This window comes from Scandinavium sp., from assembly GCF_032012665.1.
Classification (GTDB): Bacteria; Pseudomonadota; Gammaproteobacteria; order Enterobacterales; family Enterobacteriaceae; genus Scandinavium.
The window spans coordinates 1-57,671 of the sequence record NZ_DALZVG010000020.1; the positions used below are offsets into that span (position 1 = coordinate 1).

The following is a 57,671-nucleotide window of genomic DNA, read 5'->3' on the forward strand; positions in this document are numbered from 1 at the left end:
CTCGTCGGGCTCATAACCCGAAGGTCGTCGGTTCAAATCCGGCTCCCGCAACCACTTCATAAAACACTAAGCACCTTAACGGGTGTTTTTTTGTATCTGAAATCTGTAATCCAGCCAAAAAAATGACGCTTTTCAGCGCCATTCCTTTGTTTCCTGCCGTTTCAACTGAGGCGCGCGAGGGTTGCCCCATCGGCGAAGTAGGCCTTAATTCCCGCCAGAATCGACTCTGCGACTTCCTGCTGGAAGGTTGCCGTTTTCAGTTTTCGTTCTTCTTCCACGTTACTGATAAACGCGGTTTCCACCAGAATAGACGGGATATCCGGCGCTTTCAGTACCGCAAATCCGGCCTGTTCAACCCGGTTTTTGTGCAGATCGTTGATCTTACCGAGCTTGCCCAGCACCGCCTTACCGAATTTCAGGCTGTCGTTAATCGTCAACGACTGCACCATATCGAACATGGTGTGATCGACGTATCTGTCACCGCTCTTGCTGACGCCGCCGATCAGATCGGAGGCGTTCTGAGTCTGCGCCAGATATTTTGCTGCAGTGCTGGTCGCACCTTTGGTCGAGAGCGCAAACACCGAAGAACCGCTTGGCTGACGGCTGGTGAAGGCATCTGCATGAATGGAAACGAACAGGTCAGCACGCTGTTTCTGCGCCTTTACAACGCGTACTTTCAACGGAATAAAGATGTCTTCATTGCGCGTCATGTAGGCCTTCATATTGGCCTCTTTGTCGATGAGCGCCTTCAGGCGGCGGGCGATTTGCAGCACCACGTCTTTCTCACGCGTCTTGTATTTTCCCACCGCGCCGGAGTCTTCACCGCCGTGGCCCGGGTCAAGCATAATGACAATCGGCCTGTCGCGCCCGGCTTTGCCCGGCTGTGGACCACTCTGGGCCGGAGGAACCTGTTTATCCAGGTCACCTTTGTTGTAATCCTCAAGCAGCGCCAGCAGCGGATCCTGCACTTCCGTCGCGGTCGACGGGTAAAGATCCATCACCAGGCGTTCTTTAAAGCCTGCTACCGGCGCCAGCGCAAACAGCTGCGGCCGGACGTTTTGCTTGAGCTCGAAGACCATCCGCACCGTCTGCGGGTCAAACTGCCCGACGCGGGCGGACTTGATGTAAGGATCGTCACTACGAATCTGACCGCCCATGCCCTTAAGCACGGAATTGAGGTTCACCCCCTGGAGATCGACCACCAGCCGCTCAGGATTGCTCAACGCAAACTGTTTGTATTTCAGCTCGTGGCTGGATTCCAGCGTCACGCGCGTATACGTCGACGAAGGCCAGACTCGTACGGCGACCACCCGGCTTTCAGCGGCAAGCCCCACCTGGCTTACGCTGAGTAACCACATTGCCCCGGCCCCTTTTAACAGGCCGCGACGCGTTATTCCTGACTGACTTCCCGACATGCTTCTCCCAGGCAAAAAAAATCGATTTAGCAAAGTAAACGGCTGGTTTGACCGAAAACTTTAACCAAAGGCGCATAAACTGTCATCTATAAAAGGGTAAACAATCCTGTTTAAATCCGATTTCTCGCATGCTTTATCAAGCCATTGGTTGAAATTGCTGCTTGCGCCCGGAAGAAAAACAGAATAAAAATACAATAATTACGAATAATCATGCATAGAGGTTGTACTGTGGTGAAGGAACGTAAAACCGAACTGGTTGAGGGATTTCGTCATTCTGTTCCCTACATTAACGCCCACCGCGGCAAGACGTTTGTCATCATGCTTGGTGGTGAAGCCATTGAGCATGAAAATTTCTCAAGCATTGTCAATGATATAGGCTTACTACACAGTCTGGGCATTCGCCTGGTACTGGTGTATGGTGCCCGCCCGCAGATTGACGCCAATCTGGCACAGCATCATCACGAGCCGCTGTACCACAAAAATACCCGAGTGACTGACGCCAAAACCCTCGACCTGGTGAAGCAGGCCGCCGGGATGCTGCAGCTCGACATCACCGCCCGTTTGTCAATGAGCCTCAACAACACGCCGTTGCAGGGTGCGCACATCAACGTCGTCAGCGGTAACTTCATTATCGCGCAGCCGCTGGGCGTCGATGACGGCATTGATTACTGTCACAGCGGGCGTATTCGCCGCATTGACGAAGAAGCCATTCATCGCCAGCTAGACAGCGGCGCCATCGTGCTGATGGGCCCGGTGGCCGTCTCCGTGACCGGGGAAAGCTTCAACCTGACCTCGGAAGAGATTGCCACGCAGCTCGCCATCAAGCTGAAAGCGGAAAAAATGATCGGCTTTTGCTCCTCGCAGGGCGTACTGAATACCGAAGGCGAGATAATCTCTGAACTGTTCCCGAACGAAGCGCAGGCGCGTGTTGAAGCTCTGGAAACGGAAGGCGACTATTACTCCGGTACGGTACGGTTCCTGCGCGGCGCGGTGAAGGCCTGCCGCAGCGGCGTTCGTCGTTGTCACCTCATCAGCTACCAGGAAAACGGTGCGCTGCTGCAGGAGCTCTTCTCCCGCGACGGCATCGGTACACAGATTGTGATGGAAAGCGCCGAGCAAATTCGTCGCGCCACCATCAACGACATCGGCGGGATCCTCGAGCTTATCGAGCCCCTGGAGCAACAGGGCATTCTGGTGCGTCGTTCGCGCGAGCAGCTCGAAATGGAAATCGACAAGTTCACGGTTATTCAGCGCGATAACACCACCATCGCCTGCGCCGCACTCTATCCTTTTCCGGAAGAACGCATCGGCGAGATGGCCTGCGTGGCGGTCCATCCCGACTATCGCAGCTCGTCGCGCGGTGAAGTGCTGCTGGAGCGCGTTGCCGCTCAGGCCCGGCAGATGGGGCTCAGTAAGCTGTTTGTCCTGACCACCCGCAGCATTCACTGGTTCCAGGAGCGCGGATTCACGCCTGTCGAAGTGGATTTGCTGCCGGAGAGTAAAAAAGAGATGTACAACTATCAGCGCCGTTCGAAGGTGCTGATGGCGGATTTAACCTGACGAATGAGCTGCCGGGCGGCAATGGGTTTGCCCGGCCTACATTCTGGCAAATAACGCCGCCAGCCCGCTTCGCCGCTCGGTCCTTACCGTAATCGCTTTCGCCAGCAGTTTCTTATCCGCATACAGCGACAGCTGCTTTTTAGCACGCGTAATCGCGGTATAGACAAGCTCCCGCGTCACCAGCGGCACGCTTTGCGAAGGCAAAATCAGCGCCGCGTGGTTGAATTCCGAGCCCTGTGATTTATGCACCGTCATCGCCCAGGCGGTGTCGTGCTCCGGCAGGCGGCTCGGCTGCACGGATTTGATGCTGCCATCCGGCATCGGGAACCAGACGCGCAGCCCTGTGCCGCGATCTAACGCCACGCCGATATCCCCATTAAACAACCCGAGCGTGCTGTCGTTGCGGGCGATCATCACCGGTCGCCCTTCGTACCAGCGGGAATGCCGTGAAGGCGTAATACGCCTCTGGCGGGCGAGCGTTTGCTCCAGCTGTTCATTCACGCCACTGACGCCATACGGCCCTTCACGCAGCGCACAAAGCAGCTGATATTGCGAAAATGCGCCGAGAACGTCTGCCGGCTCAGCGCGAGCCTTCAACAGCGCCAGATAATCTGCGTAACCCGCCACCGCAGCGTTGAGCATATCGTCATACTCTGCGGTGGTTTTCAGCGATTTGAGTTCGATGTCGGAAAAGCCCTCGGCAAAGACGGCGTTCATCGCCTGCGGATCGCCTGCATTCACCGCTTTTGCCAGCTGACCTATGCCGGAATCGCTGCCAAAGCGGTAGCTTTTTTGCAGCAGGCACAGGCTGTCGCGCAGCGCACCTGCCTGCGTACCCTCGCCTGCTGGAACCGGGAAGCCGGTGATTCGGCTTAGTTCCTGCGCCCTTGCTGGCGTATATCCGGCGTTAACCCAGGCACAGATATCGCCGAGCACCGCGCCGGCTTCAACCGAGGCCAGCTGATCGCGATCGCCCAGGAAAATCACCCTGGCGTGTTCAGGCAGCGCCGCAATCAACCGCGCCATCATCGGCAGGTCGATCATTGAGGCTTCATCCACGACCAGTACGTCGAGATGCAGCGGGTTGCCCGCGTGGTAGCGCAGGCGCTGACTGCCCGGCTGGGCACCCAGCAGACGGTGAAGCGTTCCTGCCTCCGCCGGCAGCCATTTCTTCTGTTCGTCGGTTAACGGCAGCTCTCGCAGGGCAGTACCTAACGATTCTGTCAGGCGTGCTGCCGCTTTGCCCGTCGGAGCCGCCAGCCGGATACGACATTTAGGCTGGGTATTGGTCTGGATCAGCGCCACCAGCAGTTTCGCAACCGTGGTCGTTTTCCCGGTGCCCGGACCGCCAGAAATCACAGAGATTCGTCTGGTTAACGCAACAGCTGCAGCCACCTTCTGCCAGTCGGTTTTACCTGAAGGCGGGAAAAGGGCACTTAGCGTTGTCGTCAGCAGCGCTTCATCTGCCGATACCAGAGGCCCGGTCTGGCTAAAGAATCGGGCAATGGCAGACTCGTTCTGCCACAGGCGATTAAGGTAGAGCCGCCCTTCGCTCAGCACCAGCGGCGTCGCTTCTGTGCCATCGCTGACGGCAGGGGACACCCGTAGCAGCGATTCAATATTGTCCACCGGACCTGCCAACGCAAACAGCTGTTGCCAGAGCGCCTGCGCCCGGTCCGGGGCCTGCTCATCGGGCTGAAAGTGAGACAGCGGCAGGCAAACGTGTCCTTCTCCCGCATCCCGACTAAGTAACGCTGCCGCCAGCAGGACGGCGGGGTTATCGTGCTCTGCAACCATCAGGGCAAACTGAACATCTAACGGGCGCAGCAGCTTTTGTTGAGCGGCTTCCATCAGCAGGGTCTTCATGTTCATCCTTTCACCTCCTGTGCATCGCCCGCGAACAGCTTGTCCATACCATCGATTAGGGCTTTATCGGGCCTCGTGGCATAAATGCCCTGCCCGCTTTCTCCCCCATCCACGCCGCGTAAAAACAGATAAATCACGCCGCCAAAGTGTGCATCATAGTCATAATCCCGCAGCCGGTGGCGCAAATAGCGGTGGAGCGCAAGGCTGTAAAGCTGGTACTGCAAATCATAGCGGTGCGACTGCATCGCCTGCGCCATCGCCGCCTGGGTGTAGGCTTCGCTGTTCTCCCCCAGCCAGTTCGATTTATAGTCCAGCAGGTAGTAGCGCCCATCGTGGCGGAACACGAGGTCGATAAAACCTTTCAGCATTCCGCTGACCTGGCGGAAATCAAGCGGCGGACAACCGGCGGATAACGCATCATACTGACGAATCAGCGTATCCAGCTTCTGCGGTACCAGCAGTTGCTCTATCGGCAGATAAAACTCCATCTCAACCTGTTTGTCCCTGGCCGTCAGCTGACTCAGCGAGATCCCGGCACCTGACAGCGGCGTTTGCAGCACAACGCCCAGCCACTGGGTTAAAACGGGAGCCCATTTTGCCTCGAAGCCGTTACGTTCAAGCTGTTCCTGCATCCACATTTCAGACACGGGCTGAGTGAAGTCGATCTCTTCGAACAGGCTGTGCAGGAAGGTACCTGGCGATGCACCACGGGGGAAATGATGAGGCGTTAATTCGGCGTCTTCGATGGCCTCCGCCACGCCCGCCGCGTCAATATCCAGACGCGGCAGCAAATCCTGCGCCACGCTATGACCGCGCTGCTGGAGACCGGAATAGCTGGTCACTCGCCAGTCGTCATTGATGCGACGCTGCATTTCCCGGGCGCGCAGTTCCGGCATTTCAGGCGTGAGAGCCTGCCAGCGGCCACCCTCTGGCAGTACGGCGATCTGCAAATCTACATGTTCATTACAGAGTTCGCGCAGGCAGGCCTCAAGCCCGGCGGCGTCTTTGGCCTCACCTTTTTGCACCAGGCGCCCCAGGGCACTGTGATGCAGTTCGGTGTCGGTCGCTTTATCACTCCGACGCGGGCTGAGCGGAGCAATACCCAGGCTGCAATGCCAGATTGCACGGGTCAACGCCACGTAGAGCAAACGCAAGTCTTCGGCCAGGCGTTCTGCCTCGGCAAGCTCCAGGCTCTCCTCGCCGTTGTGCAAATCAAGCACCGCGGCAAAGGAGCTGCGATCGTGATAGAACGCCTGATCCTGCTTACGATAGCGGGCAATAAACGGTAGCCAGACCAGCGAGTATTCCAGCCCTTTTGATTTATGCACCGTGACGATTTGCACAAGGTGCTTGTCGCTTTCCAGACGCATTTGTTGCCCGGAGGCGCCGCTGTTTGGATCGCCAATCTGCTGTGCCAGCCAGCGCATTAGTGCGTGCTCACTTTCAAGCTGCCCGGCGGCTTCCTGGAGCAGCTCGCTGAGGTGCAGGATATCCGTCAGACGCCGCTCGCCGCCGTGGGTCGCCAGCAGGTTTTCCGCGATATTGCGGGCTGCCATCAGCGCCCGCAGCATCGCCATCACGCCGCGCTGCTGCCAGAGTTGGCGATACTGGCTGAACTCTTCCACCAGCGCATCCCACGCCAGCTCATCCAGGTTGAGCCGTTCAATATCCTGCGCATTCAGGCCGAAAAGTGAACTGGCCAGCGCGCTACGCAGGCTGCTTTCCCGCTCCGGCGCAAGCACCGCCTGCAGCAGCCACAGCAGCTCCTGCGCTTCAGGCGTTTCAAACACGCTGTCGCGGTTAGAGAGATAGACGGACGGAATGCCAAGTACATTCAGCGCATCGCGCACCAGCGCAGCTTCCTGGCGGTTACGCACCAGTACGGTGATATCCGAAGCCTGAACCGGACGAGCCTGTTCACCTCGCCAGAGCAGAGCATCGCCACGCTGCCCGGCGCTCAGCCAGTCGCGAATTTGACCCGCGCAGAGCTGCGCCATAAAAGCCTGATAATCTCCAGCCCCCACGCTATTGCCCGGCATCAGCCAGAAGCGCATCGCGGGCTGGCTCTCACCTTTGAGCTCAAAGCGTAACGTCTGATTTTTGGGGGCAGACTTTACAGGCAGAAAAGGGATATCACGGAACATGAAGGGGTTATCAGCAGTGCTGAACAGCTGATTGACGCTTTCCACCACGCCAGGTGCGGAGCGCCAGTTAGTATCAAGCGTGTAGTGCGCAGTCACATCGCTGCGGGCGCGCATATAGGTAAAAATATCTGCACCGCGGAAGGCGTAAATAGCCTGTTTCGGATCGCCAATCAGCAGCAGCGCGGTATCCGGCTGCTGTCGCCAGATGCGGCGGAAAATGCGGTACTGCTGCGGATCGGTGTCCTGAAATTCATCAATCATCGCCACCGGGAAACGCTGGCGGATCGCTGCGGCTAACGCCTCGCCGCTTTCACTCTGCAACGCCTGGTCCAGGCGACAGAGCATATCGTCAAAGCCCATCTCCCCGCGTCGCAGTTTCTCCCGGGCGACCGCCTCACGGATTTCAGTCATCGCCCTTGAAATCACAAGATCGTTCAGCGACGGCGGTGCGGCCAGGATCGCATCGATCGTCTCAAAAAGCGCATGCCGCGGCGGCTCGCCCCCCTCTTTGGTCCGGGAGATTAAAAAAGTCTGAGAAAATTTACCCAGATGCTCCGCAAGCTGATATCCGGCCTGTTCTTCCCGTGCCCAGTCGGTTACGGCATCCAGCCAGCGCCCCTGATTGGCCCGGTTGTATTTGTTTCGCTGAATGCCGGAGTTTTCGATGATCTCCGGCAGCTCGCCTGCGGCCGCAAGCCACTGGGCTTTTATGTCCGCGATTTGTGCCACAATTTGCTGATGCCGGGCGATCAGCGTCTCGTTTGACGGCGGCGATTTAAGCTGCGGAGCTTCGCCCTGAAGGTAGCGATCGATGGATTTCAGCAGTTCCTGAGGACCCATCCAGCTGGCGTGGATAGCCTCGGCCACCTCACGCGGCAGCGGGTAACAGTGACGCCGCCAGAAATCCGCACAGGCCTGAAAGCGCAGCCGGGACTCGTCTTCGATCAGCTGTTGTTCGAACAGCATGCCCGATTCAAAGGCATTGAGGCTCAGCATACGCTGGCAAAAGCCGTGGATGGTAAAGACGGCAGCTTCATCCATCTGGCGTTCGGCGAGCAAAAGCACTTCCGCAGCCTGTTCTTTGTTCGGGATCTCTTCCAGCAGGCTGGCATAAAGCGGATTATCGGTGCGGTTACGCAGGCAGGCGATGCGCAGTTCGTGAATATTGCTGCGGATACGGCCGCGCAGCTCTTCGGTGGCCGCTTCTGTGAAGGTCACCACCAGCAGTTCTTCAACGTCGACAGGACGGACAAAGGCGGCTTCGCCGCCCAGTCCAAGCAGCAACCGCAAATAGAGTGCGGCGATAGTGTAGGTTTTTCCGGTGCCCGCTGAGGCTTCAATCAGGCGCTCACCCGTTAACGGCAAGCGCAGGGGATTTAAGGACTCGGCGGTCTCGGTCATTCGTTCTCTCTCATCAGCGGCATGGATTGCTGCAACGCGCTGACGCTTTCCCAGACCTTCCAGCCTTTCGGGTGAACATAGGTTGTTTTCCCGTTCTGGCTGCCGGAGACCTGAGAAAGGACGGTCATGCCCTGCGGCTCCACCACCGTCTGATGGAAGAAGTCAGCAAGCTTTTGCGGCGTCAGCAGTTTTATCTGAGCCACTACTTTATCACGTGAATCAAAGCGCATATTACCGCGATCGAAATCTTTGCTGAGCTTCGAGGCTTCATCACCCAGCGTTTGCGGCGGCTGCTGCATCTGCGCAATCACCGACTGCTGTATTTGCGCGAACTCTTCGGGCTTCATGGCCCGCAATTTGGCCTCAGCCGTCGGGAAGAATGCCTTAAAGCGCTGCCAGAGGAAATCCGGCTGCTTGTCGCTGCTCTGCAACAGGAAACCGACGCCCCACTGGCGGCCAATGTTCATCGGGAAGGCAAATACCGCATAGCCCAGTTGCTCTTCGGTGCGCAGCTGATTGTAGAACCACGGCTGGATAATTTGACCAAGCATGGCGCTGGCGGCGGAGCTACTGAATTCATCGGCTTTGGCCGGGGCGAATACCGCAGCAAGCGCGGAGTCGCTGGTGTTTCCTGCTTTTTCGAAGATGGCATTCTGATTTTTATCCACCACCACGTCTTTATTGCGGCACCACTCGCTGCCGTGCGCATGAAGCTGATTCTGAACTTTTCGCGCCAGAGCCACAGAATTTTCGGCCGTCATATTACCCACCACCAGGAATTCCGGACGCGCACCGGCTTTCAGCTCATCACGCCAGGCCAGCACGTCTTTCAGGGTGATCGACGGCAACAGGTCACGGCGCACTTCACGCTGGAAATAAGGCACCTGAGACAGCATCTGAATCGGCATGATAGCCTGATCGAACGCTTTGCCCTTCTCGGCGGAATCCAGCATTTGCGCATACCAGGATTTCGCCTGCGCGAGCTGCTCTTCGGTTGGCTGATAGCTGAAATAGCCCTGGAGCAGTGCGTCAAAGAGCTGCGGCAAACGTTGGGTATAGCCGCTGGCGTTGACCATCAGACCATTGTTGGCCCCGGTGGAGAAGCTGATACCGCCTACAGCGGCCTGATTGCTTAACTGGTCAAGCGCTATCCCTGCCAGATAATCATTCAGCGCGAAAATGACCTGATTGCGTGCGCTGTCCATCGCGTGAGGGTTGCGCAGTACTAACGTTACGTCAGCCTTAGGCTCGCTGGCAAAGTAACGGCTCGGCGTGTACACAACGCGCAGCTGTGGCTCATCGACGATAAGCTGCGGCTTGTCGCTGACTTTTTCAGGCTTAATCAGGGAGAAATCATCCGGAATGTACGGGTTCAGCGTTGGCAGCTGCAGGGCAATTTTGGCCGATTCCTGCTGCCACTGGCTGAAGGTCTGCGGGCTGATTTTATCCACCTGATAAGGCGCATCCACGAAATAGGCCGTTTTGTTATGCGGCTCGTTCGGGCTGATGTACCAGATACGCGCATTTTGCGGGGTCATCATTGCCAGCCGATCGTTAATCGCTTTCTCATCGTACCGATCGGCAATATTCACCGCATCGAGCGTGTGTTCCACCGGCACGCGAATCATGGTGTCCGCCAGCCATTCGACGTAATCCATATCCCGGTTGATGGACGGGTAGCGGAAATCGAGATCCAGCACGTGCGCCAGCTCATCGAAATAGCGTTTATCCACGCCCTTTTCGCGCAGCAAATTGAGGTAGCTGAAAATCGCAGCTACAACCTGGTCGCGGTTCGCCAGCCCTTTATCGGTCAGGGTGGCAGAAATTGCCAGTACGCCGCTGTTACCGTTCACTATCGGGTCAGAGTCGGCGCGAATCCCCTCGGCCAGCCCCTGATTTTGCAGCCAGTCAGACAAGGTTCCCGGGCTACGGTTGCCAATCAGGTACGTCACCAGTTCATCGGTTTTGCTGCGGAACTGGGCGGTGTTGTTATCAATACGAAATTCCACGCGCAGCACTTTGCGAGGCACAGCAGGCGTGTAGTGAATGATGATGCCTTTCTGCGCGTCAGTCACAACCGGCACGGTGATTTCAGGGCGAGTGATATTTTTATCAGGCACGCGACCCCAGGTTTTTGCGGCCATTTTAGCCAGCTCCGGCAGGGGCTTGTTGCTGTAGATAACCGCCTTCATCAGGTTGGCTGAATAATACTTGTCACGGAATGCGAGTAGCGCGTCCAGCACCGGGCTGCCCGGTTTGTCGCTCAGCGTTTCGAGGTTACCGCCGGAGAAGCGAGCGCCAGGGTGCGCCGGGTTAATGGTTTCGGCGCTGACCTGAGCCATGCGCATCCCATCACGACTACGGGCCATGGTCAGTTCGGAGTTTACGGCGTTTCGTTCGCGGTCAGCGTACTTTTTATCGAGCAGCGGCTCAGCAATCGCATCGGCCAGGCGATCGACAGCGCCTTCCAGCGCGTCGTTTTCCACTTCAAGGTAGAAAGCCGTGCGGTACGGGGCGGTACTGGCGTTGTGGCTACCGCCGTGCATTTTGAGGTATTCGGCGAGGCTGTCCGGCTGCGGGTACTTTTTAGACCCCATCAGCGTCATATGCTCGAGAAAATGCGCGAGACCCGGATGAGAATCAGGATCCTCAAGTGAGCCGACGGGCACCACCAGCGCAGAGAGCGATTTTACCGCCTGCGGATCGGACACCAGCAGCACGACCATGCCGTTATCAAGCTTGATCGCCTGATACTGACGCGGATCTTTCTCACTTTTACGGATGGTTTCTTTTACCGGTTGCCAGCCTTCATCGGCCTGGCTTATGGGCGCCCAGAGGGCGAACAATACGATAAATACAACATTCAACCAGGTGCTGCGGGGCATTCACGGACCTCATCATTAACAAACTTCTGTGCTGCTCTGTATGGCAGCCTCACTTATGAACATCAGTCCGTGATACGTCGCGCATGATAATGGAATCCGGATATCTGCGCAATTTTTAAACAATCCTTATGACTGATGGAAGCGAAAAACGGGCTGCAGATAACGTTCTGCCTGCCTGAGGATCGCCTCAACGCTTTCGGGCTCAAGGGTGCGCCAAAGTCGCTGATACCAGACGTCATCCCCTTCACCCCGTATGACCTGGTTCCCTTCCCAGGCCTGCATAAATTTGCTACGGGCTTTTTGCTGCGTTTCGTCATCCCATAAAATGACATTATTTTCGCGGTCATAACAAGCCTTGAGCCACGCCCCCCCACTTTCAGGTAGCAGCAACAGCGGCTGTGACATGCCTTCCCGATAGCCTGCGACCAGATCCGCCAGGTACGCCATCGCTTCCTGTTCGGCAAGCGGCGGGAAACGCCACTCCCCTTCTTTACGCAGCAGCAAACGGCTTTCTCCTTTTCCACCGCTGGCACAATAGACCAGATGCTCAAGCCAAAGTTGCATTCCCTGAGAGACCTTCTGCATTGACGGACGCCAGCGCAGCAGCCCGTCCGACTGTACCTGTGTGAGCCAGCCAGTTATATTGACCCCGTCACACTGCAAATCAATTTCCAGACTTTTTGCAGGCTGGCGGCAGGCGTTCACCCTGTCGGCCAGCGCCTGCATCTCGCCTCGCTGGTCGTCCCAGGCAATATCGCCAAACGCCCCGTACGGCAGCTCTCCCCCGGCGCGAAAACGCCGGTACATCAGGCCAGCATCGCGATCTTCGACCAGCGTATTCACCAGTTGCTGATTGAGCTGGTAGCGGGTTAATCCATCAAGCGTAAACGGCTCGGTTTCAGGAATGTCGCTCTCTTCAGTTCGGAAATTCACCTGTAAACGCATCTGGAAAAATGCCCTGACGGGGTGTGACCAGAAGCGTTGCAGCTGCTCAAAGGGGAGCGTTTCCAGAACCTGTGGCGGCAGCGGCTGGATAAAATCACTGTGGGCCTCGCCCTCCAGGCTCGCCGCTTTCAGCCATTCCCGGGCATAGCTTTGCCCTTCTCCGGGCAGGAAATTGGCCGCATCAAACGGCATCCGGCTGTGCTGATGCGTGATGTGCTGCTTAACGTGACGCTCGCTTTCATCGCAGTTGAGCGCTTCCTCGCCCTTCAGGCAATGGCTCTGACCAATGTAATCCACCAGTTCCTGCACCAGAACGGAAGGATAACGCTCGCTGTTGTCCTGAATGGAGCGACCAATATAGCTGATATAAAGTTTTTGCTCCGCCGACATCAGCGCTTCCAGGAACAGATAGCGGTCATCATCGCGGCGGCTACGGTCGCCGCGCAGCGGCTTCTGGCTCATCAGATCAAACCCTAACGGCGCAAGCGCTCGCGGGTAAATGCCATCGTTCATGCCAAGCAGACAAACGACTTTGAAAGGAATAGAACGCATCGGCATGAGAGTACAAATGTTGACCGGCCCGGCCAGGAAACGCTGACTGATGCGCTCCTGATCCAGGCGCTGAGCCAGCTCATCGCGCAGCAGCGACAGCGGTACTGGAGCTGAGAAGTGCGATTCCAGGCCCTGATCGATAATGCCCTGCCACTGCTGCTCAATCAGCGCCAGTGCAGCTTCCGTATCGGTATCCGGCAGGAAGAAATCGTTAAGCATTTCGCGGCAAACGGGCAGCCACTCAGTCAGCGGACGCTCTTCGGAAAGCCGATGCCGCCACTGATTGAGCATCATCAGCAGCGAAGCCAGGTAGCCCACCAGCTCGGCGATAAGCCCGCTGGATTCGTCATACGGCAGGATGGATTGCCATTCACCCTCGCTGCTTTCCATCGCATAGCCCAAGAGCATTCGCGTGAGGCCAAAACGCCAGGTGTGCTGGCCTGTCGGCGGCAAATCCCATTCGCGGACGTTGTCATCGTCCATTCCCCAGCGCACGCCTGACTCATTCACCCACTGTCGCAGATAGCGCAGCCCTTCTTCGTCAATATTGAAGCGCGCCGCCAGTACAGGAACATCCAGCAAGGCCAGCACATCTTCGCTGACAAAGCGGCTGTCTGGCAGTGAAAGTAGCGTGATAAACGCCTGCAGGGCGGGATGAGACTGTCTTGCCCGGCGATCTGAAATGGCCCAGGGTACATAACGCTCGCCGCTGGCGCTGCCGAACACGGCCTGAATAAACGGACTGTAGCTGTCGATATCCGACACCATCACGATGATATCGCGAGGAGAAAGACTGGGATCGTCCTCCAGCATTGCCAGCAAACGATCGTGCAAAACTTCCACTTCGCGCTGCGGGCTGTGGCAGACGTGAATTCTCAGGCTGCGATCGTCAGGATCCAGCGTCCGCTTGCTGTTGCTATGGGCAAACTCATCGGCAGTACGTCCGGCTACCGCGCTGTTTTGCAGCTCAAGAATGTCATATTGCAGGTTGTGCAGCAGATTGTCGGGCTCAATATCAACGAAAGCATCGAGCTCCTGATAGCGCTCAAGCCCCGCCAGCAAATAGATATAGTCGCGCCCCAGCTTGCCCCAGGAGGCCAGCATCGGATTGCCTATATCCTGCTCGCCTTCGGTGTTAAACAGGGTCGGAGCCTGTTGGCTGTCCCGAAATAGCGGCAGCTCTCGCTGTTCGCGGTGATGTCGGCGCTGTCGTGCTAATAGTTTGGCCAGGAATGCCGGATCTTTAATGTCACCCCAGTAGTAACGACACGGGTTGGTGAACAGCACATAGACATCCACATGCTTACCCAACGCCTGCAGCGCCTGTAAATAAACCGGGGGCAGGGCCGAGATGCCGCAGATAAACACGCGCGAAGGCAAACCTTCAGGTGCATGTTCGCTCCCTTCCAGAGCGGAGATAAAGCGCTGATACAAATTGGCACGGTGCCACAGCGGCTGACCCAGCGCCTGAGTGTGCTCCACCAGCGCTTTCCACAACGGAGCCTGCCACAGTTGGGCATCGTCTATACCTTCAACGCGCTCATCGGCTTCCCAACGGGTGAGCCATTCCGGACGGTAAACCAGATACTGGTCGTACAGATCGGCAATACGAGAGGCAAGCTGGAACAGCTTACGCTTATCGCTGTCATCCGCCAGATAGTGGCGCAGCGGAGCAAAGGCGTCCTGTTCAAGCATCTCTGGCAGCAACGTCATCAGCTTCCAGCTCATGCTCTGTTTATTGAAAGCACTTTGTTCCGGGATGTCCGGCAACACGCGAACAAACATATCCCAGATAAAACTTGCCGGGAGCGGGAAGGTAATGTTGGCGGCAATCCCGAAACGCTTCGACAACGTCATCTGCAACCACTGCGCCATACCCGTACTTTGCACCAGCACCATTTCAGGTTCAAAAGGGTCACCAAGCCTGTCGTGCTCAACAATGAACTCCATCAATGCTTCCAGCACATCCAGACGGTTGGAGTGATAGACCCTTAACATAATTGCTCCTGACGCTCGCGGTTATACCATTAACTGCCCGGACAATGGAGGCGGGTTAGCCGCCCCTTTTTGCCTGATGGCGTGGTGATCGTTGCCGTGATGCTGACACATCTTTGGCGGCTTGTCTGTACGCGGTTTTGCGTCCAGCCCTCCGGGACAGCCACTGATTTCAGCTGTATTTGTCGCCCTGCCTCACGCCAGAGGGCCCGATATTGGCTGAGCTGCACGCTGCCTGCGGCAAGCTGGCTATACAAGCCGGACAAGGCTGTGACTACCATGACCATCAGCACCACGCTCAGCAGAACTTCGGGGAGGCTGAACCCTTGCTGACGCATCAGGGGAGCTGACATTGCAGGACCTCCTTGCGCGGGCAGAAATCGCTCCAGCCACTGCGGTCAAACTGCAAAATGCCTTTTTGCACCTGACCGGTTTGCCAGCGATATTGTTCGCCGCTGTTAGCGATAAGCAGGGCACTCTCATCGCTAAAAATACGCAGGCACACTCGCCCGGCAAAATCAGTATCATCCCGACACCGATCGCCCGGCTCCGGCTTCCATGCGAACATTCGTCCCTCTTCAAGCAACGATTCCGCGTTTACCGTATCCTGCATAGCCCTCTGCTCAAGGGTGGTTTGCCTCAGCTGCGACTGGTGCTGCATACTCATGCCCTGTAACGTCAGGCTCCCAAGCACCAGCATAAGCAATACCAGCATCAGCGATGACATCCCTTTTTGCTGTCTCACAGGTTATGCCCTGTCACACCGTAGCCCGCGCTGACGCTCACTTCCGGACGAGATCTCAGGTGCGCGTTGAGCACCAGTTCAAATTCAGGCGCAAATTCATTCTGGTTATGTCTTGTCACGCTGAAGGCATCGACGATAACAAAATCTGTATCGGTCATTCTTTCCCACCCTTTTCCTGCGCAGTTTGTCGCCCCACGTAGCGTTTCTAGCGCACCTCCGTTGAGCCGAAACCCTGTGACATCCGCATTCGCTGGCGGCGAGTCCTCCCAGACGCCGTTCAGATTGCTGTCCCAGCGAATCAATACGCACCGGTCCGCAAGAGTGAGTCCTTCGCCTTTGCATACTCCCTGACAGAAACCTGCTCGCTGCAGATATCGACCAACGGTAAACAGACGCTGCCAGACCTCCTCCTCCAGCGCCAACTGCTGAGTCTGGCGTAAAGCTGCCCTCTGCAGGGCGGGCAAAAATCGGGCACTGGCTAACAGCACCGCGCTGGAGATGGCCATGGCGATCAAGACCTCAACCAGTGAGAAACCACGCTGATTCACTGACATCCTTTATCGCTGCTCCCTTTGCATAGCCGAACTCGTCCCCAGTTGGACACAACCAGCGTCCAGCTATCCGCCCCACTTTTGAGAATGATGTGCCCGGGCCATGCCGTATTTCGCAGACCATAAAACCCCAATGCGGGCGTGATATCACTGAGCATCACTTCCGGCCAGAGCGGCCTGAGCACAAAGCGATTTTGCGCATCGCAGCCGCTCTGTGCAGGGTTCACAGCACTAAGACACCAGCCATACGCTCCGCTTTCTCGACGTGGTAAACGATCCCGGTTGTACCAGTTGGCGTCATTACGCAACATGCTCAGGTAATCTCTTACCTGGCAAGCGGTTTGCCATAGCCGCTGCTGCCGCTGCCAGTTTTGCCAGCCGTAGAGCCCTCCGGCACTGAGAATCATCATCAGCGACAGTGCGATCAGCATTTCAATGAGGGTATATCCCTGTTCTCGTTTCATGCCCGCACTCTGCCCTTACACCATCAGCAATGCGACCGGGCATGTTGATTTTTACGGGCACGTTTCAGGGAAATTTAACGCGTTGCAGGACGTTGCAGATAATCAGGAAGGAAGGCCGAAAAAAACAAAACCGGCCACGTGGGCCGGTTGATTTCAGGTGATTTAAATCGCCACGGGCGCTTTAATGCCCGGGTGGGGATCGTAACCTTCAATCTCGAAGTCCTCGAACTGGTAGTCGAAGATAGAGGCAGGTTTACGTTTAATCACCAGTTTCGGCAACGCACGAGGCTCACGGCTCAGCTGCAGATGCGTCTGCTCCATGTGGTTGCTGTAAAGGTGCGTGTCGCCGCCGGTCCAGACAAAATCACCCACCTCGAGATCGCACTGCTGGGCAACCATATGCACTAACAGCGCGTAGCTCGCGATGTTGAACGGTAAGCCCAGGAATACATCGCAGGAGCGCTGATACAGCTGGCAGGAAAGTTTGCCGCCTGCCACGTAAAACTGGAAGAAAGCGTGGCAAGGTGCCAGCGCCATTTTGTCCAGTTCACCGACGTTCCAGGCAGAAACGATGATACGGCGCGAGTCCGGGTCATTTTTCAGCTGGTTAATGACCGTAGTGATCTGGTCAATATGACGACCATCTGGCGTCGGCCATGCGCGCCACTGCTTGCCATAAACCGGCCCGAGGTTGCCCTGCTCGTCGGCCCACTCATCCCAAATGGAGACGTTATTTTCATGGAGATAAGCGACGTTAGTATCCCCTTTCAGGAACCACAGCAGCTCATGAATGATAGAGCGCAAATGGCAGCGCTTGGTGGTGACCAGCGGGAAGCCTTCCTGCAGGTTAAAACGCATCTGGTGGCCGAAAATCGACAGCGTGCCCGTGCCGGTACGGTCATTTTTTTGAGTGCCCTCATCGAGCACCTTCTGCATCAGATCAAGATACTGTTTCATGCTTCCTCAGGAGACTTGTTGCTGTGGGCGACGACGATAAGCCCAGACCATCATGATAATGCCCGCCAGCACCATCGGAATGGAGAGAATCTGCCCCATGCTGATGTACTGCACCCACTCGCCGGTGAACTGCGCATCCGGCTGGCGGAAGAACTCGACGATGATGCGGAACAGGCCATAGCCAATCAGGAACAGGCCAGAAACGGAGCCCGTAGGGCGCGGCTTGCGGATGAACAGATTAAGGATGATGAACAGCACCACGCCTTCCAGCACCAGCTCATAAAGCTGCGAAGCGTGACGAGGCAGAACGCCGTACTGATCGAACAGAGATTGCCACTCAGGGTGTGATGGCAGCAGCGCCAGGTCTTCCACGCGGGATCCCGGGAACAGCATGGTGTAGTGGAAGGACGGATCGACACGGCCCCACAGCTCACCGTTGATAAAGTTACCCAGACGGCCTGCCCCGAGCCCGAACGGGATCAGCGGAGCAATAAAGTCGGAAACCTGGAAGAAGGTGCGTTTGGTACGTCTGGCGAAGACAATCATCACCACGATAACGCCAATCAGGCCGCCGTGGAATGACATGCCGCCGTCCCAGACGCGGAACAAGTAAAGCGGATCGCTCAGGAATACTGGCATGTTGTAGAACAGCACGTAGCCAATACGTCCACCCAGGAAAACACCAAGGAAGCCTGCATAGAGCAGGTTTTCAACTTCGTTTTTCGTCCAGCCGCTACCAGGCTTACCTGCCCTTCGGGACGCCAGCCACATTGCAAAAATAAAACCGACCAGGTACATCAAGCCGTACCAGTGAAGCGAGACCGGTCCAATGGAAAAAATCACCGGATCGAATTCCGGGAAATGCAGATAACCACTATTCATCTGTCACCACAAATGCTTGTTATTCCGCCGAAAGTGGTCAGCGGGTGAAACGTGCAGCCGGACGGCTGCCCCAAAGGTGCGAATGATAGCACAAGGCTAAAGGAGGGGATGCGGTGAAAGATGTAAAAGATATGTATACCCGTCATACTTCAAGCTGCAGGTGCGTTGGCTGCACTCCCTCACCTCAGTCACTTACTGAAGTAAGCTCCTGAGGATTCACTCCCTTGCCGCCTTCCTGCAACTCGAATTATTTAGGGTCAAGACATCAGATCGAAAAATCAGTGAGCAAAGCGAAACGGCAGCTCGCTGGTTCGCGGTTTTCACTCCCGCCGAAAATCTAGTTATCGGCCACCGCGAATCAGCCCCCCCAGGCCACGACGCTCCATAAAGGCCGCTACCTGGTGGCGCACTTCCGTGGTGAGCTGAGCATCCAGGCTGCGCTGGGCCAGGTTTTGTGCTTCTTCAAGTTCAATGTTGCGCAGCAGATATTTCACGCGAGCGACGGAGCGACCGTTCATCGACAGATGGCGGAAGCCAAGGCCAATCAGAATCGTGACGCACATCGGATCCCCCGCCATCTCCCCGCACACCCGAAGATCAAGACCGTTACGTTCGGCATCCTGCGCAATCATGGCCAGCGCACGCAACAGCGCCGGGTGGAGGCTGTCGTAGATGCTCGCCACACGCGTGTTGTTTCTGTCGACCGCCAGCAGATACTGAGTCAGATCGTTGGTGCCGACGGAAATGAAGTCCACGCGGCTCGACAGATGCGGCATCAAAAAGACCATCGAAGGTACTTCCAGCATCACGCCAATACGCGGTTTCGGGATTTCGTAGCCAATCATCTCTTCAACTTCGCGCCCGGCACGTTCAATCAGGCGCTTCGCCTCATCCACTTCATCAATGCTGGTGACCATCGGCAGCAGTATGCTGAGGTTGCCGGTCGCCGCGTTGGCACGCAGCATGGCGCGAACCTGGATCAGGAAGATCTCTGGCTGATCGAGCGTGATGCGGATCCCACGCCAGCCCAGGCACGGGTTTTCTTCGCTAATCGGCATATACGGCAGCTGCTTATCCGCCCCGACGTCGAGCGTACGCAACGTCACCGGCTTGTCGTTAAACATCTGCAGCATGCCCTGATACTGAGCGACCTGTTCCTCTTCAGAGGGGAAGCCACTTTGCAGCATGAACGGTATTTCGGTGCGGTAGAGGCCAATGCCGTCGATGCGACTGCCGAGTTTTTCTTCGTGCTCCGGGCTCAGGCCTGCGTTAAGCATAACCTTAACGCGCTCGCCGCTTTTCAGCTCCGCCGGGCGTTCCACGTCGTCCTCGGCGATACGGCTTAGTTCGTTTTCTTCACTGACCAGTCGTTGGTATTCCTGCAGCAAGACCGGCTCTGGATCCACCAACAGCTCACCGCGATAGCCGTCCACCACCAGCATACGGCCATGCAGCACCGAAGGCTGGATATCTGCGCCCATCACGGTCGGGATGCCCAGCGCACGCACCATGATTGCCGCATGAGAGTTGGCTGCACCGTCGCGCACAACCACGCCCGTTAGCCTGTCCCGCGGGACTTCGGCGAGCGTCGTCGCGGAGAGCTCGTCCGCCACCAGAACAAAACGTTCCGGCCAGGCATTTGCGCCCTGCACGGTATCATCAAGATGGAACAGCAGGCGCTGACCCAACGCGCGCAGATCGCCCGCTCGCTCTTTCAGGTAGCCGTCGCTCAGCGCGGCAAACTGCGCGGCGAATTTTTCGATAATGGTTTTGACCGCCCATTCCGCCACCGAGCCTTTGTCCACTTCAGCGAACAGCTCTTTGCGCAATCGCGCGTCGGATAACAGGTGTGAATAGAGGTCGAAAATCGCCGCAGTTTCTTTCTGTGCGCCGGCGGCAAAACGTTTGCTGTAGCGTCGGAACTCCCCGGCCGCTTCCTCCAGCGCGCCGGTTAAACGTTCGCGCTCAAGCGCTGTGTCCAGCGTCGAGGCTTCGTAGACCTGTTCCATTAGCGGCAACGTGGCATCCATCCAGCCCTGCGCGATCGCTACGCCAGAAGAGGCGGGAAGCGCACGGATGCGGGTCTGGCGATACTGCCCAAACAGCGCCGTCAGCTGAGACTGAGAAAGAATCGCCGCCATTTGCGTGGCAAGCGTGACAAGGAAAGACTCTTCGCTTTCATCGTACTGGCGAAGTTCGCGCTGCTGTACCACCAGCACGCCAAGAAGCTGGCGGCGCTGGATAATGGGTACGCCAAGAAACGCGCGGTACTTTTCTTCTTTGACGGAAGGAATGTATTTAAAGCTCGGGTGCTTTTGCGCATCCGCAAGGTTAATGGGCTCGGCCAGTCGCCCGACAAGCCCAACAATGCCTTCATCGAATGCGAGAGTAATCGTGCGTCCGCGCGGCTTTTTTAGCCCGCGCGTCGCCATCAGGTAATAGCAGCGTCTGTCGTGGTCAGCCAGATAGACCGAACAGACTTCGGTTTCCATTGCCAGACAGATGTCGGTGACCAGAATATCAAGCGCCTCATTCACGCGGGGGGCGCTTGCTACTTTCTCGACTATTTCTCGCAACCGGGTGAGCATAATGTGCGTGGCTTAACCTCTTTTACGTCGATAAGCAGGGGCTGTATTTTGTGGCCTGGGCGTATTTTCCGTCAGCGCCAGCACAACCCCTGCAAACTCCTTCATCACCCGACGGTAGACATCGCGTTTAAACGACACAACCTGACGCACCGGGTACCAGTAGCTTACCCAGCGCCAGCCATCGAATTCCGGTGTACTGCTGGTTTGCATGTTGATATCGGCATCGTTACCGATCAACTGCAGAAGAAACCACTTCTGTTTCTGGCCGATACAAACCGGCTTTGTGTCCCAACGCACCAAACGTTTTGGCAATTTGTATCGCAACCAGTTTCGGGTAGACGCCAGGATCCGCACATCTTTGCGGCTTAACCCGACCTCTTCAAACAATTCCCGGTACATCGCCTGCTCAGCGGATTCGCCTGGGTTGATCCCTCCCTGAGGGAACTGCCAGGAGTGCTGACCGTAGCGTCTGGCCCACATGACCTGGCCCTGACGATTGCAGATTACAATTCCAACATTTGGGCGGTAGCCATCGTCATCAATCACCGGACTACCTCTAAACAATTTTCAATGTGAATGATTGTTTCACACTCGCCGGAAACGGTAAACCACTCTCTTGCGGCGATAACACCGGATAACAATTGAATAACTCACAGTAATCATCAAAGTTATAAACAGAGACCGGCTCCCCGAGCCCATTTTATTCACTTTTTCTGTGGATAGAGTTGTGAAGAAGTCAGGAATTACCACGGGAAAACCCTGAACACGCCTAAAAAGCATGTTCGACACCAGATAAATAAGGTGATGATATTCATAACCTTAGAATAGTTCTTTTTCATGATATCTACCACAACGTGACGATCGTCACACAGGAGATCCTTGCCCTGATGAAAGATCGAGCAACGTCGTTTTTATCCACAGATTGTGCCACTAACTTAAACACATTTTGTGTGAAAATTGGATTTTCGTCGCACGTCAAGCCTGTAAATGGAAACAGTAGTGGGGGTTTTTCACAGTTATCCCATTTTTCTGTGGATAACAGGGTGTAAGATCCTGTTCATTGTCAGTGACCAGAATGGGGAAAGCTTTTTCAGCGCGAAAAATGTTCGCCACATTTAAACAAAAAAAGCTATAAAATCATCACATTGGCTTAGTTATCCCGAAAGGAGTAAACTCTTTCCACAACGGGGATAAACCCCGCTCATTTTTCAACCAAAGGCGTGTTGTTATGTCTGCACTCTCTCCGCTGCGTCATTCTCCTCAGTCTGAAGCCCAGCTTTTTACCCAGGCGCAGCAGCTGGCGGGCTATACGCTGGGTGAGCTGGCGGCAATGGCAAATCTGCCCATTCCCCCAGATTTGAAACGAGACAAAGGCTGGATCGGCGTGCTGCTGGAGATTTGGCTGGGCGCCAGCGCAGGCAGTAAGCCGGAGCAGGACTTTGCAGCGCTCGGCGTGGAGCTGAAAACCATCCCCATCGACAGGCTTGGTCGCCCGCTGGAAACCACCTTTGTTTGCGTCGCACCGCTGACAGGGAACAGTGGCGTCACCTGGGAAACCAGCCACGTTCGGCATAAGCTCAAAAGAGTGCTGTGGATCCCGGTGGAAGGCGAACGCGAGATCCCGCTGGCCGAGCGCCATGTTGGCTCTCCGCTGCTGTGGAGCCCGAGCGAAGATGAGGAAAATCAACTCAGGATGGACTGGGAAGAGCTGATGGATTTGATCGTGCTCGGCCAGGTTGAGCGCATAACCGCCCGTCATGGTGAAGTGTTGCAGCTTCGCCCTAAAGCCGCCAACAGCAAAGCGCTTACCGAAGCCGTTGGCACGCAAGGTGAATCCATCCTGACCCTTCCGCGCGGCTTTTATCTGAAAAAGAACTTCACCGCTGCCCTGCTCTCGCGCCATTTTTTACTCTGACACGATTCGTTTGGGGGAACGCCGCGCTAAGGCTTATAATCGCGGTTTTGGTTTTTGGCAGGACTTACAATGTTATTTGCATGGGTAACCGATCCCAACGCCTGGATGGCGCTTGGCACGCTGACGATCCTCGAGATCGTGCTGGGTATCGATAATATTATTTTTCTCTCTCTGGTGGTGGCTAAACTCCCGACAGCACAGCGGAATCACGCCCGTCGCTTAGGGTTGTTCGCCGCAATGCTGATGCGTCTGGCGCTGTTGGCCTCTATTGCCTGGGTCATCAGGCTCACTCACCCGCTGTTTAGCCTGTTCGATCACGCGTTTTCCGCACGTGACCTGATTCTGCTGTTTGGCGGCCTGTTCCTTATCTGGAAAGCGAGTAAAGAGATCCACGAAACTATCGAAGGGGAAGAGGAAGGGCTTAAAACCAACGTCCACTCTTTCTTCGGCGCTATCGTGCAGATCATGCTGCTGGATATTATCTTTAGTCTCGATTCGGTGATCACCGCCGTCGGCTTGTCGGATCATCTGTTTATCATGATGGCGGCCGTCGTGATCGCAGTGGGTGTGATGATGTTTGCCGCAAGGCCTATCGGCGAGTTTGTTGATCGACATCCATCCGTCAAAATGCTGGCGCTGGCCTTCCTGATTCTGGTGGGCTTCACCCTGATGTTAGAAAGTTTTGGGATTCATGTCCCGAAAGGCTATATCTATTTCGCGATGTTTTTCTCCATCGCCGTGGAAAGCCTCAATTTGCTGCGAAACAAAAAGAATCCGCTTTAAATTCAAGGGCAGACCGCAAATTGAGGGCTGCCCCACAATCTTTTTAAGATTTTACTGCTTTTTACTTACTGCCCAGCGGGTTATTACTAGAATGATAGGAGTTGCGGTCATATAAGGGTGATAACGATGACAAGATGGGCAGTATTGATTTCCGCCGTTGGTTTGGCTTTCGCGGTGTCCGGTTGCAGCAGCGATTACGTTATGGCAACCAAAGATGGCCGTATGATCCTCACGGACGGCAAGCCGGAAGTTGATGATGATACCGGTTTGATCAGCTACGAAGATCAGCAGGGAAACAGAATGCAGATCAACCGTGACGACGTCTCCCAAATTATTAAACGCTAAAAGAAAACAGGTCAGCCATGCTGGCCTTTTGATTTTTTACTTCCGCTTTTTCCCCGCTTCTGCCATGTTTATACTCCTTTGTCGGGTCGCCCGTCGCGCCTGACGCTGTTGATATAAATGTATGAAGGAAGGCGGCTATGCACTATCACCGTATCCCCCACAGCTCTCTTGAAATCAGTACCCTGGGGCTGGGCACAATGACGTTTGGTGAACAAAACAGCGAAGCCGACGCCCATGCACAGCTTGATTATGCCGTGGCTCAGGGCATCAACCTGATCGACGTCGCTGAAATGTATCCTGTCCCTCCCCGTCCGGAAACCCAGGGCTTAACGGAAACCTACGTCGGCAACTGGCTGGCTAAGCACGGTAACCGTGAAAAGCTGGTACTGGCCTCGAAGGTCAGCGGCCCGTCGCGCAATAACGATGCCGGCATTCGGCCGAACCAGGCGCTCGATCGCAAAAACATCCGCGATGCGCTGCACAACAGCCTGACCCGTCTGCAAACCGATTATCTCGACCTCTACCAGGTGCACTGGCCGCAGCGCGCGACCAACTGCTTCGGCAAGCTCGGCTATCAGTGGACGGAATCCCAGCCGGTGATCACCCTGCTGGAAACGCTGGAAGCGCTGACCGAATTCCAGCGCGCAGGCAAAATTCGCTATATCGGCGTGTCGAACGAAACAGCCTTTGGCGTGATGCGTTATCTGCACCTGGCGGATAAACACGATCTGCCGCGCATTGTCACTATTCAGAACCCTTACAGCCTGCTGAACCGCAGCTATGAGGTCGGCCTTGCCGAAGTGAGCCAGTATGAGGGCATCGAGCTGCTGGCCTATTCCTGCCTTGCCTTCGGTACCCTGACCGGTAAATACCTTAACGGTGCGAAACCAGCCGGGGCGCGGAATACCCTGTTTAGCCGCTTCACGCGCTACAGCAGCGAGCAGTCGCAGAAGGCCGTGGCGGCATACGTGGATATCGCGAAGCGCCACAACCTCGATCCGGCCCAGATGGCACTGGCGTTTGTTCGCCGACAGCCGTTTGTCGCCAGCACGTTGCTGGGAGCAACCACCATGGAGCAGCTGAAAACCAATGTGGAAAGCCTGCATCTGGAATTGAGTGAAGAGGTGTTAGCAGAAATCGAAGCGGTGCATCAGGTTTATACCTACCCGGCACCTTAATCAAGGACATGCCGGATGGCGCTGACGCTTATCCGGCCTACACGCTACCCGGCGCCTTTATGATCGGCGTGAAGTGCGAACGAGTGCCCTCTCCCACAGGGAGAGGGAGCACACACTAAAGGCCTTCTTCCAAAAAGAAGGCCTTACTTTTACCTTTGCCGCCGGGCAATGTTTTACCGGGCGTTTTTTCCAAATACCCACAGCGCAATAATCGCCAGCCCAAACAGCGTACCAAAGCCAATCCCGACGCCGACAACAGGAATACCCACCATCACCGCCAGCGAGTAGAGCCCCAGCATTATCAGCATCGCGCTGTTTTCACCGAGGTTCTGCACCGCTATCGCATTCCCGGCTCCTACCGTGTACTTACCTCGCTCCTGTAACAACGCATTCAATGGCACGACAAAGAAACCACCGCAAACGCCCAGCAGGAACAGCAGGACATAGGCCGGAAGCAGCGTGTGCTGTAGCGCGAAAATCACCACCGCAACGCCAATCAGCACGCCCGCAGGCATACAGCGGGCAACGGTTTCCAGCGTGACAAGCTTCGCCGCAGCGCCTGCCCCCACAACAATCCCGACGGCAACCATGGCATTAAGATAGGTCGGCGTGGCGTTGTCGGTGATGCCAAGCGCCACCGGCACCCAGAGCACCAGCAGGAATCTCAGCGTTACGCCCGCGCCCCAGAACAGGCTCGTGCCGACCAGAGAAAAACGCGTTTCGCGATTGCGCCACAGGGTTTTACAGGCAGCGAAGAAGCTGCCAGTCATCGCGTTGAAGCGCCAGGATTGTCCCGCTCTTGCCGCAGGCAGACGCGTAATGAACAGGTTCGCCACCACGGCACCCGCGTAAACCAGTGCACAAACGCCAAGCGCCGCCAGCACGTGCCAGTCAGCCAGCACGCCGCCCGCCACGGAGCCCAGCAGGATCGCAGCAATGGTCGAAGACTCCATCAGCCCGTTCGCCTTCACCAGCTTATCGCCGGTGGTGAGTTCACCGAGAATGCCGTACTTCGCCGGAGAGTAAGCCGCAGCACCAACCCCCACCAGCGTGTAGCCGATAAACGGGTTCACGCCAACGCAAATGGACGCCGCGCCAATCAGCTTCAGGCTGTTGGCAACCATCATCACCCGGCCTTTCGGGAAGCTGTCGGCAAATTGCCCGACAAACGGCGCGAAAAGAATGTAAGCACCCACAAACACCATCTGCAATACCGGCTGGCTCCAGTCCGGGTAGAACTGCTGCTTCATCAGAGCAAGGGTGGCAAAGAGCAGCGCGTTGTCGCCGAAGGCCGAGAGGAACTGGGCGCAGAGCACCGCCAGCATGCCTTTCGAACACAGCGAAGTGTTAGTGTGTACTGACTCACTCATCGGTAGCGTCCGCCTTATCGACCTGCTGTTTGAGGGTGACAAAATCGGGTTTGCCGCTGCCCAGCACCGGCAGCTGTTTGAGGAAGCGAATATCGCGCGGCACCGCAAGCTCCGGTACGCCGGTTGCGCGCGCCTGATGCTGGAGTTTCTCGCGAGTCAGTTCGGCATCGGTGGTAAACAGCACCAGCGCCTCACCTTTGCTCGCATCCTCTTTAATCACCGTCGCGTGAAGCTTATCCGGTGAAACTGCGAGTGCCAGCTGCTCAACCATCTCCAGTGACACCATCTCGCCCGCAATCTTCGCAAAGCGTTTTGCACGCCCCTGAATCTGCACGTAGCCCTGCTCGTCAAAGCGGACGATATCGCCGGTGTCATACCAGCCCGTTTCCACTTCACCGTGCTGGTTTTCTGCCGTCGGCAACTCCAGCACGCCAGGGTTTTCCACGCGCAGATAGCCGTTCATTACGTTCGGGCCTTTAAGCTGCAAGCGCCCACCTTCTTCGATGCCCGGCACGGCGAGCAAACGCGCATCCATCCCTGGCAGAATGCGCCCGACGGTACCAGGCTTCGCCGCCATTGGCACATTGATGGAGACGACTGGCGCGCACTCGGTGACGCCGTAGCCTTCCAGAATGCGCAGGCCGAATTTGTCCTGCCAGATTTGCTTCGTGCTTTCCTGTAGCTTTTCTGCCCCGGCAACCACGTAGCGCACTTTATGGAAGTCATACGGGTTAGCAAAACGGGCGTAGTGGCCAAGGAAGGTCGAGGTGCCAAACAGCACGGTACAGTTACGATCGTAGACCAGCTCCGGCACAATGCGGTAATGCAGTGGGCTTGGGTAGAGGAAGACTTCAGCCCCGGTCAGCAGCGGCGTAAACAGACCAACCGTCAGGCCAAAGGAGTGGAACAGAGGCAGCGCGGACATAAAGCGATCGCGGGCGGTGAAGTCTGCAATCGTTTTGATCTGCTCGACGTTGGCCAGAATGCTTTTGTGGCTGTGCACCACGCCCTTTGGATGACCTTCAGAGCCTGAAGTAAACAGCACGATGGCGGCATCTTCCGGCTGTTGTTTGACCTGAGCCAGATGCGGCACCAGCAGATGGCCAAAGATCCACAGCTTGTCGACCGGCGTAATGTCGCCCTTCAGATCCTCCAGAAACACCCAGCGTACCTGGGTCAGCTGTTCCGGCAGATGCCACAGCTTGCCTTTATCAAGGAAGGTACGGGAGGTGAAAATCGTTTTGATTTCTGCCGCCGTTATCGCGCTGGATAGCCCTTTAATGCCCGCGGTGTAGTTCATCATTGCCGGAATACGCCCGCGGGCAATCGCACCAAAGATGACCGCCGCGCTGATGGCGGCGTTCGGCAGCATCAGGCCAATTTTTTCGCCCTGCGTACTGTATTTTTCGAGGATACGCGCAACGAACAGCGTTTTGGTCAGCAGCTTGCGGTAGTTATCCGGCTGAAAGTTGATATCTTCGACGCACGGTTTCCGGTCGCCATAGCGATGCTGCGCAGACAGCAGCGCCTCGTACAGCGTTTCGCGCGGACGCACCGCCATTCGGGCTTCCATCATAATCTGATGCAGCATTTCCCCGGCAATTTTGCGGCGATCGCGGGCGCGCGGCGCATCCGGCATTGGCAGCGTGGTCGGCGGCAGAATGTGCAGCTGGATACGGGGGAAGAGGCGGCGTTTCACCAGGCCTTTCAGGCGGCTGGCGAACGTCAGCTCTGCCCCCTCAATGCGCACCGGCACCACCACGGCCTGCGATTTTGCGGCCACGAAAGCCGCGCCGTCGTAAATTTTCATCAGTGAACCGGTAATGGAGATGCGCCCTTCGGGGAAAATCACCACCGGACGGCCCTGCTCTACCAGCCTCACCAGATGCTTTATCGACATCGGTTTGGTCGGATCGAGCGGAACGAAATCAATCAGCTGCGCCAGCCAGCGCATAAACCACTTCTGGCTGATAGAGGTATAGACCGCAAACACCGGACGTACAGGTAAAAACAGCGCCAGCAGAATGCCGTCAATAAAAGAGACGTGGTTTGGGGTTATCAATACTTTCGACTGGCGGAGCGCCGCCGTATTCCCGGTCAGCCTGACCCGAAAAAGAACTCTGAAAAGGAAGCGGAAAAAGCCCAGCAGCATATCAACTCCATTTGGCAAAAAATGACTTTTTGCAGGGTACACGAGATGCAGCAGGAAAAGCAGGGTGGCGGCAGATTTCGGGCAAAAAAAACCTGCGCATCTGCGCAGGTCGGTGCAAGAGAGAAGTACGAAAATCGTACCAAAGAATTCTCACCAATCAATACCTCTGGGATCCTGATTGTGGCTTTTGCACCTGATTCCCGCCAGCGAGAAAACGCAAAGGAATGAGCCGAAGTGCAACCATCTGTTACGATTAGCCTTTACTGTTACAGATATGAAATTCAGGACAAAAAAAACCTGCGCATCTGCGCAGGTTGGTGTAATCAAGTGGCCTTCCCTAAGGGGGTCGACTTCACCTATCAATACCTCTGGGATAATCAGAGTATCAACGGCGCTGATAAATCCTCCAGCACTCATTCGCAACAGCCAATCGCAAAGTGTAACTAAAGGTTTGAATTACCCTTTTTCGTTTTCAATTGCCCGTGAGGTGCTGTGTAACTTTTTTCACCGCGCGCCACGCTGCATCACATTTGCATAAGCCTGCATGCGCTTAACCTTGAACAGCACTGGGTTTTCCGTAACACTAAACGGGTGTAACCGTTTTCCCTCATCATAAGGCCCTATATGGCGACAATTAAGGATGTGGCCCGGATGGCAGGTGTTTCCGTCGCCACCGTTTCCCGGGTGATCAACAACTCTCCCAAAGCCAGCGATGCCTCACGTCAGGCGGTTTTTTCAGCCATGGAAACGCTCAACTACCATCCGAACGCTAACGCCCGTGCGCTGGCGCAGCAGTCCACGGAAACCATCGGCCTGGTCGTCGGCGATGTGTCCGATCCGTTTTTTGGCGCGATGGTGAAAGCCGTGGAGCAGGTGGCTTACCATACCGGCAATTTCCTGCTGATTGGCAACGGCTACCACAATGAGAAGAAAGAGCGCCAGGCCATTGAACAGCTGATTCGCCACCGTTGCGCGGCACTCGTGGTGCACGCCAAGGTATTGCCGGATGAAGAGCTTACCGGGCTGATGAAACAGATCCCCGGCATGGTGCTGATCAACAGGATCTTGCCTGGTTTTGAAAAACGCTGCGTGGCGCTCGACGATCGCTATGGCGCATGGCTCGCCACCCGTCATTTGATTCAGCAGGGCCACACGAAGATTGGCTATCTCTGTTCAAACCACGCTATTTCGGATGCCGAAGATCGGTTGCAGGGCTATTACGACGCGCTGAAAGAGAGCGGCCTGCCGTGCAATGAGCGGCTGGTCACCTTCGGCGAGCCGGACGAAAGCGGCGGAGAACAGGCGATGACAGAACTGCTGGGGCGCGGCAAACACTTTACCGCCGTTGCCTGCTATAACGACTCAATGGCGGCGGGCGCGATGGGCGTGTTGAACGACAACGGGATTGACGTGCCCGGAGAAATCTCGCTGATTGGCTTTGATGACGTGCTGGTGTCGCGTTACGTTCGCCCACGCCTGACCACGGTGCGCTATCCAATTGTCACCATGGCAACCCAGGCAGCAGAGCTGGCGCTGGCGCTGGCAGACAAACGCCCGCTACCGGAAATCACTCACCTCTTCAGCCCGACGCTGGTACGCCGTCACTCGGTGATTGCCCCGGTAGAAGCGCCGAGCTCATAGCGATAGAGATGTACGGTGGTGGCAGGATACTCAATGCCATCACCGATGTACTGCCAGCCGAACCGCTCGTAGAAATCACGGCAGGCCGAGTAGAGATGCAGCTCCTCAAACCCTTTCATCCGCGCGTAGTCAATCACGTGCGCCTGCAGCGCCCCAGCAATGCCCTGCCCGCGCACGGATTCATCGACGTACAGCGCCGCCAGCCACGGATAAAGATCCTGACGGCTGATTAAATCACAGCGCCATAATCCCACCGTCGCCAGCACGCGTTCGCCCTCGGTCATCACAAAAGTGAGCGGCAGCGCATCGGGCTTCTGGCTGTATTCGATGATGCTGGCAAAAAACTCGCGCGGCATCGCCACGCCGCCAAACGCCTGCCACAGCCAGTCGGTGACCTGGCGGGCGTGTTGGGGAACCTCGTACAGCGGCTGAATTTTCATCCTCTCACCTGTTTCTGCTTGCCGTTAATGCCCAGACCACTTCCTGAGTGGCGGCTATAGTAACAAATTCGGATAAAGCGCTGTCAAAAGCGTGATCGCGATAGTTATTTGTCATGATGGCGACAGATATGGCGCTGAATGTCTGTGATAAACTGCTGCCATCATCGGGTATCAGGAATGAATAATGGCAACAATGCTGGATGTCTCACTACGCGCAGGCGTGTCGAAGGCGACCGTTTCCCGCGTACTGAACGGCACAGGTCAGGTCAAAGAAAGCACCCGCAAGCAGGTGTACAAAGCCATGGAAGAGCTCGGTTACCGCCCGAACTTTTTGGCGCGATCGCTGGCGAACCGGACCAGCAACAGCATTGGCCTGGTGGTCTCGACTTTTGACGGTTTCTACTTTGGTCGCCTGCTTCAGCAGGCTTCACGCCAGACCGAAACGCACGGCAAACAGCTGATCGTAACCGACGGCCACGACACGCCGGAGCGTGAAGAGCAGGCCGTGCAAATGCTGGCCGATCGCCAGTGCGATGCCATCGTGCTCTACACCCGCTTTATGAGCGAAAAAGCGATCATGAAGCTCATTAACTCCATCCCTATGCCTGTGGTGGTCATCAACCGCGACGTCAGCCAGATGAGGGATCGCTGCGTGTTCTTCGAGCAGCAGGACGCCGCGTTTCAGGCGGTGGATTATCTGATTACTCAGGGCCACCGCGATATCGCCTGCATTACCGTTCCCATCCACACGCCAACGGGCAAAGCGCGCCTGCAGGGCTACCGTAATGCGCTGGAAAAGCACGGCATCGCCTGGGATCAGAGCAAGGTGAAATACGGTGATTCCGGCATGACGCGCGGCTATGAGCTTTGCCAGCAGTTGCTGGAAGAGAAGGTAAAATTCAGCGCGCTGTTCGCCTGTAACGACGACATGGCGCTGGGCGCATCGAAAGCGCTGCATCAGGCGGGGTTAAGGATTCCACAGGACATTTCGCTGTTTGGCTTCGATGATGCCCCGAGCGCCAAATGGCTTGAGCCTGGGCTTTCTACGGTGTATCTGCCGATCGACAACATGATTACCACCGCCATCGATCAGGCCATCAAACTCGCCAATGATGTGCCGATAGAGACGCTGCCGCCCTTCACCGGAAAACTGGTGCTACGCGACTCGGTCACCACCGGCCCGTTTTATCAGAACAGCTCCAGCGCCATCAGCTCCTGAATCGTCTGACGACGACGGATAAGTTTCGCCACGCCGTTGTCGTACAGCACTTCCGGCAGCAGCGGGCGGCTGTTGTAGTTGGATGACATTGACGCGCCGTAGGCACCGGTATCATGCAGTACCAGATAATCCCCCGGTGCAACCTGCGGCAGTTCACGCGTTTCCACCTTGCCGCCTTCCTGCTGGGTAAAGACATCGCCCGATTCACACAACGGGCCTGCAACAACGGTTTCCACCCGCGGGGCCTGAGTCAGGTCGCGACCATCTGCCGCCAGCGCGGAAATATGGTGATAGCTGCCGTACATTGACGGACGCATGAGATCGTTAAACCCGGCGTCGATCAAAACAAAATGGCGGCGACCCATGTTCTTCACGCTGCGCACCTGTGACACCAGTACGCCGGACTCCGCCACCAGGAAGCGCCCCGGTTCGATCTCCAGTTTAATCGCATGCCCAAAGTGTTGAGCAATTTGTTCGCGAGCCGTGTTCCACAACCCGAAATAGTGCTGTGTATCAATGGTTTCATCGCCGTAGCGATAAGGAACAGATAAACCACCACCGGCGGAGATAGCCTCAAGATCCTGGCCAAACTCGATAACCTGACGCACCATCGCGCCGCATACCTGCTCCAGATGCCCATAGTCCACGCCGGAACCGATATGCATGTGGATCCCAACCAGCTTCAGTTTGTAACGCTGGATCGCCTCCAGCGCCTGCGGCAGATCGCTGTACCAGATCCCGTGCTTGCTGTTTTCACCGCCGGTATTGGTTTTCTGGCTATGACCGTGGCCAAAGCCCGGATTTACGCGCAGCCAGACGCGATGCCCCGGCGAGACGGCGCCAAGCTGCGCCAGCATATCGATGGAGCCCGCATTCACCGGAATCTTCAGTTCGGCAACGCGAGCAATCGTCGCTTCATCGATCGTATCAGCGGTAAAAACAATGTCGTCCGGATGCGCAACGGGATCGTAACCCGCCGCCAGCGCACGCTCGATTTCGCCCAGCGAGACGGAATCCACCTTCACGCCTTGCTCGCGCATAATGCGCAGAATATGAACATTCGAGCAGGCCTTCTGGGCAAAACGCACCACGTCGAACTGGCTGAGTTTGGCAATCTGCTGGCGGATAATTGCGGCATCATAAACCCAGACCGGGCAGCCAAACTCCGCGGGCAGGCGCAGCAGGTTTTCAGCATTCAGGTCGGTATCGGTACTGTTGAGTGGGCGTGGCATGGTGAACTCCGGTTAAATCGCTTTTCAATGATTACGCCACAGCCCGGGAAGAATAAAAAATATCGCTTTATCCTGACTTCATGCAAAATTGATATGGATAACGTTATGAAAGGAGTTGGCCATGCCCGCGGTCAATTTGCGCCACATCGAGATTTTTCACGCCGTGATGACCACCGGTAATCTGACCGAAGCCGCTGCGATGCTGCACACCTCGCAGCCAACGGTCAGCCGGGAGCTGGCGAGGCTTGAAAAAGTGCTGGGGCTGAAGCTGTTTGAGCGCACGCGCGGGCGTCTGCACCCGACCGTACAAGGGCTGCGTCTGTTTGAAGAGGTTCAGCGCTCCTGGTACGGGCTGGACAGAATTCTGAGCACCGCCGAAAGCCTGCGCGAGTTCCGCCAGGGAGAGCTCTCCGTCGTTTGTCTGCCGGTATTTTCACAGTCCTTCTTACCGACGCTGCTGCAGCCGTTTCTCGCCCGCTTCCCCGGCGTCAGCCTGCAAATTGTGCCGCAGGAGTCGCCGCTGCTGGAGGAATGGCTTTCTGCCCAGCGCCACGATTTAGGCTTAACCGAAACGCTGCATACGCCGCCGGGCACCGAACGCACGCCATTGCTGAGCATGAATGAAGTTTGCGTGCTGCCCGCGAAGCACCCACTGGCAGAAAAAGAGATGCTGACGCCTCAGGATTTCGACGGTCAGAACTACGTCAGTCTGTCACGAACGGACAGCTATCGCCAGCTGCTGGATGGTCTGTTCACCGGGCATGACGTTCATCGTCGGATGGTCGTAGAAACGCACAGTGCAGCGTCAGTCTGTGCGATGGTGCGGGCGGGCGTCGGGATTTCCGTCGTGAACCCCTTCACCGCGCTGGATTATGCCTGGAGCGGCGAAAGTAGCGGCGTTGTCATTCGCCGCCTGAGCGTGGACGTGCCGTTTACCGTTAGCCTGATCCGCCCGCTGCACCGGCCCGGTTCCGCCCTGGTCGACGCATTCATCGCGCACCTGCAAGGGAGCGTCCGGACGCTGGCTGAATCTCTGGAAGAGACGCTCAGCGGCGTCAGGAAAGCATAAAATCGACGGCGTCAGAAGCGTGCAGCGCGGCAGTATCGAACACCGGTAACGGACTGCGATCTTCTGGCACCAGCAGGCCAATTTCGGTGCAGCCAAAAATAACGCCTTCAGCGCCTTCGCCCATCAGGCGTTCAATCACCTGCACATAGTACGCGCGGGACGCTTCGCTAAAGGTGCCAAGGCACAGCTCCTCGAAGATGATCCGGTTGATACGTGCGCGTTCTTCCGCATTGGGGATCAGCGTGTTCAGCGCAAACTCCTGCTCCAGGCGCCCACGATAAAAATCCTGTTCCATCGTGTAACGGGTCCCTAACAGCGCCACGTTGTGCACGCCCTGTTTCTCAATGGCGCGCCCGGTCGCATCAGCAATGTGTAAAAAAGGTACGGCGCAGCGCAGTTCAATATGCGAGGCTACTTTATGCATCGTGTTGGTACACAATACGATGCCCTCTGCACCAATGCTTTCGAGATCTGCTGCCGCCTGCGCCAGCATCTCCCCGGCCTTATCCCACTCCCCCGCCGACTGGCAGGTTTCAATCTCCTGGAAATCAACACTGTGCATCAGGATTTTCGCGGAGTGCAGGCCGCCCAGGCGCTGCTTTATGCCTTCGTTAATCAAACGATAGTAAGGAATGGTGGATTCCCAGCTCATGCCGCCAAGCAGGCCGATGGTTTTCATGGACGATCCTTTCTGAGTGTTTATCACGGTCAAACAACCTTACCACTGCCATGCAGGCAGAAAAAAGGAGGCAAACGCCTCCTTTTCGTTAATTAAAACGAGCGGCTATTCTTACAACGACTCTCCGTCCAATAACGGCAGGTCGTGGCGGGAACGAATGGCCTGCTGCAACAGTACGCCGCCGCATGCCAGCAGACCGCCGACGATCGCCGCCAGCAGAATAATCAGCGCCTTGCCCGGGCCATCTTTTTTCACCGGTAAAGAAGGAGAAAGCTGATAATTCACTACCGGGAATTTAATGTCTTTGATATTCAGGGCTTCAAGCTGCTTTAAGCGATATTCACGGTTAAGGATTTCCGCATTCAGCTCGGAAACGTCCGTGATCGACTTTTCGATTTCCAGCTTTTTATTAATCCCCTCAGTCCCCAGGGTCACGGAAAAATCAGGGTCGTCCTTAATCGCCTGACCATTACTGTAGACCGGCTTATTAAGCCCCGCCGCTTTGGCCACCTGCAGAGAATAATTCAGACGCTTAATTTTTGCCTTTTTGGCATTTTCCAGCTGGGCACGATCGAGCGCCAGGCGCTGCTTTTCTACCTGCACCTTCATCATCACGGTATCATGGATATTCGTCACGGTCTGTGAGACGACTTTATCCGCCACAAACTGCATGTAGCCAGCCAGAATTGACTGCGCCTCTTCAGCTTGCGGGCCAGTAAAAGAGAGCGTCCACGAATGGTAAGGCGTAACGGGCTCTTTTTTGTTGCCCGCATCATCTACGGCTTTCATTCGCTCGGATACCGCCACAATGGCACGATGTAGCTCTCTGGGGTCAACATCCACACCGTCAAACTGGCTCATCAGCGAGGGGGAGGATTTGACATACTCTTCGAGCAACACGGACGAATTGAACTTCTTGATAAACATCTCAAAGATGTTGGTACTGTCGATATTCAGATCGACATCCAGGACCTGAACCGTCGCCAGCAGTTGGTCAAGCGGCACCAGTTGATTGCGTTCAGCGGGAGTGATAACCGAACTGCTGGTCCATTTTTGCGGGAGGATCAGGCTCACGGCAAGCCCCAGTAACACAAAGCAGAAGGCCACGCTCAGGATACGATTTTTGGCTTTCCAGAGGGTTTCTGTCAGCGCAAGCAGATCGATTTCTTGCGGCTGACGAGCCGGTAGTTCAGGACGAGGGAAGGAGACAATCGCGTCCTGTTGCGGTTTACTATCCATAGTTGACATGATGAGGTCATTTTTCGTAGAAGCACTTGCGGGCTAATATATCCTTATCGGATTTTTCTGAAAACTATTTATTTCTGAATGATGAAAAAATAACCCCACGCTTGGTTATATCCAGAAAAAATGCGGTTAAACATCAGCATCAATTCAGGAAACCTACCAATATGGGCAGTTGAAAATATTATGTGACATTAAATTTATTGTCAGCGCGGAATTTATCAGAGTGATTCATCTGTTCTTGATGATTGCATTTGATAATACAGGGTTATTTATTGCCCTTACTAATGCATTTCGTGAATATAAAAAACCCTGCAATTAAGCAGGGTTGTGATTCAAGATGCCGATGAGATTACCGGGCGAGCCAGCCGCCATCTACCGCGATGGTGTAGCCGTTGATGTAATCAGACGCGCTGGAGGCCAGAAATACCACCGGCCCCATTAAATCTGACGGCAGGCCCCAGCGTCCGGCCGGGATACGGTCCAGAATTTCCGCGCTGCGCTGCTCGTCAGCGCGCAGCTGCTGGGTATTATTGGTCGCCATGTAGCCCGGCGCAATCGCATTTACGTTGATGCCGTGTTTTGCCCATTCGTTTGCCAGCAGGCGCGTCACGCCCATCACGCCGCTCTTGGAAGCGGTGTAGGACGGCACACGAATCCCGCCCTGGAACGACAGCATGGAGGCAATATTGATAATCTTGCCGCCGTTGCCCTGGCTGATAAAGTGCTTCGCCGCGGCCTGCGCCATAAAGAACACGGTTTTGATGTTCAGGTTCATCACGTCGTCCCAGTCCTTTTCGCTGAACTCCAGCGCGTCCTGACGGCGAATTAATCCGGCGTTATTTACCAGAATATCGATATGACCGAACTCCGCTACCGCACGCTCCAGCAGCTGTGAAATACCGTCGATATTACGCAGGTCAGCAGTGAGGCTGAGGAAACGGCGTCCGCGTGAAGTGACCTGCTCAATGGTCTCCGTCGGTTCAACGAGGTTGATGCCGACGATATCGCAGCCCGCTTCCGCCAGGCCAATCGCCATGCCCTGACCCAGACCGGTATCACAGCCGGTCACCACGGCAACTTTACCTGCCAGAGAAAATGTATCGAGAATCATAAAATTTCCTTACTCATTTCGCGCCTGATTCAGACAGGCAAAGGGTTGGCTGTCTGCGGCTTAGCGCAGGTCTTTCACGGCAACGTGGTCCATATCATCAAAGACCTGGTTTTCACCCACCATGCCCCAGATGAAGGTGTAGGCCTGGGTGCCGACGCCAGAGTGAATCGACCAGCTCGGCGAGATCACAGCCTGTTCGTTGTGCATGACGATATGCCGCGTCTCCTGCGGTTGCCCCATCATGTGGAATACGCAGGCGTCATCGGCCATGTTGAAGTAGAAATAGACTTCCATCCGGCGCTCGTGGGTGTGGCACGGCATGGTGTTCCACAGGTTGCCCGGTTCGAGTTCGGTCAGCCCCATGCTGAGCTGGCAGGTTTCCAGCACGTCCGGCACAAAATACTTGTTGATGGTGCGACGGTTGCTGGTGAGGTTATCGCCAAGCGTCACCGGGGCGACGTCTGCCGGCGTCACTTTTTTTGTCGGATAAGTGGTGTGCGCCGGGGCGCAGTTGTAGTAGAACTTCGCGGGTTTGGCGGCGTCGATACTTGCAAACGCCACTTCTTTCGCCCCTTTGCCGACATACAGCGCATCGCGATGGCCGATTTCATAGCATTTACCATCAACGGTAATGGTGCCCGGCCCGCCGATGTTGATAACGCCCAGCTCACGGCGTTCAAGAAAGTAGCTCACGCCCAGCTGTTTGCCCACTTCGCCGCCGACGGAAACGCTTTTCGTCACAGGCTTAATGCCGCCCACGATAATGCGATCGATATGGCTGTAAACCATCGTGTACTCGTCGGCGACAAACACCTGCTCCACTAAAAATTCGTTCCGTAGCGCCTGCGTGTCGAGGGATTTGGCGTGTGCGCTGTGGATGCTTTGTCTGATGTCCACATTAACCTCCGGTATAGGGTTATCCATTTTGAAAAGCAGTTTCGCTTTTCCGTTGAGGCCATCTTAGTCCTCCACCGGGCCGTTTTCAATTATAAATAAAACAGCGTTTCACATTTTCTGCATTAAAATCCTAAAAATGCAAAATCGATCACGTTAGCGCAGGGACTCAGCGCAGTTAAAAACGTAAAAAACATTTAAAAACAGAACATTACTAAATCTTTAAAAAAGAACAGTGAACAAGGGAAAACCGGCAGGGAAATAAAGGTGAGCAGACGATACGGAAAAGTGCGTGAAGCATCACGAAAAATAAAACATCGTTTTGATAACTTGCAGGCTGATTCATATGTTCCCCAGCCATCATCAGAAGTGAACTGAGTGTTTCTGTAACTGGCCTTGCCCTTTCTCGTTAAGGGCTTTTTTTTGCCCAAACAAAAAGGCCTCCAGTGGAGGCCCGATGGGAAAAAAGAAAAAGCTACTCGCGCTCTACCGCCAGCGCAACGCCCTGACCACCACCGATGCACAGCGTCGCCAGCCCCTTGCGGGCATCCCGCTTGATCATTTCATGCACCAGCGATACCAGAATACGGCAGCCGGACGCGCCAATCGGATGCCCGAGCGCAATGGCTCCGCCGTTAACGTTGACGCGCTTTTCATCCCACTCCAGTACCTTCCCTACTGAAATGGCCTGGGCAGCAAACGCTTCATTGGCCTCAATCAGATCGACATCGGCGAGCTGCCAACCCACCCGCTCCAGGCAACGCCGCGTAGCATAAACCGGGGCGATCCCCATCAGTGCCGGGTCGACCCCGACGCTGGCAAACGCACGGATACGCGCAAGGATCGGCAGGTTCAGCTCCAGCGCCTTCGATTCACTCATCATCATCACCGCCGCCGCGCCATCGTTGATGGATGAGGCGTTCCCGGCGGTCACTGAACCGAGCGAATCAAACGCCGGCATCAGACGCGCCAGGCCTTCGGCGCTGGCGTCGGTACGCGGCTGTTCGTCGGTGTCTACCACCTGCGCCAGCCCGTCTTTTTGCAGATTCACTACCGGCACGATCTCATCGCGAAAGCGGCCTGAATCAATGGCTCGCCGCGCTTTTTGCTGGGAGCTGAGCGCCCAGGCGTCCTGCAGCTCACGCGATATGCCGTATTCCCGGGCGAGATTTTCCGCCGTCACGCCCATATGGTAATCGTTGAAGGCATCCCACAGGCCGTCGTGAACCAGGCTGTCTATCAGCTGGCTGTTGCCCAGTCGAGCGCCCGTGCGGCTGTCGGTCAGCACGTGCGGTGCCCGGCTCATGTTCTCCTGGCCGCCCGCGATAACCACATCGGCTTCGCCGCACTGAATCGCCTGGGTCGCCAGATGCAGCGCCTTCAGGCCGGAGCCGCATACGTCGTTTATGGTGATGGCCGAAACGGTATTCGGCAACCCGCCCTTGATGGCCGACTGACGCGCAGGGTTCTGCCCGGCGCCAGCCGTCAGCACCTGCCCGAGGATCACCTCATCGACCGCCAGCGGATCCAGCCCGGTGCGTTCAACCAGCGCTTTCACCACGACGCTACCCAATTCGACTGCGGTAAAGCGCGAGAGCGCCCCCTGGAAACAGCCGATAGGCGTGCGTACAGCACCTACGATAACGACGTCTTTCATCCCGACCTCTGCGCAAATAAACAGCGCTATAGTAGAGCATTGTTATCAACAATTATCGCAATTGTTTACGAAAAGTGAGTTTTATCACAAAGGGATTTTCCTTCACTTAACATTCATCGGCCATCTCGCCGATTAAAACAAATCTCCTCCCCCTGGGGGGCCTGAAATGGAGTAAACTCGCCGCTGTTTTTTCGTTATCTGGTTTAAAGATTCAAAAAATGTCGAAATTATGGTCAAAAGACGAAACTCTGTGGAGTTTCGCCTTATATGGTACTGCGGTAGGGGCGGGCACCCTGTTTCTGCCGATTCAGTTAGGGTCCGCAGGGGCAATGGTGTTACTGATTACGGCCCTGGTAGCCTGGCCGTTAACCTACTGGCCACACCGCGCGCTTTGCCGCTTTATCCTCTCCGCTAACCTGCCCGCTAACGTTGGTATCACCGGCGCCGTCAGTCACTACTACGGTAAGAAGATCGGTAATCTTATCACCGCCCTCTATTTCATTGCCTTCTTTGTGGTGGTGCTGATTTACGCCGTCGCCATCACCAACTCGCTGACGGAACAGCTGGCGAAACAGATGACCGTCACCCTCGGCATCCGCATGGCGGTCAGCCTGGTGGTGGTCCTGGTGCTGAATCTGATCTTCCTGATGGGCCGTCACGCCACGCTGAAGGTGATGGGTTTTCTGGTCTTCCCGCTGATTGCGTATTTCCTGTTCCTGTCGCTCTACCTGACAGGTGACTGGCAACCGACAATGTTTAGCGAGGGGCTGACGTTTACGCCGCAAACGCTGCACCAGGTCTGGATCTCTATTCCCGTGATGGTTTTCGCTTTTAGCCATACGCCGATAATCTCGACCTTCGCCATCGACCGGCGCGAGAAGTTCGGCGAGCAGGCCATGGATAAATGCAAAAAAATTATGCGGATTGCCTATCTGATTATCTGCCTGAGCGTGCTTTTCTTCGTGTTCAGCTGCCTGCTGGCCATTCCGGAAAGCTACATCGTGAATGCCAAAAATGAAGGTGTCACCATTCTTTCCGCGCTGGCAATGATGCCCGCTGCGCCGCACTGGCTGGCGGTTTCCGGGATTATTGTGGCGATTGTGGCGATGTCGAAGTCGTTCCTCGGCACCTACTTTGGCGTGGTTGAAGGGGCGAGTGAAATGGTCCGCGCGACGCTGAATGTCGCGGGCATCCGCAAGAGCCGCGCGTTTAATCGCGCCATCTCCATTCTGCTGGTGTCGACGGTGACCTTTATCGTCTGCTGCATCAACCCGAATGCCATCTCAATGATCTATGCCATCAGCGGCCCGCTGATTGCGATGATCCTCTTTATTATGCCGACGCTCTCCACGTACCTGATTCCGGCCCTCAAGCCTTACCGCTCGGCGGGCAGCCTCATCACGCTGATTGTGGGTTTGCTCTGCGTCTCAGTGATGTTCTTCAGTTAAACACCGCCGCGGCAGGCTTGCCTGCCGCACATTCCGTTAAACTTTATTCCCCTCTCTCCTCAGCGAATCGGTTTACACTGATTCGGTTAAGCCATTATGAGGAAACAGTTATGTCCAGCGTTACACAGTCCGGCAGCTTTACTCTTGGCGATCGCGAAGTCTGGCGTCTTGGTTATGGCGCGATGCAGCTCGCCGGTCCCGGCGTGTTCGGTCCACCAAAAGATCCGGAGATGGCGGTTAAAGTTCTGCAGGCCGCGCTTGAAGCGGGCGTGAATCACATCGACACCTCCGATTTTTACGGCCCGCACGTCACTAACCAAATCATCAAAAAAGCGCTGCATCCGTATCCGGAGTCACTGACAATCGTCACGAAAGTCAGCGCCCGCCGTGACGAGCAGGGTAACTGGCTGCCTGCACTTTCTGCACCGGAACTGACTCAGGCGGTGGAAGACAACCTGCGCAATCTCGGCCTGGAAGCGCTGGACGTGGTCAACCTGCGCAGCATGATTAGCGTCCATGGCCCGGCAGAAGGTTCGCTGGAAGAGCCGCTTTCTACGCTGATTGATCTCAAAAAGCAGGGAAAAATCCGCCACATCGGTCTGAGCAACGTCACCGCGAAGCAGGTAGAAGACGGCATGAAGCAGACGGAAATCGTCTGCGTACAGAACTTCTACAACGTCGCTAATCGCCATGACGATGCGCTGATCGACGCCCTGGCGGCTAAGCACATTCCTTACGTGCCCTTCTTCCCGCTGGGTGGCTTCTCACCGCTGCAGTCTCAGGAACTTAATGAGATCGCCGCAAGCCTGAACGCCACGCCGATGCAGGTGGCGCTGGCCTGGCTGCTGCAGCGCGCACCAAATATTCTGCTGATCCCGGGCACCTCTTCGCTCGGCCACCTGAATGAAAACCTGGCCGCGGCGCACCTGACGCTGCCACAGGCCGCGCTGGACGTGCTGAACAATCTGCCGCAGACGGCGCAGCACTAAGGCTTTCTGAGTGCCTTCGGCCAGCCTGAAGGCACTTCTCTTCTAAGCCCACAAAAATTTTTTCACACTCGCGCAACTTTTCTCTCACCTCCGGCGAACTGTTAAGGGAAGACCCTTTAACTCAACATGACCGGAGCCGACCATGATTGCTGTGAAACACCATTTATCCCTGCTTGCCAGCGCCGCCGTATTTGGCCTGTCTCTGATGGCCTTTAACGCCGCAGCTGCACTTCCCGTTGGCGCAAGCGCGCCTGACTTCAAGCTGGATGCCGCGCTTGGCGGTAAACCCCTGACCTTCTCACTGCAGCAGGCGCTGCAAAAAGGGCCGGTGGTGCTCTATTTCTTCCCGGCTGCATTCACCGCAGGCTGCACGCTTGAGGCTCATGACTTTGCCGAAGCCACCGACGATTTTAAAAAGCTGGGCGCCACGGTGATTGGCGTCACCGCCGGGAATACCGACCAGGTCGCGAAGTTCTCGCAGCTCGAGTGCCGCAATAAGTTTGCCGTTGCCGCCGATCCGGGCGCAAAAGTTGCCGCCGAATACCAGACGCAGATGCAGATGGGCGGTAAAACGCTCTCGGACCGCACCTCGTTTGTGATTGCGCCAGATGGCAAAATACTGCTGAGCTACACCGACCGTAACCCGGACGAGCACATCCAGAAAACCATGGATGCCGTGAAGAAGTACGCCCAGTCACACTCCTGATAACAGACAGAGACGCGCTATGCTAACCGCCCTGTTCGCCGCCTTCCTCGGCGGCATTATTCTCAACTTTATGCCCTGCGTGTTCCCGGTGGTTTCGCTGAAGGCGTTTGGCCTGCTGCGCCACGACGGCAATACTGCCAGCGCCCGCAGCGAAGGCCTGGCGTTCCTGCTCGGCGTGGTTGTCACCATGATGCTGCTTGCCGGGGTTTTGCTGGCGGCCCGCGCAGGCGGCGCTGCCGTCGGCTGGGGCTTCCAGCTTCAGTCGCCGATGGTGATTTCGCTGCTGGCGCTGGTGATTCTTGGTGCCGCCCTGAACCTGCTCGGCGTATTTGAAGTGGGACTTTCGCTACAGCGCGCCGGGGAAATTTCCGTCGGGCGTGGGGCATTCGTACGCTCCGCGCTGACCGGCGCGCTGGCGATCATCGTCGCCACCCCCTGCTCTGCACCGTTCATGGCGAGCGCTATCGGCTATGCGCTGATACAACCGCCTACGGTCGCTCTGGCCATTTTCTTCGCGCTGGCGTTGGGCTTTGCCGCCCCGTTCACGCTAATATCACTCTTCCCGGCGCTGGCTAAACGTCTGCCGAGGCCGGGGGCGTGGATGAACGTGCTTAAGCATGCGCTGGCATTCCCTATGCTTGGTGCGTTCGCCTGGCTGGTTTGGGTGCTGGCTCAGCAGGCAGGTACGACCGCGCTTGGCGTAATGCTGGCAGGTTCGGTAGCCCTGAGTTTCGCCGCGTGGCTGTACGGCATCGCCCAACGACGCCAGCTGGCTGGCCGGGGATATCGGGTAATGTATGCGGTGACGGCTGTGCTGATAGTCGCGATTCTTTTACCTCTGCCGGGCATCATGAAGCCTGCGGCAACGGCTGACGTCATGGCAAGCACCGCAACGGTTAAATGGACGCCGCAGGCGGTGGCAGAACAGCGTGGTCATGGCAAAGCTATCTTCGTAAACTTTACCGCCTCGTGGTGTATTACCTGTCAGGTCAACGACAAAACATCACTCTCAACCCAGGCGGTAAAAGAGGCGATGGCCCGTACCGGTACGCTGTATATGGTGGCAGATTCAACTAAATTTAATCCAGATGTCGATGACGCGCTGAGCCAGTTTGGCCAGGGAGGATTACCGCTGTATGTGGTCTATCCTGCCAACGGTGGCGCACCGAAGGTACTCCCTCAGGTATTGACCCCGACTATCGTGGTGAATGCCCTTAATCAGGCGTCCGGAAAAAAAGCGTGATGACCGTAACGGCGGCACGCCCGGCTTTTCCGGCGTCGTGCTGCAAGGCGGAATATGGATAAGGTGGTTGTCCCGCGTGAAGCCTGGCCCGCGTTTATGGCGCGTGCCCAGGCGGGTGACCGGCAGGCGTATGCGCAGCTGTTGCAGACGCTGGTGCCGGTTATCCGCGCGATTGTCCGCAAACAGGTGGACGACGAGGAGCTGACCGAAGACGTGATTCAGGACGTGCTGTTAACCCTGCACCGGATCCGCCACACCTACGATCCGGGCAGCCCGTTTCTGCCCTGGCTGATGGCGATTGCCCATGCCCGGGCCATTGATGCCTTAAGGCGGCACGGGCGGCGCGCCCGACGGGAAGTGGCGGACGATGATTCGCTCCTTGAGATGGCCGATCCTTCGTTTGCTCTCAGAGCGGAACGGCTGGACGTCGGTGAGGAGCTGGATGGTTTCCTGAATCAGCTTCCCGCTCGGCAGCGCCAGCTTGTCGAGCACGTTCATTTGCAGGAGATGAGCCTCGCTGAAGCCGCTCAGGCCAATAATCTGAGCGTCTCCGCCGTGAAATCATTATTACACCGGGCGTTAAACACCCTTCGCCGTTCTGGAGCCAGTCATGGACAGTCATGATGCGTTACATGATGCGTTAATTGAAAAACTGAGCCATCGCGCCACCCCGGTCAACCGTATCTTACCGGTGCGCTGGCGTGTGGCAAGCTGGGTACTCATGGCGCTGCCCGCGGGAGCGCTCGCTAGCCTGCTGCTGGAGCGTACGGCAACGGACTGGACGCAGCCGGGAGCCTGGCTGGCAATAGCGCAGCTGATCGTCATTTTTGTATTGGGACTGCTGGCTATCCATTCGGCGTTTACGCTCAGCATAGCCGGGCAACGCCCAGCGAAAATGCGTTGGCTGCTCCTGCTGGCAGGGATGTGGCTGGCATCGGTCCTGATGAGCCTCGGCTACCAGCCGCTGACGGCAAGTAGCCTGACGGATACGCGCTGCTACACGTTCATGGTGACCGTCAGCGTGCCAATGATCGCGCTGGTGATTGGCTATCTGCGCCATACCCGCACCCTGAAGCCGCTGCAAAGCCTGACGTTATCGGGCACAGCCGTGGCCTGCATGGCGCTTTCGCTGCTGATGTTTTGCCACCCGGTACATCTGCATCCTGAGGATTTCCTGATGCACCTGGCGGCCATCGCCACCATTATCGTTGCCACCATTGCGCTGGGCTGGCGCTGGGTCAGCGCTTACTGAGAGCCAGTCGTGCCGCAAAGAGCAAAAACGCGATGCCGGTGGCCCGATCCAGCCATTTGACGACCGAGGGATTTTTTAGCATGGACGCAGCATAGCCTGACGCCAGAATCAACGTGAGCGACTACAGCGTCCCCAGGCAAACGTGGATCGACACCAGAAGAAAGGTCCAGACCAGAGGGGAGTGCCCGACAGGAATAAACTGAGGCAGAAAAGAGACATAAAACACGCCCATTTTGGGATTCAGCACGTTGCCCAACATCCCGCGTAAGAACCCGTTGCTGCTTTGTGCGTCACCGCCGGGCGTGAGCGTAAAGCTCTGCCGCGGGCGCAACAAAAGCTGAACGCCAAGCCAGCACAGATAAGCCGCACCGCACCACTTCAGTAAGCTGTACGCCAGTTCAGAGACCGCCAGCGCGCCCCGAGACCAAACGCCACCAGCGCGCCCCAGATGAAACAGCCAACGTCAATGCCGAGCGCCGCCTGAACGGCTTTTTTGCCCCCTTCCGCAACGGAGGTTCGCAGGATCAGGGCGGTATCGAGACCAGGCGTCAGGGTGAGCAGAGTTGCAGCGAAGGTAAAGGCAAGGAGGGAATCAGTGACGGACATTTTACGGCTCCGAAAAAGTGGAGCCTACGCAAAAATTAACACTAACGCAACATAAAAGCGCTGGCGCCACATCGCCACCGGCCCGTAAAAATCACACCTTAAGCATTTTCACTGTGGCTTCGATGTCGATTTCATCTTCAGAAAAAATCAGCGTTTTTTTCTGGAAGGTGGTGATCGCCAGCTTCTTCACGGAGCGCATTTCACCCACTTTGACCGTCGCTTTCGGGCGAATACTGTTCATCAGCAGGCCCACGGAAAGCACCGCATTCTCTTTGTCTATTTTGCTGTCGACAGGCTCTTCTTCACTGTAGACCAGATACGTTTTGATCGAGCTGAGCTTCAGGCGCTCGCCCGCAATGTAGATATATTTGCTTTCCGGCAGTACCTTCACCGCAAATGCGGACAGGCCTTTGGTGTTGGTTGTCGGCTCAAACGTTACCGCCGCATCTTTTTTAATCAGCTCCGGGTTGGCGACCTTAATCACGTGAAAATAGCGATTATCGCCGTTTTCATCTTTGATAAACCCAAACCCTTTGTCTTCAAACCAGGTTGTGATTGTTCCGTTCATCGCCATTACCGCCTCATTCTTCATCTACTCAATTTTGCAGCGCGCAGTGTAATGCACAATGCCTGCACAGACTATGCCTTTGAAGTAAGTCTGGACGATAAAATGGCGGGGTACCAGAGAACCTTCAATGGCGGCACGCTTCAGGCTGAACAGTGCCGCCATAAGATCTGACCCGCTTATGTGGTTCATATTCTTGTACAAATCATTGACGGTAGTATCACGCTTTGTATTAGCAGGGCGTTATCTTTTACCTGCGTTATATATAAATAATCTATATTGTCCAGCTGAAGCTGATCCACAATGCCTGGCGGTGCAGTATCATCAGGCAAACGATCAATTTTTCTTTCGACTATCTGATAAATATTGCTGCCGTGCATTTTTTTTATTTTGAGACTGAACGTGCGATCGATAATCAGCGTTTGCGATTCGGTCTTCATTAGCCCTTGATAAACAGCGTTAAGGGATGTTTTACCATCATAAAGAAACACGCCAGCTAACCTGAGTTCAACGGAACCACCTGTAACGTAGCTTTTACGCGTAATAATGTCTGATTTACATTCAAACGTGGCATTTTTGTTACGAAGGAGTTTACTGCCTGCTGAAATAACAAAAAGCGTAATAAAGAAGATCGCAATTCCATGCGTAAACCATTTCTTACGAGTCAATGTTCTGTATCTCCCCTAACTTACGCAGAGATCGGCAGCTCCGGTAACCTGTATCTTTTTCATTTCTGAAGCATACGCCAGTGAAGCTGTTCTTAAAGACAATCTGCTCGGTGCTGGAAAAAAAGACGTCAGCTTTATTTTTCCGGCAATCGATCTGCCAGGTATTTAGCTGATGGTCTATCGCCTTTAACAGAACGTCCGGGTTATCGGGATCCCGACGGCTGCCAATAAGCCAGAGCCCGCACTGCTCATGCTGTCCCAAAAAAACCAGTTCTGTGGGTTCGAAGGTATCGGCATTGCCGAACCACGAGAGCAGCATCAACACGACTCCGGCAATAATGGCGATCAGCAGGATAGCCAGCATCAGCATAAGAGGATTACGCTGCACCGTGACTTCAGGAACTTGCTGAAGTTCTGAAGACTCAGTCTCACTCTCAGCCTCAGCCGCACGGGCTACGGGGCGCACCGTGTGGTGCTCAATGTGTGCATTAAGACAAAAGCCTTTTTTGCGGATGGTATTAATTAATCCAGGATCGTGTCCAAGCTGGCGAAATGCCTTTCTGATTTCACTGATAGCAACGTTAAGGCTAACCGAGGAACCCGTAAACCCCTGATTTTCCCAAACCGTTTCAATTAACGCTTCCCGCGTCAGCTCATGACCGCTGTTAATAACCAGCTGATATAATAACCGTCCTGCCTGATTTGATAACTTAATGTTTACTTCTGGTTCATCTATAAGCAAAACAAGGGCAGTATCAACCTCATAAAGCATCCTGTAATCAATGAGATATTTCACTCCCCCCCCTATCTGGTGAACATTGAGAAAGCGCTTACTTGCGCTCACTTCATTAAAGTTATACAGACATCCTCGATGGAATCAAAGAGAATGATTGATGAGGTTGATTTATTGTTATTGAACTATAGAAATCAAGAATGAATGATACTCACTTAAGAGTAAATGACATCTACTTAAGAGTAAATGTCATCTGGTTTGGCGTAAAAGATCGCTATTTAGGGATAAATGATATTCAGTACAGCTGATGTATTTATATTACCCTGAGCGACAGCTCTAGTATTATATACGTAGTAATAAGCCGCCATGGGAATGGAAATAGTTTGCGTCATGGCACCGCCCTGCGCCACGCTGAAAAGAGATGTGGCGGTTCCCCGACTGGTAGTAGAGGTAGAAAACACGACGGGTTTACCTGCATTACTGGTTTTTACGACCCGAATGCCAACGCCTTTAGCCGCTGAAGTACTGCTGTCTACCAGTACGCTACTGTCGGCAGGCAGCAGGTTATTGCTGGAAAGGAACATATCCACCGCACGCGTTGAGGTGCTGTCCGTGTTCAGGTTCTGGCAGCTCATATTCAGCGTGAAGGGTGTGATACCCGGCTGGCTTGAGGAGTCCAGCTGTGAAATCCCGACTTTTGGCAATACAACCGTCAGCCCGGCGTTGTCAAAAGCGCAGGTGGTTTCCGCCGGTGCATACTTAATTGTCATCGGCTGACCGTACATATCGCGATTATCGTACGGCCAGTGGAAACCATTAAACAACCAGGTCAGGATCTTCGCCGCCTGGGTTAGCGGCCACGTCAGAATTTCCCATAACGACATGCCGCTCATGTCGCTGACAAACATGACATCGCTGATGCTTACCGTGTTACCAGCCACTGCCGTGCCGGTACTGCTGACCAGCGTAAAGCGCAGATTCATTGCCGTGTTAAGCTCTGAAGCAGTGTGTCGACCGGAGCTGGCAAGTTTTGGGTTTGCCGGCGTATTCACGATCTCTGCGCGCACGTTATATTTGCCAAAGGAAAGAATCGTGGCCTTGCTGCTGTCGGTGGACAAAATCGGCGTATAGGCAAATTCACTATTACCGGTGGTGCAGTTAAAGGAGCCAACGTACTGCGTCATGACCGTGGTGGTCCACTGGGTATTGGTCATGCTGAGCTTGTCCGACAGATCGATGTTGAGGGGCGTACCGTAGCTGATTCCGCTGCCGGAGCAGGTGGCATAGCTTACGCCGCTGGCGCAGGCCAGCAGCAGAAAAAGAAATAACCTGAACATAAAAACTCCTGTCATGCAGAAAACTAGCGACAGCGCGTAGGGGCTGCATTCATCCCATAGGTCGGAGAGACGAGCCGGCAGCTTCCATCGCGCAGTTTGACGTTCAGGCTCTTTGGCTGATGCTCCGAGCGAATATACAGCACGCTGTTCTGGCCCACGAATCCGACCGACTCTCCGTCATCGTTAAAGACTTCTGTTCCAAACGGCAGCGGTTTCCCACTGGCCTGTAAGGCATTAAGCTCCCAGGAGGTCCGGCGATCGGTTTCGAAGCGCAGATAGCTGACGGCGCCGTCCCAGGGAGCCGTATTGGCGATGTTACCCATCACTTCCGCGCCAACGCTGTCACTGGTGCTGGACAGGGTAATGGCATTGCGGCGGTACGGGGTTGCATAAGGCACCAGCGCCAGCCCGTCGCGGTTGGTGACGATGCTGTCATCTCCGTTCACCATCATGCCTTTTGCCCCTGGCGCTTCCACGATGGTCATCGTCCGGCCCACTTCGTTGGACATCAGCACGTGACCAGGGATGGCAACGATGCTACCGCGGCTGCTGAGGCCAGCCTGCCGGTAGTCAGAGGATTCACTCCAGGAGCCACCAACCGTTGAGATATCAGAACGGTATGCGGCGCTGGCGCTGGCGGTATTGCTCCCACCGTGCTGATTGCTGCCGGAAAGGGAATAGCTCAGACGATTCGAATCCATGGCGTTGCCGCTCAGGCTAAGGTTGGTCTGCTGGTAGTGTGAATCCGCTGCCGAGACGCTGGAGGTAAGCCATGCGCTGCTGTCAAACATTGAGAAGGGCAGGCTGAGTGAGACGTACATGCGCGTTTCCTGCTGGCGATCGCTGTTGCGAACGCGGCTGGCGGAAAGCGTATAGCTGGCCTGGCCAAGCGAGTTGGAGTAACCAATTTGATATTCCCGACTTTTCTGCGCTTTGCTCCAGTAATCTCGCTGGGTAGCGGAGATAAACGCCGTTCCCCAGCCCTTCCCTAACTGCTGGTTAAGATCCAGGTTGAAGGTATTTTTAGGGCGAGCAGAACGCAGCGCATCCCACGTATTGAGATCGATGTCCGGGCTGAAGCCATAGACATCTTTCATCTTGTCATACTCTTTTTCCAGCCGATGGTAGCCTTCGCGGGAATAAATGGCGTCACTGAAGCTGTAGTAACCTTTGGTCGAGTAGCGATAGGCCGCCAGGGTAAAGTTAGTCGCGGTAGTGCTGACGAATTTACTGTAGGCGATACGGAAGCTTTGCCCGCTGTCGCTTCGGTTTTGCAGCTGTGTTCTGGCATGAGTGACGTCCAGCGAAACGGCACCTACCGGCAGGTTCCAGCCTGCACCGAGCAGGCCGGAGGCGTAGTTTGCGCTGAGAATTGAGCCTGCATAGCCAGTGACCAGGTTGTTGAAGCCATGGCGCAGCGTGCCCTGAATAAACGCTGGCTGATAATCGGTATTGGCCTGATGCACTTTACCCGCGACCAGGCTGTACTGGCTGATGCCCTGTTTCAGCATGCCCGGTACGGCGGAGAACGGGACAGAAAAAGACTGCTGAGAACCATCCGCTTCACGTACCACGACCAGCAGATCCCCTGCCGAGCCGGTGGGCTGAATATTGTCGAGCGTAAACGCGCCCGGTGGAACGTTCTCCTGCCAGATAACGTTACCGCTCTGCATGACCTTAACCAGGGCATTAGTCCGTGCCACGCCGTGTACGACGGGCGAAAAACCCTGCTGGGAGTTCGGTCGCATATTGATATCCGATCCCAGAGAGACGCCGCGTACCCGAAGCGAATCAAACAGATCGCCGGGAGTATAAAAGTCGCCCATCATCAGATTCGACTTCAGCGTTGGGATGGGACGGCGAAGATAGCGGGTATTATTCTGCCACTGGCCACTCTCTCCTGAGTGCTTGCTCCAGGTGCTGCTGTCGCGAAACTGCCAGCCCAGCAGGTTGATCCCGGAATCCAGCCCGGCGTAAAGATCGTCATCGCTGTCCCGGCTACCCGTTTTCGAGCGCGTGTTGTAATAAGTTGTGTTGTAAGAGAGCATCAACGCCGGAATGCCCTGGTCCCAGAGGCGCGGATCGACGTAGCCTTGCTCATGATGCAGCATAAAGCTTTGTGGCACCGTCAGTTGAATGCTCAGGGTTCCGGGGTCGACAGCAACGCGACCGCCCTGCACCAGCTTTTTCAACTGGACGCCATCTTGATCCATCAGGTTAAGCTGACTCATATCGATCCCCAGCAGTCCGGCACTGGTGCGGTCAAGGAAGATGTCGTCTTTGGCTTTACCAAACGTCACCGTATAGCGCCCCTGCCAGTCGCCATTGACGTAGATATCCATCTCCTGATTGCCCGCAGGCATGTCGTTATCCTCATAAAAGCGAGACAGATCGGACTCACGCGATGCACCGGCCAGTAAGGACGTATCAAAAGTTACCGCGCGGGAGGGCTGGGGCAGCAGGCATGAGCATGCCGCCAACAGCCAGAGTCTGTTTTGTTTGCGTTTCATGAGTGAGAGTTCCGTTTACTCGGTGATCAGGGCTTTGGTCTGGTAGGCTCCGGCATCGTCGACGTACATCACGCGATACGACTGGCCTTTTCTGACGCTTTTCTTGCTGATAGCCGTGTCCTGACTGAAGGGAGAAACCATCAGGGAGTTTTCCAGCAGCTTGCTTTCGCCTGAGCCTTCGATGTTGGCAATCGTGATATTGAACGGGCTGTTATTGATAATGGTGAAACCGCGGGCATCGGCATTCAGCCTGAGTTGATTTATCGCCTGCTCGAGCGTGCCTTTAAGGGCTGTCGGACGATAAAAAACCTTAATTCGTGACTTAATTGCCAGCTGCATGGTATTCAGGCCCTGCATATTTTCAGGCTTGGGAGGAATATCCAGCACGTTCAGATAAAATACGGATTCACGATCGCCAGGAAGGCTAGCCGGTAATTTTTTAATACGCAGCTGCTGCCCGTTATGACCGTTTACTTTTACGACCGGTGGCGTGAGCAGAAACGGGACTTTTGCCGTTTCTGGTGTGGAATTAATATCGCCATCGTCAATCCATGCCTGTACCAGGGAAGGATCGTCCCCGTTATTAATAAGCTGAACAACCGTTTCTTTGGTATTTTCAGGATAAATAATTCGGGTACCGTTAATAATAACATTGGACCATGCAGAACCTGACGCCAGCAGCATGGTAGCCAGAAGATAAAGAGTGCGCATGATAAAACCTTATTAACCAGGCCCGGAGCCGGGCCCGGCGGAAAAACAATTACAGATAGGCAACGGTATAAGTCACATTGGAGCTCAGGGAACCCACTTTTGCCGCATCGCTGTTGGTTTTGTAGTAATACACGTCGAGGGTCAGCGTTTCGGCATCCGGCGCAGTTTTATCACCCATTACCTTGGTGGTGTAAGGCTGATTCAGCGGGATTGGCGTTGAGGAAGACGGCTCTGCCAGTGAGAAGCCAACGTTGCGAGCTACGCCAGCGTCGCTTTCGTTGACGCTATTATTCAGCAGGTATTTTCCATCAGTAGAGATGTTATCCGCGGAGGAGAAATAGACTTTCAGAGGCGTACCGGCGGTACCTGCCGCAGGTGAGCAGCCGGAGAAGGTCAGGGAGAAAGATTTTTTGTTTTTAGTGATCGGCCCAACGGTAGTGCCCGCATCAGATACGGAGATTGGCGCCAGGGCAACCGTAAAGTCAGCACTTTTGCCGCCGTTGATGGTGCAGGTCGTGTCGGTGATGGCACCAGAGAAATTGATTACGCCACCCGCAGCCTGGTCAGCGGCGGTTGCCGCGCCAGAGGTCATTGCCGCAGCCAGTACGGTTAAGGAAATAATGTTCTTAAGCATGAGAAACTCCAGAATACGATTTAATTTTACAAATACCAGGGTCGAACTTTCCGGTAAAAAAGATTGCAGTGTGACCTTTCATAAAATTATTTATCCGCGCTTTAAACCGCCTGGCTTCGGAGAGCCAGAATCGATTATTAATCACGCGGAGAAACTATTTTAATGTACCGAAAACCCATTTTTGAGTCGCATGCCGTCTGTACTGGGCTGCTGCGACCCGACAACATAATCATGCATAATAATCTCAAAATACAAAACATTATTCTTACTTATTGAAATCATAAGAATAATAATCTTATGAGAAGATTAAAACTTTATTATTAATCTGTTTAGAACATCCATACAATCTCTGGGTGAAATTTTATCTTTGGACTTTAAATGCTATTGCCATGAAGAGATTTTTTCCTGGTTGCTGATACCTTGACCCACGTATTTTTGTCCTAAATACTAGCCGCGCTTTATGCCCACGGTTTTTAACTAAGACGCAACGCATGAAATATCTCATTGACTATACAATGCTTTACGAAGTAGATACCGGCACAATTTTACTCGAAGGTGTCGAGGAAACCGCTGTTCGCTTATCGAATCAGGCTGCCAGATTGTTGCATGTTCTTATCCTTAATAATGGCAAGCTACTGGAGCGCGATGAGCTGATTAAACGCGTCTGGGAGGATCACGGCTTTTCGGGTTCTTCCGTCAGCCTGAACGTTGCCATCAGTGAAATTCGTAAAGCGTTTCGCATGCTTGAACACGATCCTTCTTTAATTACAACGGTAAGAGGGAAAGGGTTTAGCCTCTCGGCGCATATCCAGCACCATACCGTGCGGCCAAAAAAAGAGGCGACAGCAGACGGTAAATCGTTATACGAACAGACTCCCTCTAACTGGCTGCGCAAGAATGTAAGAAATATTCTTCTAATATTACTAATGATTATTCTGAGCGCCGTTGTGTCGAGCATTGTAACGCAATGGATGAGCCGCAATACGCTGCCGCAGGATCCCTCCCTTTCCTATGCCGGACATTTCCATCAGTGTGCAATATACGTGATGAATAAAAACAATGGAGCAGATCTCAATCACTCTCTTGAAGAGGCAGCCAGAGGGCTAATAAACAACAAAATAAACTGTCTGCAGCGTGCGGCTGATGTTTATTTATCGACGTTTCATCAAATTAATCTGCAGAATTCTTTTATGGGAGTATGTTTCCTGCAGGACTCCCATTCAGGCTATCGCAGCTGCATATCCTTTCGTAGTCTGACGGGGGAGTAGGCCGTGATCAAAAAATTCCTGGTAGCCGGAGCACTGCTGGCAGGGTTGTTAACGGTAGTGACATACTTTGCGCTACCTGGTTTATGGAAGAGTACGCCCCCTTTACTCAAGTGTGAATCGGACGTGGTTACCCGGAAAACTTACCCTGACGGCAACTATATAGAACTGAGGATGACGACGTTGCTGCTGATGAACTCGGAAAGTTCGCTCACGGCGTTTGATAAAGGAGTGATGCTGATGCCGGAAAAAAACTATGCCATCGACAGACGCTATAACATGACGCTTGAGCGGGTGGATAACAGCAATATCTACCATATTCATGGCAAGCAGATGCAAAAAACGCCGGACGATACCGCCCCTGCGGATATCATTAATCAGCTGATGATGGACAGCATCAACTTCTTCTGGATAACGCCGGTTAAACCCGGCAGCTGGATGATTCAGGGGCTGGTGCTGCCGGTAATGGTATGCCGGGATATTTGATCCCTGAGAGGTCCTGCCATGGAAGTGATGAGCGCGCATATCTGTACGGCCCGGGCGAGCAAAGGCATGTACCCATGAAGATAAAATTTTGCCTGTAGATTCACATTGCACAAGGTAGCGCATAAGAAGACTTAAGATAGTAAAGATGCAAAACGTTCACAACGTATTATTGACTGATGATTCCAGAATTGGCTACACTCCTTTCCATGGCCAGATATAAAGAATTTGATGTTGAAGTCGCGCTGAATGCGGCAATTGCCGTATTTCGGGAATACGGCTACGCTGCGACGTCTGCCCAAATGCTGACAACAGCGATGAAGATAGGCAGGCAGAGCCTCTATGATACGTTTGGTGGAAAGTGGCAACTTTACTGTTCAGCGGTCGAGAGGTACTCGGCAGATGAAACCGCCGCGCATATTTCCATGCTGCAAAAAGAGGGAAGCGCTATCAATGGCATTGAGGCGATGCTGGAACGGGTGATCGCTGAAGCCACCTCTCCATGTCTTGGACTGAGTTCAATCAGTGATTTTGCTAATCGCGAAACCGATCTTCAGGCGATACGCGATCGGGCAGCAAAAGGGATGTTTGAAGTACTGAAAGGTAAAATCAGTCAGGCACAAGTTGAAGGTGATATTTCCTCCAGCACGCTTCCGGAGCAGGTAGCCCTGTTTCTGGTTGCGAATATTGCAGGGATCAGAATGGCCGCTCGTGGAGGGGCTGATGAAAGCAGCCTTCATGTGATAAAGACATTGGCAATCCAGGCTCTGAAATGAGCCTGTTTTTTTTACCCAATTCTGGAATGATTGTTCAAGACAGGAGTGTAACTTGTGAAAGCGATAGTGACAGAACAAGCTGGTGGACCAGAAGTACTGAAATATCAGGAATGCCCGGAACGACAGCCTGGCAGCGGGCAAGTCGTGGTCAGGGTCAGTGCAGCTGGCGTAAATTTCATGGATATCGGTGTCAGGAAAGGCACGGTATGGCAGGACATCCCCTGGCCCCGAATCCCTGGAGTAGAAGGTGCCGGGGTAATATTGCGTACGAGTGACGACGTCAGTGAGTTTGTGCCTGGACAAAGGGTTGCCTGGGTTTATGCACCAGGGAGCTATGCTGAGGAAGTGGTCATTCCAGCCTCCGCCCTGGTTTTAATTCCTGATAGCATTGACGATAAAACAGCAGCGTCTGTGATGATGCAGGGGTTGACCGCCAGCCATTTCGCTACCGAGTTTTACCCAATACAGCCCGGTGATATTGCTCTGGTGCATGCCGCTGCTGGTGGTGTTGGTTTACTGCTGACCCAGATAATCAAGCACCGTGGAGGGCGGGTTATTGGTCGCGTATCCTCTGAGAGTAAAGTCGCCATGGCTAAAGAGGCTGGAGCCGATCATGTTATCGTCGATACGAAAGGAACGTTCGCCGCCGAAGTTATGCGTCTCACAGAGGGTCAGGGCGTACATGTCGTTTATGATGGTTCCGGCCCGGTCACATTCCAGGATTCACTGAACGCCTTAAGGATTGCTGGCACATTTTGCTGGTACGGGCCCATTCTGGGAGCCCCGGATAAAATTGATATTATGAGCCTTCCTAAAAGTATCAAAATAGGCTACGCAACGTTTAACCATCACGTTCATACTTCAGCATTGTTGAGAAAACATACGAATATCCTGTTTGACTGGCTACTTGCGGGAACCCTCAAAGTCAGCATCGGGAAGGAATATGCACTGGCTGATGCCGCACAGGCGCATGCTGATATGGAAAGCAGGAAAACAACGGGCAAATTATTACTTATCCCATAAAGCGCATTCGTTCAGACTTTATCTGACAGCTACCGGTTATTTTTTCGGGTATCTGTCAGAGTACATCCGCTCACCAGCAATATCGTACTTGTCTTTCAGGTTCCGGAGGCGCTCAATGAAAATATGCGCCGTAAACGCAGCAAACCGATGCCGTAACGTGACAACCTGTAGTAAATAACTGATTGAAAGCGGAACGAGTTTAACGAAGTTTTGCCACAAGGGGGAGAAATCTGGAGCGGGTGAAGGGAATCGAACCCTCGTATAGAGCTTGGGAAGCTCTCGTTCTACCATTGAACTACACCCGCTCAGGGAGTGCCTTCGAAAAGGTGAAGGCATTATAAACCTAACGCCTTCACTGACAAGCCTTTCGACTATTAAGTGGTGATAATCTGAGCACTTAGCATTTCGGTTTGCTGCCCTGAGGTGGCAGATAGCGCAGCGGATCGATGGCGGTGGCACGGTAGCGAATCTGGAAATGCAGCTTCACCGCATCGGCGTCGCTGCTGCCCATCGTGGCAATTTGCTGGCCGATTTTTACCGACTGACCGTTGTTGACCATCATTTTATCGTTGTGCGCATAAGCGGTGATGTAATCTTCACTGTGCTTAATCATGATCAGGTTGCCGTAACCACGCAGCTGGCTACCTACGTACACCACTTTCCCGGCGCCCGCCGCATAAATCGGCTGACCACGCGAGCCTGCGATATCAATGCCTTTATTGCCACCATCGGCAGTGGAGTAAGGCAGAACAACCTTCCCGCTCGTTGGCCAGCGCCAGCAGCGCTGCCCGACCGGCGGCCAGGACGACTGCGGCACAGCGGAAGACGGCGTGACTTTCGCT

The 57,671-nt window shown here is 55.0% G+C and carries 50 protein-coding genes, 1 tRNA gene and 2 pseudogenes (1 of these 53 running past the window's edge); 19 read left to right on the plus strand and 34 right to left on the minus strand.

Annotation, left to right across the window (positions count from 1 at the left end):
- Window positions 1–161 precede the first annotated feature (161 nt).
- Entirely contained in the window at window positions 162–1,415 is a 1,254-nt protein-coding gene (gene amiC, locus RTU33_RS15460) for an N-acetylmuramoyl-L-alanine amidase AmiC (RefSeq protein WP_312628517.1), read from the minus strand.
- 228 nt (window positions 1,416–1,643) lie between these two features.
- On the opposite strand from amiC, the gene argA reads away from it, so the two are divergent.
- Window positions 1,644–2,975: an amino-acid N-acetyltransferase gene (gene argA, locus RTU33_RS15465; protein ID WP_312628518.1), complete on the plus strand. Its 1,332-nt coding sequence runs from the start codon at window positions 1,644–1,646 to the stop codon at window positions 2,973–2,975.
- A 36-nt stretch (window positions 2,976–3,011) separates the two neighbouring features.
- On the opposite strand, the gene recD is transcribed toward argA, so the two are convergent.
- The 13 genes and pseudogenes from recD to RTU33_RS15530 all read right to left on the minus strand — a co-directional run.
- Window positions 3,012–4,847, minus strand: coding sequence for an exodeoxyribonuclease V subunit alpha (gene recD, locus RTU33_RS15470; protein ID WP_312628520.1), 1,836 nt, complete (start codon window positions 4,845–4,847; stop codon window positions 3,012–3,014).
- On the minus strand, window positions 4,844–8,386 hold the full coding sequence (recB, locus tag RTU33_RS15475; RefSeq protein ID WP_312628521.1) for an exodeoxyribonuclease V subunit beta: 3,543 nt from the start codon (window positions 8,384–8,386) through the stop codon (window positions 4,844–4,846). The genes recD and recB overlap by 4 nt, the downstream gene beginning before the upstream one ends.
- Entirely contained in the window at window positions 8,383–11,271 is a 2,889-nt protein-coding gene (ptrA, locus tag RTU33_RS15480; RefSeq protein ID WP_312628522.1) for a pitrilysin, read from the minus strand. The genes recB and ptrA overlap by 4 nt, the downstream gene beginning before the upstream one ends.
- A gap of 126 nt (window positions 11,272–11,397) precedes the next feature.
- Entirely contained in the window at window positions 11,398–14,766 is a 3,369-nt protein-coding gene (gene recC / locus RTU33_RS15485; protein ID WP_312628523.1) for an exodeoxyribonuclease V subunit gamma, read from the minus strand.
- Between the two features lie 29 nt (window positions 14,767–14,795).
- Window positions 14,796–15,116 (minus strand): prepilin-type N-terminal cleavage/methylation domain-containing protein, encoded by a 321-nt coding sequence (locus tag RTU33_RS15490; protein ID WP_312628524.1) that lies wholly within the window; start codon window positions 15,114–15,116, stop codon window positions 14,796–14,798.
- Window positions 15,101–15,508 carry a DUF2509 family protein gene (locus RTU33_RS15495; protein ID WP_312628526.1) on the minus strand — a complete coding sequence of 136 codons (408 nt, stop codon included), beginning with the start codon at window positions 15,506–15,508 and terminating at the stop codon, window positions 15,101–15,103. Before RTU33_RS15495 ends, RTU33_RS15490 begins: the two co-directional genes overlap by 16 nt.
- Window positions 15,505–16,062, minus strand: coding sequence for a prepilin peptidase-dependent protein (locus RTU33_RS15500; protein ID WP_312628527.1), 558 nt, complete (start codon window positions 16,060–16,062; stop codon window positions 15,505–15,507). The genes RTU33_RS15495 and RTU33_RS15500 overlap by 4 nt, the downstream gene beginning before the upstream one ends.
- Window positions 16,053–16,523 carry a prepilin peptidase-dependent protein gene (locus tag RTU33_RS15505; RefSeq protein ID WP_312628528.1) on the minus strand — a complete coding sequence of 157 codons (471 nt, stop codon included), beginning with the start codon at window positions 16,521–16,523 and terminating at the stop codon, window positions 16,053–16,055. Before RTU33_RS15505 ends, RTU33_RS15500 begins: the two co-directional genes overlap by 10 nt.
- A gap of 162 nt (window positions 16,524–16,685) precedes the next feature.
- Window positions 16,686–17,480, minus strand: coding sequence for a thymidylate synthase (thyA, locus tag RTU33_RS15510; RefSeq protein WP_312628529.1), 795 nt, complete (start codon window positions 17,478–17,480; stop codon window positions 16,686–16,688).
- 6 nt (window positions 17,481–17,486) lie between these two features.
- Entirely contained in the window at window positions 17,487–18,362 is an 876-nt protein-coding gene (gene lgt, locus RTU33_RS15515) for a prolipoprotein diacylglyceryl transferase (protein ID WP_312628531.1), read from the minus strand.
- A 341-nt stretch (window positions 18,363–18,703) separates the two neighbouring features.
- Window positions 18,704–20,950, minus strand: coding sequence for a phosphoenolpyruvate--protein phosphotransferase (ptsP, locus tag RTU33_RS15520; RefSeq protein WP_312628533.1), 2,247 nt, complete (start codon window positions 20,948–20,950; stop codon window positions 18,704–18,706).
- A 12-nt stretch (window positions 20,951–20,962) separates the two neighbouring features.
- Entirely contained in the window at window positions 20,963–21,496 is a 534-nt protein-coding gene (rppH, locus tag RTU33_RS15525; RefSeq protein ID WP_312628534.1) for an RNA pyrophosphohydrolase, read from the minus strand.
- A 364-nt stretch (window positions 21,497–21,860) separates the two neighbouring features.
- Window positions 21,861–21,992, minus strand: a pseudogene (locus RTU33_RS15530) (hypothetical protein); the annotation flags it as partial.
- A 186-nt stretch (window positions 21,993–22,178) separates the two neighbouring features.
- On the opposite strand from RTU33_RS15530, the gene mutH reads away from it, so the two are divergent.
- The 4 genes from mutH to RTU33_RS15550 all read left to right on the plus strand — a co-directional run bounded on the left by mutH (window position 22,179) and on the right by RTU33_RS15550 (window position 25,171).
- The gene (gene mutH / locus RTU33_RS15535) at window positions 22,179–22,865 is read left to right on the plus strand and encodes a DNA mismatch repair endonuclease MutH (protein WP_312628536.1); all 687 of its coding nucleotides are present in this window, start codon (window positions 22,179–22,181) and stop codon (window positions 22,863–22,865) included.
- Window positions 22,866–22,934: 69 nt separating this feature from the next.
- Window positions 22,935–23,648 carry a TerC family protein gene (locus RTU33_RS15540; protein WP_312628538.1) on the plus strand — a complete coding sequence of 238 codons (714 nt, stop codon included), beginning with the start codon at window positions 22,935–22,937 and terminating at the stop codon, window positions 23,646–23,648.
- Between the two features lie 126 nt (window positions 23,649–23,774).
- Entirely contained in the window at window positions 23,775–23,993 is a 219-nt protein-coding gene (locus RTU33_RS15545; RefSeq protein ID WP_312628541.1) for a YgdI/YgdR family lipoprotein, read from the plus strand.
- Window positions 23,994–24,130: 137 nt separating this feature from the next.
- Complete coding sequence (locus tag RTU33_RS15550) at window positions 24,131–25,171, plus strand: NADP(H)-dependent aldo-keto reductase (protein ID WP_312628543.1); 1,041 nt, start codon at window positions 24,131–24,133, stop codon at window positions 25,169–25,171.
- 173 nt (window positions 25,172–25,344) lie between these two features.
- Here RTU33_RS15550 and lplT read toward each other — a convergent pair whose 3' ends face one another.
- Together lplT and aas are read right to left on the minus strand one after the other, a co-directional pair.
- Window positions 25,345–26,541, minus strand: coding sequence for a lysophospholipid transporter LplT (lplT, locus tag RTU33_RS15555; RefSeq protein ID WP_312628545.1), 1,197 nt, complete (start codon window positions 26,539–26,541; stop codon window positions 25,345–25,347).
- A complete protein-coding gene (gene aas, locus RTU33_RS15560) occupies window positions 26,534–28,693 on the minus strand; it encodes a bifunctional acyl-ACP--phospholipid O-acyltransferase/long-chain-fatty-acid--ACP ligase (protein WP_312628547.1) in 2,160 nt (719 codons plus the stop codon). Before aas ends, lplT begins: the two co-directional genes overlap by 8 nt.
- Here aas and RTU33_RS15565 point away from each other — a divergent pair.
- Together RTU33_RS15565 and galR are read left to right on the plus strand one after the other, a co-directional pair.
- Window positions 28,586–28,921 carry a hypothetical protein gene (locus tag RTU33_RS15565; RefSeq protein WP_312628644.1) on the plus strand — a complete coding sequence of 112 codons (336 nt, stop codon included), beginning with the start codon at window positions 28,586–28,588 and terminating at the stop codon, window positions 28,919–28,921. The genes aas and RTU33_RS15565 overlap by 108 nt on opposite strands.
- A gap of 396 nt (window positions 28,922–29,317) precedes the next feature.
- On the plus strand, window positions 29,318–30,334 hold the full coding sequence (gene galR / locus RTU33_RS15570) for an HTH-type transcriptional regulator GalR (protein ID WP_312628548.1): 1,017 nt from the start codon (window positions 29,318–29,320) through the stop codon (window positions 30,332–30,334).
- Here the strand turns inward: galR and RTU33_RS15575 are convergent.
- Entirely contained in the window at window positions 30,295–30,774 is a 480-nt protein-coding gene (locus tag RTU33_RS15575; protein WP_312628550.1) for a GNAT family N-acetyltransferase, read from the minus strand. The two genes, galR and RTU33_RS15575, sit on opposite strands and share 40 nt — an antisense overlap.
- Window positions 30,775–30,958: 184 nt before the next feature.
- Between RTU33_RS15575 and RTU33_RS15580 the strand changes: the two genes are divergently transcribed.
- The gene (locus tag RTU33_RS15580; protein ID WP_312628553.1) at window positions 30,959–31,993 is read left to right on the plus strand and encodes a LacI family DNA-binding transcriptional regulator; all 1,035 of its coding nucleotides are present in this window, start codon (window positions 30,959–30,961) and stop codon (window positions 31,991–31,993) included.
- On the opposite strand, the gene lysA is transcribed toward RTU33_RS15580, so the two are convergent.
- A complete protein-coding gene (lysA, locus tag RTU33_RS15585) occupies window positions 31,963–33,225 on the minus strand; it encodes a diaminopimelate decarboxylase (protein WP_312628555.1) in 1,263 nt (420 codons plus the stop codon). The two genes, RTU33_RS15580 and lysA, sit on opposite strands and share 31 nt — an antisense overlap.
- Before the next feature lie 121 nt (window positions 33,226–33,346).
- Between lysA and RTU33_RS15590 the strand changes: the two genes are divergently transcribed.
- A complete protein-coding gene (locus RTU33_RS15590; protein ID WP_312628557.1) occupies window positions 33,347–34,294 on the plus strand; it encodes a LysR family transcriptional regulator in 948 nt (315 codons plus the stop codon).
- Here RTU33_RS15590 and RTU33_RS15595 read toward each other — a convergent pair.
- The 5 genes from RTU33_RS15595 to RTU33_RS15615 all read right to left on the minus strand — a co-directional run bounded on the left by RTU33_RS15595 (window position 34,281) and on the right by RTU33_RS15615 (window position 39,880).
- Window positions 34,281–34,973 (minus strand): aspartate/glutamate racemase, encoded by a 693-nt coding sequence (locus tag RTU33_RS15595; protein ID WP_312628559.1) that lies wholly within the window; start codon window positions 34,971–34,973, stop codon window positions 34,281–34,283. The two genes, RTU33_RS15590 and RTU33_RS15595, sit on opposite strands and share 14 nt — an antisense overlap.
- A gap of 111 nt (window positions 34,974–35,084) precedes the next feature.
- Complete coding sequence (gene wzz(fepE), locus RTU33_RS15600) at window positions 35,085–36,221, minus strand: LPS O-antigen length regulator Wzz(fepE) (protein WP_312628561.1); 1,137 nt, start codon at window positions 36,219–36,221, stop codon at window positions 35,085–35,087.
- A 346-nt stretch (window positions 36,222–36,567) separates the two neighbouring features.
- Entirely contained in the window at window positions 36,568–37,329 is a 762-nt protein-coding gene (gene kduD / locus RTU33_RS15605; protein ID WP_312628563.1) for a 2-dehydro-3-deoxy-D-gluconate 5-dehydrogenase KduD, read from the minus strand.
- Between the two features lie 60 nt (window positions 37,330–37,389).
- Window positions 37,390–38,226 carry a 5-dehydro-4-deoxy-D-glucuronate isomerase gene (kduI, locus tag RTU33_RS15610; RefSeq protein ID WP_312628565.1) on the minus strand — a complete coding sequence of 279 codons (837 nt, stop codon included), beginning with the start codon at window positions 38,224–38,226 and terminating at the stop codon, window positions 37,390–37,392.
- A gap of 472 nt (window positions 38,227–38,698) precedes the next feature.
- Window positions 38,699–39,880, minus strand: coding sequence for an acetyl-CoA C-acetyltransferase (locus RTU33_RS15615; protein ID WP_312628567.1), 1,182 nt, complete (start codon window positions 39,878–39,880; stop codon window positions 38,699–38,701).
- A 218-nt stretch (window positions 39,881–40,098) separates the two neighbouring features.
- On the opposite strand from RTU33_RS15615, the gene RTU33_RS15620 reads away from it, so the two are divergent.
- The 6 genes from RTU33_RS15620 (at window position 40,099) to RTU33_RS15645 (ending at window position 45,518) form a co-directional block, all read left to right on the plus strand.
- Window positions 40,099–41,328 (plus strand): amino acid permease, encoded by a 1,230-nt coding sequence (locus RTU33_RS15620; RefSeq protein ID WP_312628569.1) that lies wholly within the window; start codon window positions 40,099–40,101, stop codon window positions 41,326–41,328.
- A 110-nt stretch (window positions 41,329–41,438) separates the two neighbouring features.
- Window positions 41,439–42,317, plus strand: coding sequence for an aldo/keto reductase family oxidoreductase (locus RTU33_RS15625; protein WP_312628570.1), 879 nt, complete (start codon window positions 41,439–41,441; stop codon window positions 42,315–42,317).
- A 142-nt stretch (window positions 42,318–42,459) separates the two neighbouring features.
- Window positions 42,460–43,023 (plus strand): peroxiredoxin, encoded by a 564-nt coding sequence (locus RTU33_RS15630; RefSeq protein ID WP_312628571.1) that lies wholly within the window; start codon window positions 42,460–42,462, stop codon window positions 43,021–43,023.
- Window positions 43,024–43,042: 19 nt separating this feature from the next.
- On the plus strand, window positions 43,043–44,266 hold the full coding sequence (locus tag RTU33_RS15635; RefSeq protein WP_312628572.1) for a thioredoxin family protein: 1,224 nt from the start codon (window positions 43,043–43,045) through the stop codon (window positions 44,264–44,266).
- A gap of 54 nt (window positions 44,267–44,320) precedes the next feature.
- The gene (locus RTU33_RS15640; RefSeq protein ID WP_312628573.1) at window positions 44,321–44,890 is read left to right on the plus strand and encodes a sigma-70 family RNA polymerase sigma factor; all 570 of its coding nucleotides are present in this window, start codon (window positions 44,321–44,323) and stop codon (window positions 44,888–44,890) included.
- The gene (locus RTU33_RS15645) at window positions 44,877–45,518 is read left to right on the plus strand and encodes a DUF1109 domain-containing protein (protein WP_312628575.1); all 642 of its coding nucleotides are present in this window, start codon (window positions 44,877–44,879) and stop codon (window positions 45,516–45,518) included. Before RTU33_RS15640 ends, RTU33_RS15645 begins: the two co-directional genes overlap by 14 nt.
- On the opposite strand, the pseudogene RTU33_RS15650 reads toward RTU33_RS15645, so the two are convergent.
- The 9 genes and pseudogenes from RTU33_RS15650 to RTU33_RS15690 all read right to left on the minus strand — a co-directional run bounded on the left by RTU33_RS15650 (window position 45,505) and on the right by RTU33_RS15690 (window position 53,282).
- Window positions 45,505–46,124, minus strand: a pseudogene (locus RTU33_RS15650) (LysE family translocator). The gene RTU33_RS15645 and the pseudogene RTU33_RS15650 overlap by 14 nt on opposite strands.
- 91 nt (window positions 46,125–46,215) lie before the next feature.
- On the minus strand, window positions 46,216–46,698 hold the full coding sequence (locus tag RTU33_RS15655) for a cold shock domain-containing protein (RefSeq protein ID WP_312628576.1): 483 nt from the start codon (window positions 46,696–46,698) through the stop codon (window positions 46,216–46,218).
- Between the two features lie 18 nt (window positions 46,699–46,716).
- Window positions 46,717–46,854: a hypothetical protein gene (locus RTU33_RS15660; protein WP_312628578.1), complete on the minus strand. Its 138-nt coding sequence runs from the start codon at window positions 46,852–46,854 to the stop codon at window positions 46,717–46,719.
- A 23-nt stretch (window positions 46,855–46,877) separates the two neighbouring features.
- Window positions 46,878–47,357 (minus strand): hypothetical protein, encoded by a 480-nt coding sequence (locus RTU33_RS15665; protein ID WP_312628580.1) that lies wholly within the window; start codon window positions 47,355–47,357, stop codon window positions 46,878–46,880.
- Window positions 47,347–48,153, minus strand: a complete 807-nt coding sequence (locus RTU33_RS15670) for a winged helix-turn-helix domain-containing protein (RefSeq protein WP_312628582.1) — start codon at window positions 48,151–48,153, stop codon at window positions 47,347–47,349. The genes RTU33_RS15665 and RTU33_RS15670 overlap by 11 nt, the downstream gene beginning before the upstream one ends.
- Window positions 48,154–48,368: 215 nt before the next feature.
- Complete coding sequence (locus tag RTU33_RS15675) at window positions 48,369–49,427, minus strand: fimbrial protein (protein WP_312628584.1); 1,059 nt, start codon at window positions 49,425–49,427, stop codon at window positions 48,369–48,371.
- A 23-nt stretch (window positions 49,428–49,450) separates the two neighbouring features.
- Entirely contained in the window at window positions 49,451–51,937 is a 2,487-nt protein-coding gene (locus RTU33_RS15680) for a fimbria/pilus outer membrane usher protein (RefSeq protein WP_312628585.1), read from the minus strand.
- Window positions 51,938–51,952: 15 nt separating this feature from the next.
- Window positions 51,953–52,648, minus strand: coding sequence for a molecular chaperone (locus tag RTU33_RS15685; RefSeq protein WP_312628586.1), 696 nt, complete (start codon window positions 52,646–52,648; stop codon window positions 51,953–51,955).
- 49 nt (window positions 52,649–52,697) lie between these two features.
- Complete coding sequence (locus tag RTU33_RS15690; RefSeq protein WP_312628588.1) at window positions 52,698–53,282, minus strand: fimbrial protein; 585 nt, start codon at window positions 53,280–53,282, stop codon at window positions 52,698–52,700.
- Between the two features lie 491 nt (window positions 53,283–53,773).
- Between RTU33_RS15690 and RTU33_RS15695 the strand changes: the two genes are divergently transcribed.
- From RTU33_RS15695 to RTU33_RS15710, 4 genes are all read left to right on the plus strand, one after another.
- The gene (locus RTU33_RS15695) at window positions 53,774–54,550 is read left to right on the plus strand and encodes a winged helix-turn-helix domain-containing protein (RefSeq protein ID WP_312628590.1); all 777 of its coding nucleotides are present in this window, start codon (window positions 53,774–53,776) and stop codon (window positions 54,548–54,550) included.
- A 3-nt stretch (window positions 54,551–54,553) separates the two neighbouring features.
- A complete protein-coding gene (locus RTU33_RS15700; protein ID WP_312628591.1) occupies window positions 54,554–55,033 on the plus strand; it encodes a hypothetical protein in 480 nt (159 codons plus the stop codon).
- Between the two features lie 176 nt (window positions 55,034–55,209).
- Window positions 55,210–55,806, plus strand: a complete 597-nt coding sequence (locus tag RTU33_RS15705; RefSeq protein WP_312628592.1) for a TetR/AcrR family transcriptional regulator — start codon at window positions 55,210–55,212, stop codon at window positions 55,804–55,806.
- A gap of 54 nt (window positions 55,807–55,860) precedes the next feature.
- Entirely contained in the window at window positions 55,861–56,829 is a 969-nt protein-coding gene (locus tag RTU33_RS15710) for a quinone oxidoreductase (RefSeq protein WP_312628594.1), read from the plus strand.
- 231 nt (window positions 56,830–57,060) lie between these two features.
- On the opposite strand, the gene RTU33_RS15715 is transcribed toward RTU33_RS15710, so the two are convergent.
- Together RTU33_RS15715 and actS are read right to left on the minus strand one after the other, a co-directional pair.
- A tRNA-Gly gene (locus RTU33_RS15715) sits at window positions 57,061–57,134 on the minus strand.
- A gap of 92 nt (window positions 57,135–57,226) precedes the next feature.
- Window positions 57,227–57,671, minus strand: the 3' portion of a protein-coding gene (gene actS / locus RTU33_RS15720; protein WP_409438253.1) for an amidase activator ActS. It continues 275 nt past the right edge of the window; only the last 445 of its 720 coding nucleotides appear in the window; its start codon lies off the right edge, out of view; the stop codon is at window positions 57,227–57,229.

Coding starts and splice junctions, on each gene's coding strand:
- amiC (WP_312628517.1), bottom strand. CDS start 1,415: ATGTCGGGAAGTCAGTCAGGAATAACGCGTCGCGGCCTGTTAAAAGGG.
- recD (WP_312628520.1), bottom strand. CDS start 4,847: ATGAACATGAAGACCCTGCTGATGGAAGCCGCTCAACAAAAGCTGCTG.
- recB (WP_312628521.1), bottom strand. CDS start 8,386: ATGACCGAGACCGCCGAGTCCTTAAATCCCCTGCGCTTGCCGTTAACG.
- ptrA (WP_312628522.1), bottom strand. CDS start 11,271: ATGCCCCGCAGCACCTGGTTGAATGTTGTATTTATCGTATTGTTCGCC.
- recC (WP_312628523.1), bottom strand. CDS start 14,766: ATGTTAAGGGTCTATCACTCCAACCGTCTGGATGTGCTGGAAGCATTG.
- RTU33_RS15490 (WP_312628524.1), bottom strand. CDS start 15,116: ATGTCAGCTCCCCTGATGCGTCAGCAAGGGTTCAGCCTCCCCGAAGTT.
- RTU33_RS15500 (WP_312628527.1), bottom strand. CDS start 16,062: ATGTCAGTGAATCAGCGTGGTTTCTCACTGGTTGAGGTCTTGATCGCC.
- RTU33_RS15505 (WP_312628528.1), bottom strand. CDS start 16,523: ATGAAACGAGAACAGGGATATACCCTCATTGAAATGCTGATCGCACTG.
- thyA (WP_312628529.1), bottom strand. CDS start 17,480: ATGAAACAGTATCTTGATCTGATGCAGAAGGTGCTCGATGAGGGCACT.
- lgt (WP_312628531.1), bottom strand. CDS start 18,362: ATGAATAGTGGTTATCTGCATTTCCCGGAATTCGATCCGGTGATTTTT.
- ptsP (WP_312628533.1), bottom strand. CDS start 20,950: ATGCTCACCCGGTTGCGAGAAATAGTCGAGAAAGTAGCAAGCGCCCCC.
- mutH (WP_312628536.1), top strand. CDS start 22,179: ATGTCTGCACTCTCTCCGCTGCGTCATTCTCCTCAGTCTGAAGCCCAG.
- RTU33_RS15540 (WP_312628538.1), top strand. CDS start 22,935: ATGTTATTTGCATGGGTAACCGATCCCAACGCCTGGATGGCGCTTGGC.
- RTU33_RS15545 (WP_312628541.1), top strand. CDS start 23,775: ATGACAAGATGGGCAGTATTGATTTCCGCCGTTGGTTTGGCTTTCGCG.
- RTU33_RS15550 (WP_312628543.1), top strand. CDS start 24,131: ATGCACTATCACCGTATCCCCCACAGCTCTCTTGAAATCAGTACCCTG.
- lplT (WP_312628545.1), bottom strand. CDS start 26,541: ATGAGTGAGTCAGTACACACTAACACTTCGCTGTGTTCGAAAGGCATG.
- aas (WP_312628547.1), bottom strand. CDS start 28,693: ATGCTGCTGGGCTTTTTCCGCTTCCTTTTCAGAGTTCTTTTTCGGGTC.
- galR (WP_312628548.1), top strand. CDS start 29,318: ATGGCGACAATTAAGGATGTGGCCCGGATGGCAGGTGTTTCCGTCGCC.
- RTU33_RS15575 (WP_312628550.1), bottom strand. CDS start 30,774: ATGAAAATTCAGCCGCTGTACGAGGTTCCCCAACACGCCCGCCAGGTC.
- RTU33_RS15580 (WP_312628553.1), top strand. CDS start 30,959: ATGGCAACAATGCTGGATGTCTCACTACGCGCAGGCGTGTCGAAGGCG.
- lysA (WP_312628555.1), bottom strand. CDS start 33,225: ATGCCACGCCCACTCAACAGTACCGATACCGACCTGAATGCTGAAAAC.
- RTU33_RS15590 (WP_312628557.1), top strand. CDS start 33,347: ATGCCCGCGGTCAATTTGCGCCACATCGAGATTTTTCACGCCGTGATG.
- RTU33_RS15595 (WP_312628559.1), bottom strand. CDS start 34,973: ATGAAAACCATCGGCCTGCTTGGCGGCATGAGCTGGGAATCCACCATT.
- kduD (WP_312628563.1), bottom strand. CDS start 37,329: ATGATTCTCGATACATTTTCTCTGGCAGGTAAAGTTGCCGTGGTGACC.
- RTU33_RS15615 (WP_312628567.1), bottom strand. CDS start 39,880: ATGAAAGACGTCGTTATCGTAGGTGCTGTACGCACGCCTATCGGCTGT.
- RTU33_RS15620 (WP_312628569.1), top strand. CDS start 40,099: ATGTCGAAATTATGGTCAAAAGACGAAACTCTGTGGAGTTTCGCCTTA.
- RTU33_RS15625 (WP_312628570.1), top strand. CDS start 41,439: ATGTCCAGCGTTACACAGTCCGGCAGCTTTACTCTTGGCGATCGCGAA.
- RTU33_RS15630 (WP_312628571.1), top strand. CDS start 42,460: ATGATTGCTGTGAAACACCATTTATCCCTGCTTGCCAGCGCCGCCGTA.
- RTU33_RS15635 (WP_312628572.1), top strand. CDS start 43,043: ATGCTAACCGCCCTGTTCGCCGCCTTCCTCGGCGGCATTATTCTCAAC.
- RTU33_RS15640 (WP_312628573.1), top strand. CDS start 44,321: ATGGATAAGGTGGTTGTCCCGCGTGAAGCCTGGCCCGCGTTTATGGCG.
- RTU33_RS15645 (WP_312628575.1), top strand. CDS start 44,877: ATGGACAGTCATGATGCGTTACATGATGCGTTAATTGAAAAACTGAGC.
- RTU33_RS15655 (WP_312628576.1), bottom strand. CDS start 46,698: ATGGCGATGAACGGAACAATCACAACCTGGTTTGAAGACAAAGGGTTT.
- RTU33_RS15660 (WP_312628578.1), bottom strand. CDS start 46,854: ATGGCGGCACTGTTCAGCCTGAAGCGTGCCGCCATTGAAGGTTCTCTG.
- RTU33_RS15675 (WP_312628584.1), bottom strand. CDS start 49,427: ATGTTCAGGTTATTTCTTTTTCTGCTGCTGGCCTGCGCCAGCGGCGTA.
- RTU33_RS15680 (WP_312628585.1), bottom strand. CDS start 51,937: ATGAAACGCAAACAAAACAGACTCTGGCTGTTGGCGGCATGCTCATGC.
- RTU33_RS15685 (WP_312628586.1), bottom strand. CDS start 52,648: ATGCGCACTCTTTATCTTCTGGCTACCATGCTGCTGGCGTCAGGTTCT.
- RTU33_RS15690 (WP_312628588.1), bottom strand. CDS start 53,282: ATGCTTAAGAACATTATTTCCTTAACCGTACTGGCTGCGGCAATGACC.
- RTU33_RS15695 (WP_312628590.1), top strand. CDS start 53,774: ATGAAATATCTCATTGACTATACAATGCTTTACGAAGTAGATACCGGC.
- RTU33_RS15705 (WP_312628592.1), top strand. CDS start 55,210: ATGATTCCAGAATTGGCTACACTCCTTTCCATGGCCAGATATAAAGAA.